This window comes from Streptomyces sp. Inha503, from assembly GCF_047215865.1.
GTDB classification, from domain to species: domain Bacteria; phylum Actinomycetota; class Actinomycetes; order Streptomycetales; family Streptomycetaceae; genus Streptomyces; species Streptomyces lycopersici.
The window spans coordinates 11,012,866-11,070,536 of record NZ_CP178360.1; the positions used below are offsets into that span (position 1 = coordinate 11,012,866).

A 57,671-nucleotide genomic window follows, 5' to 3' on the forward strand; every position below is an offset into this window, starting at 1 on the left:
CCGCTGGCCGAGACCGGGCTGGCCGACGCCGCCGCCGTGGTCTCCGGCAAGGTGGCGGGCGCCGTCAACCTGGATGAGCTGCTCGGCGACCGTGAGCTCGACGCGTTCGTGGTCTTCTCCTCGATCGCGGGTGTGTGGGGCAGCGGTGGCCAGGCCGCGTACGGTGCGGCCAACGCCTATCTGGACGCGCTGGTGGAGGACCGCCGTGCGCGGGGCCTCGCCGGTACGGCTGTCGCCTGGGGGCCCTGGGCCGAGGGCGGCATGGCGGCCGGAGACGACGGCTTGGCCCGCCGCGGTCTGCCCATGATGGCGCCGGGCCTGGCGATCGCCGCGCTTCAGGGGGCGGTCGCGGGTGACGACGGCCTGGTGACGGTCGCCGATGTGGACTGGGAGCGATTCGCCCCCGCGTTCACCATCGGGCGGCCCAGCCCGCTCCTCGGCGATCTGCCCGAGGTGCGGCGGGCGCTGGCGACCGCCGCGAACACCGAAGGCACCGGCACCGGCTCGGCACTGCGGGAGCGCCTGACGGGACTCACCGAGGCCGAGATCGACCGGACCCTGCTCGACCTGGTGCGCGCCCACGCCGCCGCGGTTCTCGGCTTCGCCGGGGCGGAGGCGGTCGAGCCCGCGCGTGCGTTCAAGGAACTGGGCTTCGACTCGCTGACGGCGGTGGAGTTCCGTAACCGGCTGAACGCGGAGACCGGTCTTGTGCTGCCGGCCACGCTGGTCTTCGACTACCCGAGCGCCGCTGTGCTGGCCGACCATCTGCGTGCCGAGGTGCTGGGGACGCGGGGCGCGGTGGCCACGCCGTCGGCGGTGGCGGCTCCGGTCGATGACGACCCGATCGCGATCGTCGGGATGAGCTGCCGCTTCCCCGGCGGTGTGCGCAGCCCGGAGGAGCTGTGGAACCTCGTCGCGGCCGGTACGGACGCCATCACGGACTTCCCCTCCGACCGTGGGTGGGACGTCGACGGGATGTACGACCCCGACCCGGAGAGCTCGGGCACGTTCTACGCCCGTGAGGGTGGGTTCCTCGACGGGGCGAGCGAGTTCGACGCGGCGTTCTTCGGGATCTCGCCGCGTGAGGCGCTCGCCATGGATCCGCAGCAGCGACTGCTGCTGGAGACCTCCTGGGAGGCGTTCGAGCGGGCCGGTATCGACCCGGCGTCCGTGCGCGGCAACCAGATCGGTGTCTACGTCGGCGCCGCGACCTCCGGCTACGGAACGGGGCTGCACGAGATCCCCGAGGGGCTCGAAGGGCAGATGCTGACCGGCAGCGCCACCTCCGTGGTGTCGGGCCGCGTCTCCTACACGTTGGGCCTCGAGGGGCCCGCGCTGACGGTGGACACGGCGTGCTCGTCGTCGCTGGTCGCCCTCCACCAGGCCGCGCAGGCGCTGCGCCAGGGCGAGTGTTCCATGGCGCTCGCCGGTGGCGTCACCGTGATGACCAGCCCGGCCGCCTTCGTGGAGTTCAGCCGGCAGCGTGGGCTCGCCCCCGACGGCCGGTGCAAGCCGTTCGCGGACGCGGCCGATGGCACCGGCTGGTCCGAGGGTGTGGGCATGCTGCTCGTGGAGCGGCTGTCCGACGCCCGGCGCAACGGCCACCAGGTGCTGGCGATCGTGCGGGGCTCCGCCGTGAACCAGGACGGTGCCTCGAACGGTCTGACGGCCCCGAACGGCCCCTCGCAGCAGCGGGTCATCCGCCAGGCCCTGGCCAACGCCCGGCTGTCGCCCGCCGACGTCCAGGTGATCGAGGCGCATGGCACGGGTACGACGCTGGGCGACCCGATCGAGGCACAGGCGCTGCTGGCCACTTACGGCCAGGAGCGCCCGGAGAACCTGCCGCTCTGGCTCGGATCGATCAAGTCGAACATCGGCCACACCCAGGCCGCCGCCGGTGTCGCCGGTGTCATCAAGATGGTGATGGCCATGCGGCACGGAGTGTTGCCGCGGACGCTGCATGTGGATGAGCCGTCGCGCGAGGTGGACTGGTCCGCGGGCGAGGTGCGCCTGCTGACGGAGGCCGCCGCATGGCCCGCGACCGAGCAGCCGCGCCGGGCCGGTGTCTCCGCCTTCGGCGTGAGCGGCACCAACGCGCACACCATCATCGAGCAGGCTCCGGTCCTGGACGAGGCGGAGTCCGCCCCGGCGGCTCCCGCCGACGACCACGGCATGGCCCCCTGGGTGCTCTCCGCCCGGAGCCCGGAAGCCCTGCGCGACCAGGCCGAGCGGCTGCGCGCCCACCTCTCCGAAGGGGCCGGGTCCGGCGTTCTGGACATCGCCGAATCGCTGGTCGCCACGCGATCGGTGTTCGAGCACCGCGCGGTGCTGCTGGGCACCGAACGCGAGACGCTGCTGCGCGGCCTGGAAACCGTAGCCGCCGGCGACGACGCCCCCGGCATCGTCCAGGGGCAGTCGGCCACGGGCGGGAAGACCGCGTTCATGTTCACCGGCCAGGGCGCGCAGCGCCTGGGCATGGGCCGGGAACTGTACGACGTCTTCCCGGTGTTCGCCGGTGCCCTGGACGAGGTGTGCGCGCGGCTCGACCTGCTGCTGGACCGTCCGCTGCGGGACGTGATGTTCGCGGCCGAGGGGAGCGCGGACGCCGAGCTGCTGGATCAGACGGCGTTCACCCAGCCCGCGCTGTTCGCGGTCGAGGTGGCGCTGTTCCGGCTGCTGGAGCACTGGGGCGTCACCCCGGATGTGGTGATCGGCCACTCCATCGGTGAGATCGCCGCGGCCCATGTGGCCGGGGTGTTCTCCCTGGACGACGCCTGCGCGCTGGTGGCCGCCCGTGGCCGGCTGATGCAGGCCCTGCCCGCCGGTGGGGCGATGGTCGCCATCGAGGCGTCGGAGGAGGAGATCGCCCCGTCGCTGGCCGGTCGTGCGGCCGAGGTGAGCCTCGCCGCCGTCAACGGCCCGACGGCCGTGGTCATCGCCGGTGACGAGGAAGCGGCGCTGGAAATCGCCGGACAGTGGGCGGAACAGGGCCGTAAGACCCGCCGCCTCAGCGTCAGCCACGCCTTCCACTCCCCGCACATGGACGCGATGCTGGACGACTTCCGCGCGGTCGCGGGGACGCTCGCGTACCACAGCCCGTCCACCGTGCTCATCTCCAATGTCACGGGTGAGCAGGCCGGGGCCGAGGAGGTGTGCTGGCCGGAGTACTGGGTGCGGCACGTACGGGAGACCGTCCGCTTCCGCAACGGAGTGCGGTCCCTCGAAGCCCAGGGTGTCACCGCCTACATCGAGGTGGGCCCCGACGGCGTACTGTCCGCGATGGCCCAGGACTGCCTGACCGAGCCGGTCGACGACATCGCGGCCGAGGGCACACCGGCCCCGCTGCTGGTTCCGGTGCTGCGCAAGGACCGCCCCGACACACAGGCGCTCGTCGCGGCGCTCGCCGAGATGCACGTCCACGGCGAAACCGTCGACTGGCGGGCCTTCTTCGCCGGACGCGGCGCCCGCCGCGTGGACCTTCCGACCTACGCGTTCCAGCACCAGCGCTACTGGCTGGAGGCCGGTGCCTTGGCGGGAGACGCCGCGGCCTTTGGCCTCGACCCCGCCGATCACCCGCTGCTGGGCGGAGCCGTCCCCCTCGCGGGCGCCGACGGCCTGGTGTTCACCGGAACGCTCTCGCTGCACACCCAGCCCTGGCTGGCCGACCACGTCCTGCGCGGCGAGGCGGTCCTGGCCACCACGGCCCTCGTCGAACTGGCCATTCGCGCCGGTGACGAGGTCGGCCTCGGCCGGGTGGAAGAACTGGTCATCCAGGCGCCGCTGGTCCTTCCCCGAGGGGGCGGCGTCCAGATCCAGCTCTTCCTCGGCGAGGAGGACGAGTACGGCACCCGCTCGCTGGAGATGTACTCGCGGGTGGCCGAGCCGGAGGGCGAGGACGAGTGGATCTGCCACGCCAGCGGTGTGCTCGCCCCGGAGCCGGACGACGCCGCGACCGCCGAAGGGGCGGCGCGCTTCGACTCCACCGCGTGGCCCCCGCCCGGCGCCGAACGCGTCGATGTGGACGGGCTGTACGAGACGCTCACCGACAGCGGCCTCGTCTACGGCCCCTCGTTCCGTGGGCTGCGAGCCGTGTGGCAGCGCGAGGACGAGGTGTTCGCGGAGGTCAGCCTGGCTGAGGAGTCCGTCGTGGACGCCCAGCGGTTCGGGTTGCACCCCGCCCTTCTGGACGCGGCGCTACAGCCGCTCGGCCTCGGGGTGCTGGACGGTGTGGGGCGCGGCCGCATGCTGTTCAGCCTGGCCGGGGTGTCGCTGTACGCGGCCGGTGCTTCCGCGCTGCGTGTCCGGCTCGCCCGGACGGGCCCGGAGACCCTCTCCCTGGCGGCGGTTGACGGAGCCGGGGAAGCCGTGCTCTCCGCCGACGCGCTGACGCTGCGCCAGGTCGCCACGGAGCAGCAGGAGAACACCTCGGCGGTGGATACGGTCGAGACCGGCACCTCTCCCGAGGTAACCACCCCCGTCGAGGAAACCCCCGCCAAGCCTTCCCGTCGGCGTAAGACCACCCGGCGCACCGCCAAGCGGGGCGCCGGATCGGACTCCGGACCGCTCGCCGCGCTGCGGGAGCGGCTGACCGGGCTCTCCGAGCCGGAGCAGGACCGTGTGCTGCTCGATGTGATCCGCACGCATGTCGCGGGCGTGCTCGGACACGCCTCCGCCGACGCGGTCCAGGGTTCGCAGGCGTTCAAGGACCTCGGCTTCAGCTCGCTGACCGCGGTCGAGTTCCGTAACCGGGTGAGCAAGGCCACCGGCCTGCGGCTCCCGGCGACGGCGGTGTTCGACTACCCGACCCCCGCCGAACTGGCGAAGTTCGCCCGTGCCGAGGTGCTCGGCGCGCGGACCGGAGCGCTCCAGCCGGTGCCGGTAGCGGTGGCGGGCAACGACGATCCGATTGTGATCGTGGGGATGAGCTGCCGCTATCCCGGAGGGGTGACCACCCCCGAGGATCTGTGGGATCTCGTCGCCCAGGGCCGGGACGGCATCTCGCCCTTCCCGACGGACCGTGGCTGGGACGTGGAGAACATCTACGACCCGGACCCGGACGAGCCCGGCAAGTGCTACACGCAGGAAGGTGGCTTCCTGCACAACGCCAGCCAGTTCGACCCGGCGTTCTTCGGGATCTCGCCGCGTGAGGCGATAGCGATGGACCCGCAGCACCGACTGCTGCTGGAAACCTCATGGGAGGCACTGGAGCGGGCCGGTATCGACCCGGTCTCGGCGAAGGGCAGCCAGACCGGCGTCTTCGCCGGCGTGACCTATCAGGACTACGGCGGTGTCCTCGCCGGATCCCAGGAGGCCGTCGAGGGCCTTGTCGGCACCGGTGTCTCGCCGAGCGTGCTCTCGGGCCGTATCTCCTACACCATGGGCCTCGAAGGGCCCGCCATGACGGTGGACACCGCGTGCTCGTCGTCGCTGGTCGCCCTGCACCTCGCGTGGCAGGCACTGCGCCAGGGTGAGTGCTCGCTGGCTCTCGCCGGTGGTGTGACGGTGATGTCCACCCCGATGTCGCTGATCGAGTTCAGCCGGCAGCGTGCCCTCGCCTCCGACGGCCGCAGCAAGCCGTTCTCGGCCGCCGCGGACGGTGCGAGCTGGGCCGAAGGCGTCGGCATGCTCGTCCTCGAGCGGCTGTCGGACGCCCGCCGCAACGGACACCCGGTGCTCGCCGTGGTGCGGGGCAGCGCGGTGAACCAGGACGGTGCGTCCAACGGTCTGACGGCGCCCAACGGTCCCTCGCAGCAGCGGGTCATCCGGCAGGCGCTGGCGAACGCCCGTCTGTCGGCCGCCGAGGTGGACGCCGTGGAGGCGCACGGTACGGGTACGTCGCTGGGCGACCCGATCGAGGCGCAGGCGCTGCTGGCCACCTACGGCCAGGAGCGCCCCGAGGGCGAGCCGTTGTGGCTGGGCGCCATCAAGTCGAACATCGGCCACTCGCAGGCGGCCGCGGGCGTGGGCGGCATCATCAAGATGGTGATGGCGATGCGTCACGGTGTGCTGCCGAAGACGCTGCACCTCGACGAGCCCTCGCCGCACGTGGACTGGACGGAGGGCGACGTCGAGCTGCTGGCCGAGGCCAGGCCGTGGCCCGAGACCGGGCATCCGCGGCGTGCGGGTGTGTCGGCGTTCGGCATGAGCGGCACCAACGTGCACACCATCCTGGAGCAGGCTCCGGAGGCCGAGGCGGCCGAGATCGAGGTCGCCGAGGTCGCCGATGGCCCGGTGACATGGGTCGTGGCGGGCAAGAGCAACGACGCGGTCCTGGACCAGGCCGAGCAGCTGCGGGAGTTCGTGGCCGAGCGCCCGGAGCTGCGTCCCGCCGATGTGGCGCACTCCCTCGCGACCACCAGGTCCGCGTTCCAGTACCGGGCCGCAGTGACCGGGACCGGCCGGGAGGAACTCCTCGAGCGTCTGGCGGCGGTGGCCGAGGGCGCCAAGGCACCGGGCGTGGTCCGCGCGAGCGCCATCGAGGCACCGGGCCGTTCGGTGTTCGTCTTCCCCGGCCAGGGGGCGCAGTGGGCCGGTATGGCGGTGGGCTTGCTGGAGTCCTCGCCGGTGTTCGCGGAGGCGATAGCCGAGTGTGAGACGGCTCTGTCGGCGTATGTGGACTGGTCGTTGACCGAGGTGCTGCGTGGCGCCGAGGGCGCTCCGGGCTTCGACCGGGTGGATGTCGTTCAGCCGGTGCTGTTCGCGGTGATGGTGTCGCTGGCGAGGCTGTGGCGTTCGGTGGGTGTGGAACCGGACGCCGTGATGGGGCACAGCCAGGGCGAGATCGCCGCGGCCTGTGTCGCGGGCGCGCTGTCGCTGGAGGACGCGGCGAAGGTGGTGACCCTGCGGTCGCAGGCGATCGCGGCCGGTCTGGCGGGTCGTGGTGGCATGGTGTCGGTCGGGCTGCCGGTCGACCAGGTCAAGGACCGTATCGCCGCCTGGGACGGTGGAATATCCGTTGCGGCGGTCAACGGTCCCGGCTCGGTCGTGGTGTCCGGGGACCCGGGTGCGCTGGATGAGATGGTCGCCCAGATGGAGGGTGAGGAGGTGCGGGTCCGCCGGGTTCCGGTGGACTACGCCTCGCACTCCGCACATGTGGAGGCGATCCACGAGGAGCTGCTGAAGGTCCTGGCGGACCTGGAGCCGCGTTCCTCTGAGGTGCCGTTCTACTCGACGGTGACCGGCGAGCTGGTGGACACCGCCGGGCTGGACGCCGAGTACTGGTACCGCAACCTCCGGCAGACCGTCGAGCTGGAAGCCACCACCCGCACCCTGCTCGGCACCGGCCACGGCGTGTTCATCGAGGTGAGCCCGCACCCCGTCCTCACCCTTCCCGTTCAGCAGACCGTGGAGGCCGCTGAGGCGCGGGCGGTGGTCGTCGGCACGCTGCGGCGTGACGAGGGCGGCCTGGAGCGGTTCCTGACCTCGATCGGCGAGCTCCATGTCAACGGGGCCGACGTCGACTGGCGGAAGGTGTTCGCCGGACACGGCGCCCGCCAGATCGACCTGCCGACCTACGCCTTCCAGCGGCAGCGGTACTGGCCGCAGCCGGCCGAGGGCGGCACGTTCGGCAACGCCCCCGTGTCCGAGGCCGACTCGGTGGACGCCCGGTTCTGGGAGGCCGTCGAGCGCGAGGACCTCGAGACACTGGCGCAGACGCTGGAGCTCGACGGCGAGGCGCCGCTGAGCGCGGTGCTGCCCGCCCTGTCGTCGTACCGGCGAGGCAGGCGTGACCGCTCGACGGTCGACAACTGGCGCTACCGGATCAACTGGAAGCCCCTCATCGACCAGCCGTCGTCCGGCTCCGACCAGGAGCAGGGCGCCCCGATCACCGGTACGTGGGCGATCGTGGTCCCGCCGGTCGACACCGCCCGTGAACTGGCCGAGCGCATCGCCCGGGACGTGGAGCGCCACGGGGCCCGCATGGTGCGGATCGACCTGGACGCGACGGAGCCGGAGCGGTCGTCGCTGGTCGAGCTCATCCGGGCCGCGGCCCCCGGCACACCCGCCACGGACGGCTCCGAGCAGGAGGGGAAGCCCGCGATCGACGGTGTGCTCTCCCTGCTCGCGCTGGACGAGGAGGCGCTCGCCGAACACCCGGGCGTGCCGCGCGGCTTCGCCGCCACCGTGACCCTGGTCCAGGCGCTGAGCGACATCGACATCGATGTGCCGCTGTGGCTCGCCACCACCGGAGCCGTGTCCGTGGGCCGCTCCGACCGGGTCGGCAGCGTCAAGCAGTCCCTGGTATGGGGTCTGGGCCGGGTGGTCGGCCTGGAGTACGCACAGCGCTGGGGCGGTCTCGTCGACCTCCCCGAGTCGCCGGACGCCATCGACGAGCGGGCGCTGAACCGTCTGGTCGGCCTGATCGGGCGCTCCGGTGACGAGGACCAGGTCGCGGTGCGCGCCTCCGGGGTCTTCGGCCGACGGCTCGTCCGGGCACCCCTGGGCGACACCCGGCCGGCCCGTACCTGGGAGCCTCGCGGCAGCGTCCTGATCACCGGTGGTACCGGTGCCATCGGTGGCCGCCTCGCCCGCTGGCTCGTCCAGGCCGGTGCCGAGCACCTGGTGCTGACCAGCCGCCGCGGCCTGGACGCCCCCGGCGCGGCCGAGCTGAGGGACGAACTGACCGCTCTCGGCGCGCGGGTCACCATCGCGGCCTGTGACGCCGCGGACCGTGGCGCGCTGCGTGAGCTCCTCGACGGGCTGCCCGCCGAGTACCCGCTGACCGCGGTGGTACACGCGGCCGGTGTGCTGGACGACGGCCTCATCGACACCCTCACCGTCCCCAGGACGCAGGGCGTCTTCCGGCCCAAGGTCGACGCCGTGGTGAACCTCCACGAGCTGACCCAGGACCTGGACCTGTCCGCGTTCATCCTCTTCTCCTCCTACGCCGGAACCGTCGGTGGTGCCGGTCAGGGCAGCTACGCCGCCGCGAACGCCTTCCTCGACGCCCTGGCGCAGCAGCGCCGGGCCCAGGGGCTGGCGGCCACCTCAGTGGCGTGGGGTGCCTGGGGCGGCGGTGGTCTGGTCGACGACGCCACCGCGGCCCAGCTGAAGCGGCGCGGTATGCCGGCGCTGGCGCCCGAACTCGCCGTCGACGCCCTTCAGCAGGCGCTCGACCACGAAGAGGTCGACATCACCGTCGCCGACGTGGACTGGGAGCGCTACGCCCCCGGGTTCGCCGCGGCCCGGCCGCGTCCCCTCCTGAACGAACTGCCGGAGGTGGGGCTGGCGCTGGAGGCGGCGGAGGCCGAGCTCGGTGCGGTCTCCGCCGGGCTGGCCACGCGCCTCCAAGGGCTGTCGCCCGCCGAACGCGAGGCGGAGGTGCTCGAGCTCGTCAGGTCGCACGCGGCCGAGGTGATCGGGTATCCGAGCGCCGACTCGGTGGAGCCGGACCGGGCCTTCCGGGACATCGGGTTCGACTCGCTGACCGCCGTGGAGCTGCGCAACGGCCTCTGCACGGCGGCCGGTGTGAACCTGCCGGTCACGGTGGCCTTCGACTACCCGACGCCCACGGTGCTCGCCGAGTTCATGCTCGGTGAGGTGCTGGGCACCGCCCCCGCGCCGGCCGATGACCTGCCGGTGGTGACGGGCACGGTCGTGGACGACGATCCGATCGCGATCGTGTCGATGAGCTGCCGCTTCCCCGGTGGAGTACGCACTCCTGAGGACCTGTGGCGGCTGGTCTCCGAGGGCAGCGACGCGATCAGCGCCTACCCGACCAACCGTGGCTGGGACCTCGACGAGCTCTACGGCCCGGACTCGGGGAACTCGGGCACCAGTGACTCGAGCGGCGGCGGCTTCGTCTATGACGCCGACGAGTTCGATCCGCAGTTCTTCGGGATCGCTCCGCGCGAGGCGCTGACCATCGACCCGCAGCAGCGGCTGCTGCTGGAGACCTCCTGGGAGGTGTTCGAGCGGGCGGGCATCGACCCCACGTCGCTCAAGGGAAGCCGGACGGGTGTCTTCGCGGGAAGCAACGGCCAGGACTACATCGGCCTGCTGCTGACCGCCCCGGGCGGACCCGAGGGCTACCTCGGAACGGGCAACGCGGCCAGTGTCGTATCGGGCCGTATCTCCTACACCTTCGGTCTCGAAGGACCGGCCGTCACGGTGGACACGGCGTGCTCGTCGTCGCTGGTGGCGCTGCACATGGCCGTGCAGTCGCTGCGCCAGGGCGAATGCTCCCTCGCGCTGGCCGGCGGTGTCACGATCATGTCCAGCCCGGGGTCGTTCGTGGACTTCAGCCGCCAGAAGGGGCTGTCGTCGGACGGGCGGTGCAAGGCGTTCGCCGCGTCGGCGGACGGCACGGGCTGGTCCGAGGGCGTCGGCGTGCTGCTGCTGGAGCGGCTGTCGGACGCGCGGCGCAACGGTCACCCGGTGATGGCGATCGTGCGCGGCTCCGCGATCAACCAGGACGGTGCGTCCAACGGCATCACGGCGCCCAACGGCCCGTCGCAGCAGCGGGTCATCCGCCAGGCGCTGGCCAGCGCCGACCTCGCCCCCCACCAGGTGCAGGCGGTCGAGGCACACGGCACCGGCACCCGGCTCGGCGACCCGATCGAGGCGCAGGCGCTGCTGGCCACCTACGGCCAGGGGCGGCCGGAGGACCAGCCGCTGTGGCTGGGCTCCATCAAGTCCAACCTCGGGCACACCCAGGCGGCCGCGGGCGTGGCCGGGATCATCAAGATGGTGATGGCCATGCGTGAGGGCGTGCTGCCGCGGACGCTCCATGTCGATGAGCCCACACCGCATGTGGACTGGACGGCGGGCGAGGTCCGGTTGCTGACCGCGCCGACCGCGTGGCCGGAGAACGGCGAACCGCGCCGGGCGGGCATCTCCTCGTTCGGCATCAGCGGCACCAATGCCCACACCATCATCGAGCAGGCCCCGGAGCCGGAGCCGGTGGAGCGGGTCCGTACGGACGACGCCCCCCGGGCCGACGCGGAAGCACTTCCCTGGACGGTCACCGGCAAGGGTGCCGAGGCGCTGCGCGCCCAGGCGAGGAACCTGCACGACTACGTGACGGCCCACCCCGAGCTCGACCTGAACGACGTGGGCCACTCGCTGGCGGCCACCCGGTCCGTCTTCGACCACCGCGCCGTGCTCCTGGGCGGCGACCGGGACGGGCTGCTCAGCGGTCTCGAGGCCATCGCCTCGGGTGCCACGGCCCCCGGAGTCGTCCAGGGATCCGTGGGCACGGCCGGCAAGACGGCGTTCCTGTTCTCGGGTCAGGGCGCGCAGCGTCCGGGCATGGGCCGGGAGCTGTACGACGCCTTCCCGGTGTTCGCCCGCGCCCTGGACGAGGTGTGCGCGTATCTCGATGTGCTGCTCGACCGGCCGCTCCAGGAGGTGATGTTCGCCGCCGAGGGCACCGCGGACGCCGAGCTGCTGAACCAGACGGCGTTCACCCAGCCCGCGCTCTTCGCCATCGAGGTGGCGCTGTTCCGGCTGCTGGAGCGCTGGGGCGTCACCGCGGACGTCCTGATCGGCCACTCGGTGGGCGAGGTCGCCGCGGCCCATGTGGCCGGGGTGCTCTCACTGGAGGACGCGTGTGCGCTCATCGCGGCGCGTGGCCGGCTGATGCAGGCGCTGCCGGAGGGCGGCGCGATGGTGGCCGTCCAGGCATCCGAGGAGGAGATCGCGGTATCGCTGGCCGGTCGTGAGGCCGAGGTGAGCATCGCCGCGGTCAATGGCCCGACGGCCGTGGTGATCGCGGGCGACGAGGCCGCGGCGCTGGAGATCGCCGAGCTGTGGGAGCAGGAGGGCCGCAAGACCCGCAGGCTGAAGGTCAGCCACGCCTTCCACTCGCCGCGCATGGACGCGATGCTGGACGACTTCCGTGACGTCGTCTCCGGCCTGTCCTTCCAGGCACCGTCGATCTCCCTGGTCTCCAACCTCACGGGTGCGTCGGCGGGAGCCGCCGAGGTGTGCTCGCCGGAGTACTGGGTGCGGCACGTGCGGGAGGCGGTGCGCTTCGCGGACGGGGTACGGGCCCTGGAGAAGCTCGGGGTGACCTCGTTCCTGGAGGTGGGACCCGACGGTGTGCTCACCGCGATGGCCCAGGACTGCCTGACGGCCGACGAGGCCGGAGACGCCCTCACCCTCGTCCCCGCGCTGCGCAAGAACCGCCCCGAGACCCAGTCGCTGACGACGGCGCTGGCCGAACTCCACGTCCACGGCACCACCGTGAACTGGTCGACGGCGTTCGCCGGACACGATGTGCGGCGGGTGGAACTGCCCACCTACGCCTTCCAGCGGCAGCGCTACTGGCCGAAGGCGCCCGGCCCGATGACCGGGGACGTCGCCTCCGCCGGGCTCAGCGCTCCCAACCACCCGCTGCTGGGTGCCGGAGTCGAGCTCGCGGGCAGCGATGGATTCCTGTTCACCAGCAGGCTGTCGGTGCAGAGCCAGCCGTGGCTCGCCGACCACGCGATCGGGGGCGCGGCGCTGTTCCCCGGGACCGGATTCCTCGAACTGGCCATCCGCGCCGCCGACCAGGTCGGCTGCGGCCGGGTCGAGGAGGTCACCCTGGCCACCCCGATGGTCCTGCCCGAGAACGCACCGGTCCAGGTGCAGCTCTGGGTGGGTGACACGGACGAGACGGGCTACCGCTCGCTCAGCCTGTACTCCCGCCCGGCCGACGCGTCCTCGGAGGAGCCGTGGACGCAGCACGCGGCCGGTGCGCTGGCCCCGGCCGGCCCCGAGCCGTCGTTCGACCTGAGCGCATGGCCCCCGGCGGACGCGGAAGCCCTGGACATCAGCGACTTCTACGAGCGCTTCGCCGCCACCGGCTTCGCCTACGGCCCGGTGTTCCAGGGCCTGCGGGCCGCCTGGCGCTCCGGCGACGACGTCTACGTCGAGGTCAGCCTCGGTGAGAAGCACGCGTCGGACGCGGTCGACTTCGGCCTCCACCCCGCCCTGCTGGACGCCGCCGTGCAGGCGGTGACCTTCGTGGCCCTGGAGGACGTCGGCCTCTCCCGGCTCCCGTTCTCCTGGAGCGGAGTGTCGCTCCACGCCGGTGGCGCCTCCACCCTTCGGGTGCGGCTCACCCAGCTCGGACCGGATTCCATCTCCCTCGCGGTGGCCGACGGAACCGGCCGCCCGGTGGCGTCGATCGAATCCCTCGTGCTGCGCCCGGTGTCGGTGGAACACATCGACTCGGCCAGGACGTCGGCGTTCCGCGACTCGCTGTTCACGCTGGACTGGACGGCCGTTCCGGCCATCGCTCCGGCCGAGGCGGCAACGGCCAAGTGGGCCGTGGTGGGCACCGACCACTACGGACTGGCCGCCGGCGCGATCGCCGGAGCCGAGGTGACCGCCTACGCCGATCTCGACGCGCTGGGCGCCGCGATCGACGGTGGCGCCGCTGCCCCGGAGGCCGTGCTGGTCTCCTACGCACCGGGCCTCGACGACGAGGCGGCCCGGGGCAAGCCCAAGAGCAAGGCGAAGGGGAAGGGCAAGGGCGGCAAGGCCAAGCGGGGCTCGGAGCCCGCGGGCGCCGTCCACGCGGTGACGCACCACACGCTCGGCATGATCCAGGGCTGGCTCGGCGACCGCCGGTTCGACTCCTCCCGACTGGTCTTCGTGACCTCCGGCGCCATGGCGCCCGAGGACCGCGACGAGACCCCGGACCTGATTCACGCACCCCTGTGGGGCATGGTGCGGTCCGCGCAGTCGGAGAACCCGAACTGCTTCGTCCTGGTGGACCTGGACCCGCAGGAGCCCGCCGAGGCGTCCAAGGCGGCACTGCCCGCCGTGCTCGCCGCCGACGAGCCGCAGGCCGTGGTCCGCGAGGGCACGGTGCTCGGCCAGCGGATGGCCCGGGTTTCCTCGGGTACCGCACTGCTGCCGCCCGCCGGAATCCGGGAATGGCGCCTGGACATGCACGCCAAGGGAACCCTGGAGAACCTGGCGCTGCTGCCCTGCCCCGTTGCCGCCGAAGCCCTGCGCGAGAACGAGATCAGGGTCGAGATGCGCGCCGCGGGTATGAACTTCCGCGATGTGCTCAACGCGCTGGGGATGTACCCCGGTGAGGCCGGGCCGCTCGGCGGCGAGGGCGCCGGTACCGTGACCGAGGTCGGCCCCGGAGTGACCGACGTGGCACCCGGTGACCGGGTGATGGGCATCTTCAGCGGGTCGTTCGGCCCGGTCGCCATCACCGACCGGCGGGTCGTCGCCCGGATCCCGGACGACTGGACGTTCGAGCAGGCGGCCTCCACCCCGATCGTGTTCCTGACGGCCTATTACGCCATGGTGGATCTGGGTGGTCTCCAGGCCGGTCAGTCGGTGCTGGTGCATTCGGCGGCCGGTGGTGTGGGCATGGCCACGCTCCAGTTGGCACGGCACCTCGGCGCCGAGGTCTTCGGTACGGCGAGCGAGGGCAAGTGGGACACCCTGCGGTCGCTGGGTCTGGACGACGAGCACATCGCGTCGTCGCGCACGCTGGACTTCGAGAAGCGCTTCTTGGATGTGACCGGCGGGCGCGGTATGGACGTGGTACTGGACTCGCTGGCGCGGGAGTTCGTGGACGCGGGCCTGCGCCTGCTGCCGAGCGGCGGCCGGTTCCTGGAGATGGGCAAGACCGACATCAGGGTGCCGGAGGAGGTGGCCGCCGAATACGACGGGGTCTCCTACCGGGCGTTCGATCTCATGGAGGCGGGACCCGATCGCATCCACGAGATGTGGGGCGAGCTGATCTCCCTGTTCGAGAGCGGGGTGCTGCGGCCCCTGCCGGTGCGCACCTGGGATGTCCGCAGGGCGCCCGAGGCCTTCCGCTTCATCAGCCAGGCCCGGCATACCGGCAAGGTGGCGCTGACCATCCCGAGGAGGCTGGACGGTTCGGGGACGGTGCTGATCACGGGTGGTACGGGTGGTCTGGGCGCGCTGCTGGCCCGTCATCTGGTGGTGGAGCACGGTGTTGAGCGTCTGGTGCTGACGAGCCGTCGTGGCGTGGAGGCGCCGGGTGCGGCGGAGTTGGTGGCGGAACTGGCCGGGCTCGGTGCCGAGGCACAGGTCATGGCGTGCGATGTCGCCGACCGGGCGTCGGTGGAGAGCCTGCTGGCGGGTATCGGGTCGGAGCATCCGCTCTCGGCCGTGGTGCATGCGGCCGGTGTGCTGGACGACGGCGTGGTGGAGTCGCTGACGCCGGAGCGGGTGGACAAGGTGCTGCGTCCGAAGGTGGACGCCGCGCTGCACCTCCACGAGCTCACGCGCGACCTCGACCTCTCCGCCTTCATCCTGTTCTCCTCCGTCTCCGGCACCTTCGGTGGCGCCGGCCAGGCCAACTACGCGGCGGGCAACGCGTTCATGGACGCCTTGGCCCAGCACCGCAGGGCCGCCGGGCTCCCGGCCGCCTCGCTCGTCTGGGGACCGTGGACGCAGGACGGCGGCATGACCACCGAACTGGCCGACGCCGATGTCACCCGGATGACCAGGACCGGCATGGTCGCCCTCACCCCCGAGGCCGGACTCGCGCTGTTCGACGCGACCCGCGATCTCGACGGTGCCGTCCTGGTGCCCATGACGATGGACATGTCCTCGCTGGGCGAGCCGGTACCCGCGCTCCTGCGTGGACTGGTGCGGGCCCCGGCGCGCAGGACCGCCGAGGCGGGCGCGGCGAGCACCACGGCGGACCCGACCGCCGAGCTCAAGCAGCACCTGGCCGGGAAGTCCGAGACGGAGCGCGAGCGCATCCTGGTGGACCTGGTGTGCGATCAGGTGGCCGTCGTCCTGGGCTATGCGTCGGGGCAGGCGATCGAACCCGGACACGCGTTCAAGGACCTCGGCTTCGACTCCCTGTCGGCCGTCGAACTGCGCAACCGGCTCAACGCGCTCACCGGAACGCGGCTGCCGGCGACCCTGGTGTTCGACTACCCGACCCCGGCGGTGCTCGCACGGTTCCTGCGCGAGGAGGTCACTCCCGCGGACGGGCCCGCGACCGAGCCGGTCTTCGGAGAACTCGACCGGCTGGAATCCACCTTGTCGGCGCTCGGCTCCGACAGCGAGACGCACGCCAAGGTCATGGAACGGCTCCAGGGCCTGGTGGCGAAGTGGTCCGCCGGCGGCACCGGGCCGGTGTCCGGCGCCGCGACGGCGCCGGCCGACGACGCGGACGACGACAGCGAGATCGAATCGGCCACCGCCGACGAGATCTTCAAACTCATCGACGACGAATTCGGAATGTCCTGACGTGGCGAGCTGGAACTCACAGAGTGTTTCAAGGGGCTGGGGATAGTGGCGGAAGACGAAAAACTCCTTGACTACCTCAAGAAGGTGACGGCTGACCTGCGTCAGGCTCGTCGGCAACTTCGACAGGTGGAGGAGCGGGACCGGGAGCCCATCGCCATTGTGGCGATGAGCTGCCGGTACCCGGGAGGTGTGAAGACCCCGGAGGAGCTGTGGCGGCTCGTCGTCGAGGGCGGCGATGCCATCACCGAGTTCCCTCCGGACCGGGGCTGGGACGTCGACGGCTTCTTCGACCCGGACTCGGAGCGATCCGGCACCTTCTCCGTCCGTGAGGGCGGATTCCTGGAAACCCCCGGCGACTTCGACCCCGGCTTCTTCTCCATGAGCCCGCGGGAGGCGCTCGCCACCGACCCCCAGCAGCGGCTGCTGCTGGAAACCGCGTGGGAGGCGTTCGAGCGAGCCGGAATCGACCCGGCGTCGGTGCGGGGCAGCCAGGCCGGTGTGTTCGTCGGCGCCTCGCCCTCCGGCTACGGCGCCGGAGTGAGCGAGATGCCCCCGGACGTGGAGGGGCTGATGCTCGCGGGCAACGCCACCTCCGTGGTGTCCGGGCGGGTGGCCTACACCCTGGGCCTCGAGGGGCCCGCCGTCACGGTGGACACCGCGTGCTCGTCGTCGCTGGTGGCCCTGCACTGGGCCTGCCAGGCGCTCCGTCAGGAGGAGTGCTCACTGGCCCTCGCGGGCGGCGTGGCCGTCATGTTCACCCCCAGCATGTTCGTCGAGTTCAGCCGCCAGGGCGGGCTGGCCCCCGACGGACGGTGCAAGGCGTTCGGCGCGGGCGCCGACGGCACGGGCTGGGCGGAGGGCGTGGGCCTGCTGCTCCTGGAGCGGCTCTCGGACGCCCGGCGCAACGGACACCCGGTCCTGGCCGTCATCCGGGGCTCGGCCATCAACCAGGACGGCGCGAGCAACGGGCTCACGGCGCCCAACGGCCCCTCGCAGCGGCGGGTGATCCGCCAGGCGCTGAGCAACGCGGGCCTGACACCGGCCGATGTGGACGCGGTGGAGGCGCACGGTACGGGTACGTCGCTGGGCGACCCGATCGAGGCGCAGGCGCTGATGGCCACCTACGGCAAGGAGCGGCCGGAGGACAAGCCGCTGTGGCTGGGTTCGCTGAAGTCCAACATCGGCCACTCCCAGGCGGCCGCCGGTGTCGGTGGCGTCATCAAGATGGTGATGGCCATACGGAACGGTGTCCTGCCCAAGACACTCCACGCGGATGAGCCGTCCAGCCAGGTGGACTGGTCGGAGGGCGATATCCGGCTGCTGAACGAGTCCACCCCCTGGCCCGAGTCGGAGCAGCCCCGGCGGGCCGGCGTGTCCTCGTTCGGCATCAGCGGGACGAACGCGCACGCGATCCTGGAGCAGGCCCCGCAGGCCGAGGCCGCTGAGGAGGCCGAGGCCGAGGTCGCCGATGGCCCGGTGGCCTGGGTGGTGTCCGGCCGGAGCGCTGCGGGTCTGCGGGCACAGGCGGGCAGGCTGCGGGAGTTCGTGGCGGCCCGTCCGGAGCTGGGCGCCGCCGATGTGGCGTTCTCTCTGGTGGGGACGCGGTCGGTGTTCGAGCACCGTGGGGTGGTGACGGGGGCCGACCGCGAGGAGCTCCTGGAGCGGCTGGGCGCGTTGGCGGGGGATGAGGTCGCCTCGGGTGTCACGCGTGGTGTGGCGGACGTGCGCGGCCGCTCGGTGTTCGTGTTCCCGGGTCAGGGGGCGCAGTGGGTGGGGATGGCGGTGGGGCTGCTGGAGTCCTCGCCGGTGTTCGCGGAGGCGATCGGTGAGTGTGAGACGGCTCTGTCCGCTTACGTGGACTGGTCGCTGACGGATGTACTGCGCGGGGTTGACGGTGCCCCCGGCTTCGACCGGGTGGATGTCGTTCAGCCGGTGTTGTTCGCGGTGATGGTGTCGTTGGCGAGGCTGTGGCGTTCGGTGGGTGTCGAGCCGGATGCCGTGATGGGTCACAGTCAGGGTGAGATCGCGGCGGCCTGTGTCGCGGGTGCGCTCTCGCTGGAGGACGCCGCGAAGGTGGTCACCCTGCGGTCGCAGGCGATCGCGGTGGGTCTTGCGGGTCGTGGTGGCATGGTGTCGGTCGGCCTGTCGGCGGATGCGGCCAAGGAGCGTATCGCCGCCTGGGACGGCGCGATTTCCGTCGCGGCGGTGAACGGCCCGGGTTCGGTCGTGGTGTCGGGTGACCCGGGTGCGCTGGATGAGATGGTGGCCCAGCTGGAGGGTGAGGAGGTGCGGGTCCGCCGGGTTCCGGTGGACTACGCCTCGCACTCCGCCCACGTGGAGGCGATTCACGAGGAGCTGCTGAAGGTCCTGGCGGACATCACGCCGCGTTCGTCGGAGGTGCCGTTCTACTCGACGGTGTCCGGTGAGCTGGTGGACACCGCAGGGCTGGACGCGGAGTACTGGTACCGCAACCTCCGCCAGACCGTCGAGCTGGAAGCCACCACCCGCGCACTGCTCGGCAAGGGACACACCACCTTCATCGAGGTGAGCCCGCACCCCGTGCTCACCCTTCCCGTTCAGCAGACCGTCGAGGCCGCCGAGGCCCAGGCCGTGGTCGTGGGCACGCTGCGGCGTGACGAGGGTGGCCTGGAGCGGTTCCTGACCTCCGCCGCCGAGGTGTTCGCGCGTGGCAGGAAGGTCGACTGGCTCACCACACTGGAGGGCCGTGGCGCCCGCCGTGTCGAGCTGCCGACCTACGCCTTCCAGCGCGAGCGCTACTGGCTGGACGGCTTCGGCCTGCCGCCCAGTGGGAGCGTGGCCGATGGCACCGGCTCCGTCGACGCGCGGTTCTGGGACGTGGTGGAGCGCCAGGACCTGGAGTCGCTGGCGGGGACGCTGGCCGTCGACAGCGAGGCGCCGCTGAGCGCGGTGCTGCCCGCCCTCTCCGCGTATCACCGCAACAACCGCGACCAGTCCACGATCGACGGCTGGCGCTATCGGGTGGCGTGGAAGCCGTTCCCCGGCGCCGCCGACGGCTCGCTGTCGGGCACGTGGCTGGTGGTGGTTCCGGCATCCCGCGCCGAGGACGAGCTGGTCCCGGAGGTTGTCGCCGGGCTCGAGCGGCACGGTGCGGGCGTGGTCCCGGTCGCGGTGGACGAGCGGGACCTGGACGCGGACGTGCTGGCCGAGCGGCTGCGCGAGGTGGCCGCGGAGACGCCAGAGCTGGGCGGTGTGCTGTCGCTGCTCGCCCTGGACGAGGAGCCCTGCCCGGGCCACCCGGCGCTGTCGGGCGGCTATGCGCTGACCCTGACGCTGGTGCGGGCCATGGTTCAGGCGGAGCTTCCGGCCCGGTTGTGGTGCGGTACGCGCGGCGCCGTGTCCGTGGGCCGTTCGGACCGGCTCACCAGCCCGGCGCAGGCGATGATCTGGGCACTGGGCCGGGTGGCCGGTCTTGAGCTGGCGCCACTGTGGGGCGGTCTGGTCGATCTGCCCGAGTCGCTGGACGGGCGCGGTGCGGCGAGGCTGGCCGGTGTGTTGTCCGCCGAGGGCGGCGAGGACCAGGTCGCGGTGCGCGGCTCCGGTGTCTTCGTACGCCGTCTGGTGCGGTCCGCCCCGGCCGTCGGCGAGGAGACGTCATGGCGGGCGCGTGGCACGGTGCTGGTCACCGGCGGCACGGGCGGGCTCGGCGGCCAGGTGGCCCGCTGGCTGGTCCGTAGCGGTGCCGAGCACCTGGTGCTGACCAGCCGTCGCGGTCTGGAGGCCGAGGGCGCCGCCGAGTTGAAGGCGGAGCTGGAGGGCATGGGTGCCGAGGTGACGGTGGCCGCGTGCGACGCGGCGGACCGCGACGCGCTGGCCGCCGTCCTGGCCGCCGTGCCGGAGCACCAGCCGCTCACCGCAGTGGTGCACGCGGCGGGTGTCACGATCGCGGCCTCCCTGCTGGAGACGGAGCTCGCGGACGCGGCCAGGGTGGTATCCGGCAAGGTCGCGGGCGCCGTCAACCTGGACGAGCTGCTCGGCGACCGTGAGCTCGACGCGTTCGTGGTCTTCTCATCCATCTCCGGTGTGTGGGGCGGCGGCAACCAGGGCGTCTACGGCTCCGGCAACGCCTTCCTGGACGCGTTGGTGGAGCAGCGCCGTGCCCGGGGTCTCGCGGGCACCGCCGTCTCCTGGGGCCCGTGGGCCGAGGGCGGCATGGCGACCCGGGACGACGCGGGGGAGCAGCTGGCGCGGCGTGGACTGCCCGCGATGGCACCCGAGTTGGCGATCGCCGCCCTGGAGCGTGCGGTGGCCGGTGGCGACGGTGTGGTGACGGTCGTGGACGTGGACTGGGGGCGGTTCGCGCCCTCGTTCACCGCGGTCCGCCCCAGCCCGCTCCTGAGCGACCTGGACGAGGTCCGGGCGCTGGAGACGAAGGGCGACGGTGGCGAGAGCGCCGACGCCGCCGGGGCCCAGCTGCGCGAGCGGCTGAAGCCCCTCACCGAGGGCGAGCGGGACCGGGCGCTGCTCGATCTGGTGCGCAAGCACGCCGCCGCCGTGCTCGGATACGCCTCCGCGGAGATGGTCGAGCCGAACCGGGCCTTCCGCGATCTGGGCTTCGACTCGCTGACCGCGGTGGACCTGCGCAACCGGCTGGCCGCCGAGACCGGTCTCAGCCTGCCCGCCACGCTGGTCTTCGACTACCCCAGCGCCACCACGCTCGCGGCGCATCTGCGCACCGAGGTGCTGGGCACCTCGTCCCCGGCGGTGGCCACCGGATCCGGGACTCCCGCCGGGGTCGGCGCGGACGACGAACCCATCGCGATCGTCTCCATGAGCTGCCGTTTCCCCGGCGGGGTGCGGAGCCCGGAGGACCTGTGGCAGCTGGTCGAGAGCGGCGGCGACGCCATCTCGTCCTTCCCGTCGGACCGCGGCTGGGACCTGTCGGGCATGTACGACCCGGATCCGGACCGGCCGGGCACCTTCTACGCCCGTGAAGGCGGATTCCTCTACGACGCGGGCGAGTTCGACCCCGGGTTCTTCGGGATCTCGCCGCGTGAGGCGCTGGCGACCGACCCACAGCAGCGGCTGCTGCTGGAGACCTCGTGGGAGGCGTTCGAGCGGGCGGGCATCAACCCCGCGTCGGTGCGGGGCAGCCAGGTCGGTGTGTTCGTCGGCTTCTCGGGCTCCGGATACGGCACCAACCTGGAGACGGTGCCCGAGGACGTCGAGGGCCATCTGCTGACCGGCAACTCCGGCAGCGTGGTATCCGGCCGTCTCTCCTACACCTACGGCCTGGAGGGCCCCGCCGTCACGGTGGACACGGCCTGCTCGTCGTCGTTGGTGGCCCTGCACCTGGCCTGTCAGTCGCTGCGTCAGGGCGAATGCTCCATGGCGCTGGTGGGTGGTGTGGCGGTGATGGCCACTCCGATGGCGTTCGTCGAGTTCAGCCGGCAGGGCGGGCTCGCCCCGGACGGCCGCTGCAAGCCGTTCTCGGCCGCGGCGGACGGTACGGGCTGGAGCGAGGGCGCCGATGTGCTGCTCGTGGAGCGGCTCTCGGACGCGCGGCGCAACGGCCACCAGGTACTGGGCATCGTGCGGGGCTCGGCGGTGAACCAGGACGGCGCGTCCAACGGTCTGACAGCCCCCAACGGCCCCTCGCAGCAGCGGGTGATCCGCCAGGCGCTGGCCAACGCCGGGGTGTCGGCCGCCGAGGTGGACGCGGTGGAGGCACACGGCACGGGTACGTCGCTGGGCGACCCCATCGAGGCGCAGGCGCTGCTGGCCACCTACGGCAAGGAGCGCCCCGAGGACCGGCCCCTGTGGCTGGGCGCGCTGAAGTCGAACATCGGACACACCCAGGCCGCGTCCGGACTCGCCGGCATCATCAAGATGATCATGGCGATGCGGCACGGTGTGCTGCCGAAGACGCTGCACGTGGACGAGCCGTCGCCGCAGGTGGACTGGTCGGCGGGCGAGGTGCGGCTGCTGACCGAGGCCACCGAGTGGCCCGAGACGGGTCAGCCGCGCCGGGCCGGTGTCTCCGCGTTCGGTGTCAGCGGCACCAATGCGCACGCCATCATCGAGCAGGCCCCGACGGACGCGGAGGACGAGCGACCGGCCGAGGTGACGGCTCCCGACGACCGTGGCGCGGCACCCTGGACGCTCTCCGCCCGGAGCGCGGACGGGCTGCGCGCCCAGGCGCGGCGGCTGCGGGCGCATCTGACCGCACGGCCGGAACTGAGCCTGAAGGACGTGGGCTACTCCCTGGTCGCCAGCCGGTCGGTGTTCGAACACCGTGCCGTGCTGACGGGTGCGGACCGTGCGGAGCTGCTGCGCGGGCTGGAGGCCGTCGCGACCGGTGAGGAGGCCCCCGGGGTCGTGCGCTCGGTCGCCACTCCGAGCGGGATCACCGCGTTCCTGTTCTCGGGTCAGGGTGCGCAGCGCCTGGGCATGGGGCGGGAGTTGTATGAGGCGTTCCCGGTGTTCGCGCGGGCGCTGGATGAGGTGTGTGCGCATCTGGATGTGGTGCTGGACCGTCCGCTGAAGGACGTGATGTTCGCGGTGGAGGGGAGTGTGGATGCCGAGTTGCTGGATCGGACGGCGTTCACCCAGCCCGCGCTGTTCGCGGTCGAGGTGGCGTTGTTCCGGCTGCTGTCCGCGTGGGGCGTGGTGCCGGATGTGGTGATCGGTCACTCCATCGGTGAGATCGCCGCGGCGCATGTGGCGGGGGTGTTCTCGCTGGAGGACGCGTGCACGTTGGTGGCGGCTCGTGGTCGGCTGATGCAGGCGTTGCCGGAGGGTGGCGCGATGGTGGCTGTCGAGGCGTCGGAGGAGGAGGTTGCTCCGTCGTTGGCCGGTCGTGAGGCCGAGGTGAGTGTCGCGGCGGTCAACAGCCACACCTCCGTGGTCATCGCCGGTGACGAGGCGGCGGTTGTGGAGATCGCTGAGCGGTGGGCGGAGCGGGGGCGTAAGACTCGTCGGTTGCGGGTCAGTCACGCGTTCCACTCGCCGCGTATGGACGCGATGCTGGGCGACTTCCGCAAGGTCGTCGAGGGGCTGTCGTACGCGCCGCCCTCGATCGCGCTGGTGTCCAATGTGACGGGCAAGTCGGCGGGCGCGGATGAGGTGTGCTCGCCCGAGTACTGGGTGCGCCATGTCCGCGAGGCGGTGCGCTTCGCGGACGGGATGCGCTCCCTGGAGAACGCGGGCGCGACCAGGTTCTTCGAGGTGGGCCCCGACGGTGTGCTCTCCGCGATGGCACGCGAGTGCCTGACGGCGGAGGAGACCGCGGCTCCCCTCGTGGTGCCCGCGCTGCGCAAGGACCGCCCGGAGGCCCAGGCGCTGACGGCGGCTCTGGCCGAACTCCATGTCCACGGCGTCACCGTGGACTGGGAGGCCCTGTGCGCCGGCCAGGACGTCCGGCGGGTCGAGTTGCCGACGTACGCCTTCCAGCGACAGCGCTACTGGCTGGACGCTCCGGAGAGCGACGACTCCCCCGCACCCGCCGCCGCGGATTCGGTCGACGCCCGGTTCTGGGACGCGGTCGAGCGTGAGGACTTGGAGGCGCTGACCACCGCGCTGGACGTGGACGGAAACGCCTCGCTGACCGAGGTGCTCCCCGCCCTGTCGTCCTACCGCAAGGGTCATCGTGAGCGGTCCACGGTGGACGGCTGGCGCTACCAGATCGCGTGGACTCCGGTGTCCGAGCTCTCGGAGCGGGCGCTGACCGGGACCTGGATGGTCATGGTTCCCCAGTCGTACGCCGACGACGAGCTGGTCACCTCCGCGGTGACCACGCTGGAGCGGCAGGGCGCGGAGGTGGCGCGGATCGAGCTCGACGGCGCGGCCCTCGTCGACCGCGCGGCGGTCGCCGAGCGGCTCCGCACGGCGGCCGAGGGCGCGTCCGACGCGGCCGTCAGCGGGGTTCTCTCCCTGCTGGCCCTGGACGAGAGTCCCAGCCCCGGGCACGCGGTCGTGCCGCGAGGGCTTGCGCTGAACCTCGTCGCGTTGCAGGCACTCGTGGACGCCGGTGTCGAGGCCCCGCTGTGGGTGGCGACACAAGGCGCCGTGTCGGTGACCGGGTCCGACACCCTGCGCAGCGCCGCCCAGGCGCAGATGTGGGGCCTCGGCCGGGTCGCCGGTCTGGAGCACCCCCGGCTCTGGGGCGGTCTGGTCGACCTCCCGGAGACGCTGGACGAGCGGGCCGCGAACCAGCTGTCCGGTGTGCTGGGCGGAGGCGCGGGCGAGTTCGAGGACCAGGTGGCGGTGCGCACGTCCGGCGTGTTCACCCGGCGCCTGGTGCGGGCCACCGCGCCGCGGACCACGGCCCGGCCGTGGAGCGCGCGCGGCTCGGTGCTGGTGACCGGCGGCACCGGGGGAGTGGGCAGCCAGGTGGCCCGGTGGCTGGCCGGCGCCGGCGCCGAGCACCTGGTGCTGACCAGCCGCCGAGGCCTGGAGGCCGACGGCGCGGCCGAACTGCGCGACGAGCTCACCGCGTTGGGTGCCGAGGTGACCATCGCGGCCTGTGACGCGGCCGACCGCGATGCCCTGGCCGGCGTACTGGCCGCCATCCCGGAGCGGTATCCGCTGAACGCCGTCGTGCACGCGGCGGGCGTCCTGGACGACGGTGTCCTGGACTCGATGTCGGTGGAGCGGGTCGCGGGCGTGCTGCGTCCCAAGGTGGACGGGGCGCGCAATCTGCACGAGCTGACCGAGGGCCTCGACCTGTCCGCGTTCGTGCTGTTCTCCTCGCTCGCCGGAGCCATCGGCGGGGCCGGGCAGGGCAGTTACGCGGCGGCCAACGCCTACCTCGACGCCCTGGCGCAGCAGCGCCGGGCCCAGGGCCTGGTGGCCACCTCGGTGGCCTGGGGCCCGTGGGCCGAGGGCGGCATGGCGGTCGACGGGGCGCTGGAGGACCGGCTGCGGCGCGGCGGCATGGCCGCGATGACCCCGGAGCTGGCGGTCAAGGCCCTCCAGCGGGCCCTCGACCTCCAGGAGACCCACCTGGCCATCGCCGACCTCGACTGGGAGCGATTCGTACCCTCCTACGTCGCTGTCCGGGCCAGCCGACTGCTCGACGAGGTGCCCGAGGCGCGGCGGATCCTGGAGGCCGCGATCGGCGGTGGTACCGCCGCGCAGTTCGAGACCGATGGCTCGGAGCTGCGCGAGCGGCTTGCCGGAATGTCGGAGGCGGAGCAGGAACGAGCGCTGCTCGACCTGGTCACCACACAGGTGGCGATGGTGCTGGGCTTCCCGTCGGTGGAGTCGGTCGAGTCCCAGCGGGCCTTCCGGGAACTCGGGTTCGACTCGCTGACCGCCGTCGAACTGCGCAACCGGCTGGACGCCGCGACGGGCCTGCGCCTGCCCGCGACGATCGTCTTCGACCACCCGACGCCCGTGGCGCTCGCCCGCCGGCTGCGTACCGACGTAGTCGAGGACGGCATCTCGGCGGCCGCACCGATCCTTGGCGAACTGGACCGGATCGAAGCGGCGATGGCCACGATCTCCGCCGACGACGTGGACCGGCCGAGGATCACGACGCGCTTGCAGACGCTCCTTCTGAAGTGGGGAGAGGCGGAGCAGGATTCCAGCAACTCGGGCAAGAAGGCGGTTTCGGACAAGATTCAGTCGGCGACGTCGGACGAGATGTTCGACTTCATCGACAAGGAGCTCGGGATCTCCTGAGCTGGCGCGGTCGGTTCCCGAGGGTCGTTCCTTACTACTTCCATGGGTGACATAACAATGAACGAAGAGAAGCTTCTCGACTATCTCAAGCGGGTGACCGCGGATCTCCAGCAGACTCGCCAGCGCCTGCTCGAGGCCGAGTCAGCGGACCAGGAACCGATCGCGATCGTCGCCATGAGCTGCCGGTTCCCCGGAGGGGTGAACTCTCCCGAGGATCTGTGGCGCCTGGTGGCGGACGGCACCGACGCGATCTCGGAATTCCCCATGGACCGTGGCTGGGACATCGACGCCCTCTATGACGAGGACCCGGACCGTCCCGGCACCAGCTATACGACCGAGGGCGGTTTCCTGGAGAACGCCGGCCAATTCGATCCGGCGTTCTTCGGGATCTCGCCGCGCGAGGCGCTGTCCATGGACCCGCAGCAGCGGCTGCTGCTGGAGACATCCTGGGAAGCGGTCGAGCGGGCGGGCATCGACCCGACATCCCTGCGGGGCAGCAGGACCGGTGTGTTCGTCGGGACCAACGGCCAGGACTACTCCATGCTCATGCTCGGCGCGGCCGAGAGCCTGGAAGACGTCGAGGGCCACTCGGGCACCGGCAACGCGGCGAGCATCGTCTCCGGCCGGATCTCCTACACCATGGGTCTCGAGGGCCCCGCGCTCTCCGTGGACACGGCGTGCTCGTCGTCCCTCGTGACCTTGCACCTCGCCGTTCAGGCGCTGCGCCAGCGCGAGTGCACGCTCGCGCTCGCCGGTGGCGTCACGGTGATGTCCACCCCGTCGGCGTTCGTCCAGTTCAGCAGGCAGCGCGGACTGGCGGCGGACGGCCGGTGCAAGCCGTTCGGCGCCGCGGCCGACGGCACCGGCTGGGGTGAGGGCGTCGGCATGCTGCTCGTCGAGCGGCTGTCCGACGCCGAGCGCAACGGCCACAAGGTGCTGGCCATCGTCCGGGGTTCGGCCATCAACCAGGACGGCGCCTCCAACGGTCTGACGGCGCCCAACGGCATCTCACAGCAGCGGGTCATCCGCCAGGCGCTGACCAGCGCCCGGCTGTCGGCCGCCGAGGTGGACGCGGTCGAGGCGCACGGCACGGGTACGACCCTCGGTGACCCGATCGAGGCCCAGGCGCTGATGGCCACGTACGGGCAGGACCGGCCCGCGGACCAGCCGCTGTGGCTGGGTGGCATCAAGTCGAACATCGGTCATACGCAGGCCGCCGCCGGTGTCGCCGGGGTCATCAAGATGGTGATGGCCATACGGGAGGGCGTGCTGCCGAAGACGCTCCATGCGGCCGAGCCCTCGCCGCATATCGACTGGACCGGCGGCGCCGTCTCCCTTCTGCACGACTCGACCCCGTGGCCGGACCGGGACCACCCGCGCCGCGCCGCCGTGTCGTCGTTCGGCATGAGTGGCACCAACGCGCACACCATCCTGGAGCAGGCTCCGGAGTCCGAGGTGGCCGAGGCCACCGAGGCCGAGGCCGCCGACGGTCCGGTGGCGTGGGTCGTGTCGGGCCGTGGCGCCGAGGCGCTGCGGGCGCAGGCCGGTCAGCTCCGCGAATTCCTCACGGAGCGCCCGGAGTTGAACGCGGCGGACGTGGCGCTGTCGCTGGCCACGACCAGGTCCGCCTTCGAGCACCGGGCCGTGGTCACCGGGGCCGACCGTGAGGAACTCCTCCAGCGTCTGGAGGCGGTCGCCGAGGACGCCACCGCGGCGGACGGAGTGGTGCGGGGGAGGACCGGCGACGCCGGCCGCTCGGTTTTCGTGTTCCCGGGGCAGGGGGCGCAGTGGGTGGGCATGGCGGTGGGGCTGCTGGAGTCCTCGCCGGTGTTCGCGGAGGCGATCGGCGAGTGTGAGACGGCCCTGTCGGCGTATGTGGACTGGTCGTTGACCGAGGTGCTGCGTGGCGCCGAGGGCGCTCCGGGCTTCGACCGGGTGGACGTCGTGCAGCCGGTGCTGTTCGCGGTGATGGTGTCGCTGGCGAAGCTGTGGCGTTCGGTGGGTGTCGAGCCGGATGCCGTGATGGGGCACAGCCAGGGTGAGATCGCCGCGGCGTGTGTGGCGGGCGCGCTCTCGCTTCAGGACGCGGCCAAGGTGGTGGCCCTGCGGTCGCAGGCCATCGCGGCGGGCCTCGCGGGTCGTGGTGGCATGGTGTCGGTCGGGCTGCCGGTCGACCAGGTCAGGGACCGTATCGCCCAGTGGGACGGTGGCATCTCGGTTGCCGCGGTCAACGGCCCCGGTTCCGTGGTGGTCTCCGGAGACCCGGGCGCGCTGGACGAGATGGTCGCCCAGCTGGAGGGCGAGGAGATCCGGGTCCGTAGGGTCCCGGTGGACTACGCCTCGCACTCCGCGCACGTCGAGGCCATCCACGAGGAGCTGCTGAAGGTCCTCGCCGGTATCGAGCCCCGCGCGTCCGAGGTGCCGTTCTACTCCACGGTGTCCGGCGAGCTGGTGGACACCACCGGTCTGGACGCGGAGTACTGGTACCGCAACCTGCGGCAGACCGTCGAACTGGAGGCCACCACTCGAAAGCTGTTGGACGACGGCCACTCCGTGTTCATCGAGGCGAGCCCGCACCCGGTGCTGACTCTGCCGGTGCAGCAGACCGTGGAGGCCGCTGAGGCCCAGGCCGTGGTCGTGGGCACGCTGCGGCGGGACGAGGGCGGCCCGGAGCGGTTCCTGACCTCCGCCGCCGAGGTGTTCGTCCGTGGCGTCACGGTGGACTGGACCGCCCTGCTTGAGGGCCGCGGTGCCCACCGGGTGGAGCTGCCGACCTATGCCTTCCAGCGTCAGCGGTACTGGCTGGACGTCTCGGCCGAGGAGCTGTCCGCCACCGTCGACGGTCTGGCCGTGGACGCGGTGGACGCCCGCTTCTGGGAGGCGGTGGAGCGCGAGGACCTGGAGGCGCTGGTCCGCACGCTGGAGGTGGACGACGAGGAGCAGCAGTCGTCGCTGACGGCGTTGCTTCCGGCGCTGTCGTCCTGGCGCCGTCAGCGGCGTGAGCAGAACACGGTGGACGGCTGGCGCTACAAAGTGGTCTGGAAGCCACAGGCGTCCGCCACCGGGGCGGCCCTCTCGGGCACCTGGCTCGTGGTCCTTCCCGCGTCGCACGCCGACGACGCCCTGGTGACCGCCACGGTGAACGGGCTGGGGACGAGCGGGGCCGACGTCGTCCGAGTGGTGCTGGACGGATCCGGCAACGACCGCTGGACAGTGGCGGAGCGGCTGGGCGGGGCGCTCGGCGAGGCCGGGGTGGAGCCCTCGGGCGTCGCGGGCGTGTTCTCGCTCCTCGGACTGGACGAGTCGGGGCACACGACGTTCGACGTGGTGCCTGCCGGACTGGCGGCCATGGTGGGCCTGGTCCAGGGACTGGGTGACGCGGGTGTGGTGGCTCCGCTGTGGTGCGCCACTCGGGGTGCGGTGTCGGTGGGGCGTTCCGACCGGCTGGTGAGCCCGGTGCAGTCGATGGTGTGGGGCCTGGGGCGGATCGTGGGGGCGGAGTATCCCCAGCGCTGGGGCGGTGCGGTCGATCTGCCCGAGACCATGGACGGCCGTGCGGTGGCCCGTCTGGCCGGAGTGCTGGCGGGCACGGAGGGCGAGGACCAGGTCGCGGTGCGCGGCTCCGGTGTGTTCGCCAAGCGCATGGTGCGGGTCTCGGCGGCTGAGGACGCCGGGGGCCGGGAGCCGTGGCAGAGCCGGGGCTCGGTGCTGGTGACCGGTGGTACGGGTGCGCTCGGCGGCCATGTGGCCCGGTGGCTGGCGCGTACCGGTGCCGAGCATCTGGTGCTGACGAGCCGTAGTGGTATGGAGGCCGAGGGCGCCGCCGAGTTGAAGGCGGAGCTGGAGGGGCTTGGCACCCGGGTGACGGTGGCGGCGTGTGACGCCGCGGACCGTGCGGCGCTGGCCGAGGTGCTGGAGGCGATCCCGCGGGAGTTCCCGCTGACCGCCGTGGTGCATACGGCTGGTGTGCTGGACGACGGTGTGGTGGACGCGCTGACGGTGCGTCGGGCGGCCGGGGTGCTGCGTCCGAAGGTGGACGCGACCCGGAATCTGCATGAGCTGACCGCGGGGATGGATCTGTCGGCGTTCGTGCTGTTCTCCTCCGGGGCGGGCACGTTGGGCGGTCCGGGGCAGGGCAGCTATGCGGCGGGTAACGCCTACCTCGACGCGCTGGCGTTGCAGCGGCGCGCGGATGGCCTTCCGGCGACCTCCATCGCCTGGGGCGCCTGGGCCGGTGGCGGCCTCGGCTCCGGTGACGTCGGCGAGCGGATGGACCGTTCCGGCATGGTCGGCATGGTGCCCGAGCTGGCGATCTCCGGTATGCAGCAGGCGCTTGAACTGGACGAGACCTTCGTGGTCATCGCCGAGATCGACTGGGATCGCTTTCGGCCGGAGTTCGTCGGTTCACGTCCGAGCGCGCTGTTCCGTGAGCTGCCCGAGCTGAACCGCCCCGCTGCCGCCACTGGTGCGGACACCGGCGACGGCGACGACGCCATTTCCGCGCTGCGCCGGGAGATGGCGGAGCTGCCCCCTGCCGAGCAGCCCAAGCTGCTGCTGGAGCTGGTGCGCAGCCAGGCCGCCGACGTCCTCGGCTACGACAGCGCGGACGCGGTGGAGGCCGACCGGGCCTTCCGGGACCTCGGCTTCGACTCGCTGACCGCCGTCGAGCTGCGCAACCGCCTCGGTGTGGTCACCGGCCTCCGGCTGCCGGTCACCTGTGTCTTCGACTACCCGACCGCCACGGTGCTGGCCCGGTACCTGTTCACCGAGATGTTCGGCGACCAGCCGGTCACCGCGGGTGCCACCACCGCCGCACCCCAGCGGCCGGAGGGGCTCGACAAGCCCATCGCCACCGATGAGCCCATCGCCATCATCGGCATGAGCTGCCGGTTCCCCGGCGGGGTGCGCAGCCCCGAGGAGCTGTGGAACCTGCTGATGGCCGAGGGGGACGTGATCTCCGCGTTCCCCGAGGACCGCGGCTGGGACATCGACGGTCTCTACGACCCGGACCCCGAGAAGTCCGGCACCAGCTACGTCCAGGCGGGCGGCTTCCTCGACGAGGTGGGCCACTTCGACCCGGGCTTCTTCGGGATCTCGCCCCGTGAGGCGATGGCGATCGACCCGCAGCAGCGGCTGCTGCTGGAGACCTCGTGGGAGGCGTTCGAGCGCGCCGGGATCGACCCCGTGGCGCTGCGCGGAAGCCAGACCGGAGTCTTCGTCGGCTCCAACTACCACGACTACGGTTCGCGCATCCTGAGCGACGCCGAGGGAGTGGAGGGGTATCTCGGACTCGGCAGCGCCCCCAGCGTCTCCTCCGGCCGTATCTCCTACACGTTCGGCTTCGAGGGCCCGGCCGTCACGGTGGACACCGCGTGCTCGTCGTCGCTGGTCGCCCTCCACCTGGCCTGCCAGTCGCTGCGGCAGGGCGAGGCCTCCGTGGCGCTGGCCGGCGGTGTGACGATCATGGCCACGCCAGGCACGTTCGTGGAGTTCAGCGCCCAGCGCGTGCTGTCCTTCGACGGGCGGTGCAAGGCGTTCTCGGCGGATGCCGACGGCACCGGCTGGTCCGAGGGCGTGGGCATGCTGCTCGTGGAGCGGCTGTCGGACGCGCAGCGCAACGGCCACAAGGTGCTGGCCGTCATCCGGGGTTCGTCGATCAACCAGGACGGCGCGTCCAACGGTCTGACGGCGCCCAACGGCCCGTCGCAGCAGCGGCTGATCGAGCAGACGCTGGCCGGAGCCCGGCTGGTCTCCGCCGACGTGGACGTGGTCGAGGCCCATGGCACCGGCACTCCGCTCGGCGACCCGATCGAGGCGCAGGCGCTGCTGGCCACCTACGGCCAGGGCCGCCCCGAAGGCCAGCCGCTGCTGCTGGGCGCCATCAAGTCGAACATCGGTCATACGCAGGCCGCCGCGGGTGTCGCCGGGGTCATCAAGATGGTGATGGCCATGCGCGAGGGCACCCTTCCCAAGACGCTGCACGTGGACGAGGCGTCGCCGCATGTGGACTGGTCGGCGGGCGATGTGGAGCTGCTGACCGAGGCGGTGCCCTGGCCGGAGCGGGACCACCCGCGCAGGGCGGCGGTGTCGGCGTTCGGTGTGAGCGGCACCAACGCGCACACCATCATCGAGCAGGCGCCGGTCTCCGACGAGCCGGAGGCGCCACGGGCCGAGGAGTCCCCGGACTCCACCGCGGCCCCGGTGCCGTGGATCCTGTCCGGCCGGACTGATGCCGCCCTCCGCGGCCAGGCCGAGCGGCTGCGGGCCCAACTGGCCTCTGTCGCCGAAGAGTTCATGCCCACTGTGGACGTCGGTTATTCCCTCGCGATGACCCGATCGCTCTTCGACCACCGGGCCGCGCTCGTCGGTGAGGACCGCGCGGACCTGCTGCGTGGCCTCGAGGCCATCGCGAACGGCGAGTCCGCGCCCGGCGTCGTACGCGGCGTGGCGGGAGCGGCGGGCAAGACGGCGTTCCTGTTCTCGGGCCAGGGCGCCCAGCGCCTGGGCATGGGCCGCGAGCTGTACGACGCCTTCCCGGTGTTCGCCGACGCGTGGGACGAGGTGTGCGCACATCTCGACGCCCTGCTCGACCGTTCGCTGCGCGACGTGGTGTTCGCGGCCGAGGGCGGTGCGGACGCCGAGCTGCTGAACCAGACGGCGTTCACCCAGCCCGCGCTGTTCGCGGTCGAGGTGGCGCTGTTCCGGCTGCTGGAGCACTTCGGCGTCACCCCGGATGTGGTGATCGGCCACTCCATCGGTGAGATCGCCGCCGCACACGTGGCCGGGGTGTTCTCGCTGGAGGACGCCTGCGCGCTGGTGGCCGCTCGTGGCCGGCTGATGCAGGCGCTGCCCGAGGGCGGCGCGATGGTGGCGGTGCAGGCGTCCGAGGAGGAGATCGCTCCGGCACTGGCCGGTCGTGCGGCCGAGGTGAGCCTCGCCGCCGTCAACGGCCCGACCGCCGTGGTCATCGCGGGCGACGAGGCACCGGCGCTGGAGATCGCCGCCGAGTGGGAGCGGCAGGGCCGTAAGGTCCGCCGGCTGCGGGTCAGCCACGCGTTCCACTCGCCCCGGATGGACGCGATGCTGGGCGACTTCCGCAAGGTCGTCGAGGAGCTGTCGTTCCAGGCACCGTCCATCGCCCTGGTCTCGAATGTGACGGGCGAGGCGGCCAACGCCGACGAGGTGTGCTCCGCGGAGTACTGGGTCCGGCATGTCCGGGAGGCGGTGCGGTTCGCGGACGGCGTACGGGCGCTCGAAGCGCAGGGCGTCTCCAGGTTCGTGGAGGTCGGCCCCGATGGCGTGCTCACCGCGATGGCGCGGGACTGCCTGGCGGACCAGCCCGAGACCACCTCCGCGCCGGTCCTGGTGCCGGTGGTGCGCAAGGACCGCCCCGAGACACTGGCGCTGACCACCGCGCTGGCCGAACTCCACGTGCACGGCGTCGGAGTGGACTGGGCGCGGAGCTTCGCCGGACGTGACGCCCGGCGGGTCGAGCTGCCCACCTACGCCTTCCAGCGGGAGCGCTACTGGCTGGAGGCGCTGACGACCTTCGCCAGCGATGTGACCGCCGTGGGGCTCGTCCCGCCGGCGCATCCGCTGCTGGGCGCCGCCGTCGAACTGCCCGACGCGGACGGCTTCCTGTTCACCGGCCGCCTGTCGCCGCAGACGCACCCGTGGCTGGTCGACCACACGATCCAGGACACGATCCTGCTGCCCGGCACCGCATTCCTCGAGCTGGCCCTGTACGCCGCCGACCAGGTGGGCTGCGACCGGGTCGAGGAGCTGACCCTCACGGCACCGCTGGCGCTGCCCGAACGCGGCGCGGTCCACCTCCAGTTGGCGGTGAGCGGGCCGGACGAGAACGGCGCGCGCTCGCTGAACGTGTACTCCCGGCTGGAAGAGCCCGGCATGGAGCAGCCGTGGATCCAGCACGCCTCCGGCCTGCTCGCCCAGGGCGGCGCACCGGACGGGACCGGCCAGACCGACCTCGCCGTATGGCCTCCGGAGGGCGCGGAGCGGATCGACACCGAGGATGCCTACGACCGGATGGCCGCGGGTGGCTTCGCCTACGGCCCGGTGTTCCAGGGGTTGCGGTCGGTGTGGATCCGTGGCGACGAGGTCTTCGCCGAGGTGCGGCTGCCCGAGGAGAACGCCTCGGACGCCGAGCGGTTCGGACTGCACCCGGCCCTGCTGGACGCGGCGGTCCAGGCCGTCATGTTCGTGCCCCAGGAGGAGGCGGGCCTCGCCAGGCTTCCGTTCTCCTGGACCGGGGTGTCGCTGCGGGCCACGGGCGCCTCGGAGCTGCGGGTGCGCCTCAGCTCGCTCGGGCCCGACTCCATCGGCCTCACGGTGGCCGACACCAGCGGCCGCTCCGTGGCCACCGTCGACTCCCTGGTGCTGCGGCTCGTCGCCGAGGGGCAGATCCAGTCGGCCGGCTCCCCGGCGGCCGGACATGACTCGCTCTTCCGGCTGGACTGGACCCCCGTCCCCGTCGGCCCGCCGGCCCCCGCCTCCGAAGGCACCTGGGCCGTGCTGGGCACCGACGACCTGGGGGTGCGCTCCGGCTTCGAGGCCGCGGGCGCGGACGTGGTGGCGTACCCGGATCTGGCCGCGCTGCGCGAGGCGATCGACTCCGGGGCCACGGCGCCGGACATCGTCATGGTGGCGGGCGCCGCGGCGGCGGCCGGCCTCGACGACGGCGCGGACCTGGCGGGACGGGTGCGTGACACCACGTACCGCGCGCTGGAGCTGGTGCGGACGTGGGTCACCGACGAGCGGTTCGGCGACTCCTACCTGGTGTACGTGACCCGCGGCGCGATGGGCGCCCGCTCCTCCGACGAGGTGCGCACCCCGGCCGAGGCCGCCGTATGGGGCCTGCTGCGCTCCGCGCAGACCGAGCACCCGGGGAAGTTCCTCCTGGTGGACCTGGACCCGGAGGAGCAGGGCGAGGTGTCCTCGGCGCTCCGCACGGCCCTGACCGCCGAGGAGCCGCAGGTCGCCGTGCGCGACGGACGCGTGCTCGCGGCGCGGCTCGCCCGGGTGGCCCCGGCCGAGGACCGGCCCGAGCCGGAGACCACGCCGTTCGACGGCGGTGGCACGGTGCTGATCACGGGTGGCACCGGTGGTCTGGGCGCGCTGCTGGCCCGTCATCTGGTGGTGGAGCACGGTGTTGAGCGTCTGGTGCTGACGAGTCGTCGTGGCGTGGAGGCGCCGGGTGCGGCGGAGTTGGTGGCGGAGCTGGCCGGGCTGGGTGCCGAGGCGGAGGCGGTGGCGTGTGATGTCGCCGATCGTGCCGCGGTGGAGAGCCTGTTGAAGGGGATTGGTCCGGAGCGTCCGCTGTCGGCCGTGGTGCACGCCGCGGGTGTGCTGGACGACGGTGTGGTGGAGTCGCTGACGCCGGAGCGGGTGGACAAGGTGCTGCGTCCGAAGGTGGACGCCGCGCTGCATCTGCACGAGCTCACCCGCGGCCTCGACCTCTCCGCCTTCGTGGTGTTCTCCTCGGCCTCCTCCAACTTCGGTGGCGGCGGCCAGGCCAACTACGCGGCGGCCAACGCCTTCCTGGACGCCCTGGCGCACCAGCGCCGCGCGCTCGGCCTCCCCGCGGTCTCCCTGGCCTGGGGCATGTGGGAGCAGCGCAGCGAGATGACCGGGGACCTCGGCGAGGCGGACCTCCAGCGCATCGCCCGGGCCGGGCTGAACGCGCTCACCTCGGAAGAGGGCCTCGCGCTGTTCGACGACGCGCTCGGGACCGATGAGACCGTGCTCGTGCCGACCCATGTGGACCTCGCCGCCCTGCGCGTCCAGGCCCGCACCGGTGATGTGCCCGCTCTGCTGCGCGGCCTGGTGCGTGTCCCCCGGCGCCGGGTCACGGCGCCGGAGGCCGCGCGGACCGGCACCGGATCGCTGCGGGACCGCCTGGCCGGTCTCTCCGCGGCCGATCAGTACCGGGCCCTGCTGGACCTGGTGCGGGTGCAGGTGGCGACGGTCCTCGGCCATGGCTCGCCGGAGACGGTGGAGCCGGACATGGCCTTCAAGGACATGGGCTTCGACTCCCTGACCACGGTGGAACTGCGCAACCGGCTCAACGCGGAGACGGGTCTTCGACTGTCGGCCGTGCTGGTCTTCGACTACCCGACGCCCACGGCGCTGGTGGACCACCTGCGGGAGGAGCTCCTGCCCGACGGCGGCACGGGGGAGCCCGTGGTCTTCGCCGAGCTCGACAGGTTGGAGCCGCTGCTCTCCAACGTGATGGACGACAGCGAGACCCGCACGAAGGTGGCCGGGCGGCTGAAGGAGCTCCTGGAGAAGCTGGGCGAGGTGTCCGACGACGCCGACTCCGCTGTCGAGATGGCCGAACGGATCGGGTCGTCCTCCAACGACGAGCTGTTCGACTTCATCGACAACGAGCTCGGGCTGTCCTGAACCGTTGTCCAGCGCCCTCTGACCCTGACTGTAGAGAAAGTGACGGCAAAACAGTGAGCGAGACGAAGCTCCGCGACTATCTCAACAAGGTGACGACTGATCTGCACCGCACTCGTCTGCGCCTTCGGGAGGTGGAGGAGAAGAACCGGGAGCCGATCGCGATCGTCGCGATGAGCTGCCGCTTCCCCGGCGGGGTCAGCTCTCCGGAGGAGCTCTGGCGCATGGTCGCCGAGGGCGCCGACGGGCTCTCACCGTTCCCGAAGGACCGCGGCTGGCTCGAGGAGGTGTACGACCCGGACCCCGACAGCCAGGGCACGAGCTATGTGAACGAGGGCGGATTCCTGCACGACGCCGCCCTGTTCGACCCCGTGTTCTTCGGGATCTCCCCGCGTGAGGCGCTGGCGATGGACCCCCAGCAGCGGCTGCTGCTGGAGGCGTCCTGGGAGGTCCTGGAGCGGGCGGGCATCGACCCGCTGTCCGTCAAGGGCACCACCGGCGGCGTGTTCATGGGCGCCGCCTTCCAGGGGTACGGTGCGGCCGGCCCGATCGAGGCCGAAGAGGTCGAGGGCCATCTGATGACGGGGCAGACACCCGCCGTCACCTCCGGCCGGATCTCCTATGTCCTCGGCATCGAGGGCCCCGCGGTGACCGTGGACACGGCGTGCTCGTCGTCCCTGGTGACGCTGCACCTGGCCGCGCAGGCGCTGCGCCAGGGCGAGTGCGACTTCGCCCTGGCCGGTGGCATCACCGTGATGGCCGGCCCCGGAACCTTCACCGAGTTCAGCCGTCAGCGGGGTCTCGCCTCCGACGGCCGCTGCAAGCCCTTCGCGGCGGCCGCGGACGGCACCAACTGGTCCGAGGGCGTCGGCGTACTGCTCGTGGAGCGACTGTCCGACGCCCGCCGCCACGGCCACCCCGTGCTCGCGGTGGTGCGCGGCTCCGCGGTGAACCAGGACGGTGCCAGCAACGGCCTCACGGCCCCCAACGGCCCGTCACAGCGCAGGGTGATCCGTCAGGCGCTCGACAACGCCGGACTCACCCCGGACGACGTCGACGTGGTGGAGGCGCACGGCACGGGCACCTCCCTGGGCGACCCGATCGAGGCGCAGGCGCTGATCGCCTCCTACGGCCAGGACCGGCCGGCGGACCGGCCGCTGTGGCTCGGATCCATCAAGTCCAACATCGGCCACGCTCAGGCGGCGGCGGGTGTCGCGGGGATCATCAAGATGGTGATGGCCATGCGGCACGGCGTTCTGCCGAAGACGCTGCACGTGGACGAGCCGACCCCGCATGTCGACTGGTCGGCGGGGGCCGTGGAGCTGCTGACCGAGGCCCAGCCCTGGCCGGAGACGGGCCGGCCCCGCCGGGCGGCGATCTCCTCCTTCGCCATCAGCGGCACCAACGCGCACACCATCATCGAGCAGGCCCCCGAAGCGGAGGAGTCCGAGTCGGCCGGTGCCGAGGCCGGGGCTCCCCGCCCGGTCGCCTCCTCCGTCGTGCCATGGCTGGTCTCGGGCAAGGGCGAGACCGCGATGCGGGCGCAGGCCGAGCGGCTGTACGCCCGTCTGACGGCCGAGGGCGACGATCTCACGGCGGCGTCCGCAGCGGACATCGGCTACTCCCTGGCGGCGTCCCGATCGGCGTTCGAGCACCGCGCGGCGGTGATCGGCGAGGACCGCGAGAGCCTGCTGCGCGGCCTGCGGGCCGTGGCCGAGGGCGAGATGGCCCAGGGCGTGGTCAGGGGGCAGGCGGCGAAGGGGCGCAGGACCGCCTTCGTGTTCCCCGGTCAGGGTGCGCAGTGGGCCGGTATGGGGGTGGAGCTGCTGGAGTCCTCTCCGGTCTTCGCGGAGGCGATCGGCGAGTGCGAGACGGCTCTGTCGGCGTATGTGGACTGGTCGCTGACGGATGTGCTGCGTGGCGCCGAGGGCGCTCTGGGCTTCGACCGGGTGGACGTCGTCCAGCCGGTGCTGTTCGCGGTGATGGTGTCGCTGGCGAGGCTGTGGCGTTCGGTGGGTGTGGAACCGGACGCCGTGATGGGGCACAGCCAGGGCGAGATCGCCGCGGCCTGTGTCGCGGGTGCTCTGTCGCTGGAGGACGCGGCGAAGGTGGTGACCCTGCGGTCGCAGGCGATCGCGGCCGGTCTGGCGGGTCGTGGTGGCATGGTGTCGGTCGGGCTGCCGGCCGACCAGGTCAAGGAGCGTATCGCCGCCTGGGACGGCGCGATCTCGGTCGCGGCGGTCAACGGTCCCGGTTCCATCGTGGTCTCCGGTGATGCCAAGGCGCTGGACGAGATGGTCGCGAAGCTGGAGGGCGAGGAGGTGCGGGTCCGTCGGGTTCCGGTGGACTACGCCTCGCACTCCGCGCATGTGGAGGAGATCCGCGAGGAACTGCTGAAGGTCCTGGCGGACATCGCGCCCCGTTCGTCGGAGGTGCCGTTCTATTCGACGGTCTCCGGCGAGCTGGTGGACACGGCTGCTCTCGACGCGGAGTACTGGTACCGGAACCTGCGGCAGACCGTTGAGCTGGAGAGCACGACGCGCACGTTGCTGGACGGCGGTTTCACGGTCTTCGCCGAGGTGAGCCCGCATCCGGTGCTGGCCCTGCCGGTGCAGCAGACGGTGGAGGCCGCTGAGGCGCGGGCGGTGGTCGTGGGCACCCTGCGGCGGGACGAGGGCGGACCCGAGCGGTTCCTGACCTCGGCCGCCGAGCTGCACACCAGTGGCGTCGGTGTCGACTGGCGGAAGGTGTTCGAGGGCCGTGGTGCCCGCCGGGTCGATCTGCCGACCTACGCCTTTCAGCGTCAGCGCTATTGGCTGGACTCGATGGCGGCCGTCGGCGACGTGGGATCGGTGGGCCTCAGGGCGGTGGCGCACCCCCTGCTGAGCGCCGCGGTCTCGCTGGCGGGCGGCGGCGGAGTGTTGCTCAGCGGGCGGCTGTCGACGGCCACGAACCCCTGGCTCGCCGAACACACGGTGCAGGGCACGGCGCTGGTCCCCGGGACGGCCTTCGCGGAGATGGCCGCACAGGCGGGCGACCAGGTCGGCTGCGGCCGGGTCGATGAGCTGGTGCTGGTGGCGCCCTTGGCGATGCCCGAGCGCGGAGGGGTACAGGTCCAGGTCGAGGTGGGGGAGGCCGACGCCTCGGGCCATCGCGACGTCAGCGTGTACTCCCGGATGGAGCCGGCCGACGAGGAGGCCGATCTCGAGCAGCCGTGGGTGCGGCACGCTCACGGTGTGCTCACCCCGCCCGTAGCGGCGGCATCCTTCGACTTCGCGAAGTGGCCGCCCTCCGGCGCCAAGCCCGTCGATGTCTCCGGCGGCTACGAGCACGCCGCCGAGCACGGGCTGTACTACGGCCCCGCGTACCGGGGGCTGCGGCGCGCCTGGAAGCGCGGCGACGCGGTGTTCGCCGACGTCGAGCTGCCCGAGGATCAGCACGGCATCGCGAAGTACTTCGGTCTGCACCCGGCCCTGTTCGACGCGGCCCTCCAGGCGATCGGCGCGAACAACGCGTTGCGCGGAGGCGACGACGCACCGAGCGCGGGCAATCTGATGCCGTTCTCGTGGCGGGGCTTCTCCCTGGAAGCCGTCGGTGCCCAAGCGCTGCGCGTCCGAATCGTCCCGGACGGTCGGCAGGCCGTGTCGCTGGCCATGGCCGACACCTCCGGCCGCCCGGTGGCTTCCGTCGACTCCCTCCTCTTCCGTCCCATGCAGGCCGCCGCATTGCAGAACCTGAGCCGGACTGCCGGTGAGGCGCTGTTCCGCGTGGAGTGGACGGCGGGCCCGGCGAAGCCCGCCGAGGGCGTGGCACCCGGCTGGTGGGCGGTGCTGGTCGACGACTGCCTCGGTGTGGGCGACGCTCTGGAGACGGCGGGCTTCTTCCCCGCCGACGTGTACCCGGACCCCGAGGCGCTGAGTGACACCCTGGCGACGGGCACGAGCATGCCCGGAATGGTGGTCCTGCCGGTGGCTTCGGCCGGCCCCGCCGTGGTGGACGAGGTGCACACACGGGTCGCCGAGGTGCTGGAGACCGTTCAGTCGTGGCTGGCGGACGACCGGTTCGCGGGCACCCCGCTGGTGGTGCTGACACGAGGTGCCGTTGACACCGGCGACGGTGTGACGGACCTGGCGAGCGCCGCCGCATGGGGTCTGGTGCGGTCGGCGCAGGCGGAGCACCCGGGACGGCTGGTGCTTGTCGACACGGATGATGTCGAGCGTGCGGTGGCACTTCTCGCGGGGGTGGTGGCCACGCGTGAGGAGCAGGTGGTGGTGCGTTCGGGCGAGGTCCGCCTGCCGCGTCTGGCCCGCTCACTGCCCGCCGGTGACGCTCCCGAGTCGGAGGTGTTCGGCTCCGGTGCCGTGCTGGTGACGGGGGGCACGGGCGCTCTGGGCGGTCTGGTGGCCCGGCATCTGGTGGCCCGGCACGGCGTCGGGAAGCTCGTGCTGCTGTCCCGCCGTGGTGCGGAGACGGACGGTGCGGCCGAGTTGCGGGCCGAACTGGAGGCCGCTGGCGCCGAGGTGGTGGTCACGGCTTGTGACGCCGCGGACCGCGAAGCGCTTGCCGCGGTGTTGGCGGGACTGCCCGAAGAGCTCGCGTTGAGCGCCGTGGTGCATGCGGACGAGGTGCTCGATGACGGGCTGTTCGCATCGCTGACACGCGAGCGGGCGGCCGCGGTACTGCGGGCGAAGGTGGACGCGGCCTGGAATCTGCATGAGCTGACCGCGGGCATGGACCTGTCGGCGTTCGTGCTGTTCTCGTCGACCGCGGGTCTGCTCGGCGCGGCCGGGCAGAGCAACTACGCCGCGGCCAATGTGTTCCTGGACGGCCTCGCCTCGTGGCGTCGCACCCAAGGATTGCCGGGTGTCTCGCTGGCCTGGGGCCGGTGGGCCGAGGACAGCGGCGTGACACCGCCCGGGCGGGACGAGATCGACAACTGGCGCTATCAGGTGTCGTGGAAGCCGGTCCCGGACCCGGCCAAGGGGTCGTTGTCGGGGACCTGGCCGGTGGTGGTTCCGGCATCCCGTGCCGGGGACGAGCTGGTCTCGGGGGTTGTCGCCGGGCTCGAGCGGCATGGTGCGAATGTGGTCCCGGTCGTCGTGGACGAGCGGGACCTGGACCCGAGCGTGCTGGGGGAGCGGCTGCGCGAGGTGGCCGAGCAGGGGCCCGAGCTGGGCGGTGTCCTGTCGCTGCTGGCCCTGGACGAGGAACCCTGCCCGGGGCATCCGGCTCTGCCGAGCGGCTACGCGCTGAGCCTGGTGCTGGTGCGGGCCATGGTCGAGGCGAAGATTCCGGCTCGGCTGTGGAGTGGTACGCGAGGGGCCGTCTCGGTGGACGGCTCGGACCGGCTCACCAGCCCGCTTCAGGCGATGGTGTCGGCGTTGGGCCGGGTGGCCGCGCTGGAGCTGCCGCCGCTGTGGGGCGGTGCGGTCGATCTGCCCGAGTCGCTGGATGAGCGCGGTGCGGCCCGGCTGGCCGGTGTGCTGTCCGCCGGGGGCGGCGAGGACCAGGTCGCGGTGCGCGGCTCCGGTGTCTTCGTGCGCCGTCTGGTGCGGTCGGCTCCGTCCGTTGCCGAGGGGACGACGTGGCGGGCGCGTGGCACCGTGCTGGTGACCGGTGGCACGGGCGGGCTGGGTGGTCAGGCGGCCCGGTGGCTGGCGCGCAGTGGCGCCGAGCACCTGGTGCTGACCAGCCGTCGGGGTCCCGAGGCGCCGGGCGCCGCCGAGCTGCGCGAGGAGCTGGAGGGGCTGGGCGCCCGGGTGACGGTGGCGGCCTGTGATGTGGCCGACGTCAAGCAGCTGGCCGCGGTGCTGGACGCCGTCCCGGAGGAGTATCCGCTGACGGCGGTCGTGCACGTGGCGGGCGCCACCGGCGGAACGCCTCTGCTGGAGACCGGGTTGGCCGATGCCGCCACCATCGTCTCGGGCAAGGTGGCCGGCGCCGTCAACCTGGATGAGCTGCTGGGCGACCGCGAGCTCGACGCGTTCGTGCTCTTCTCGTCGATCTCCGGTCTGTGGGGCAGTGGCGGCCTGGCCGCCTACAGCTCGGCCAATGCCTACCTGGACGCGCTGGTGGAGGAGCGCCGTGCGCGGGGTCTCGTCGGCACCTCCGTGGTCTGGGGCCCCTGGGCCGAGATCGGCATGGCGGCCGCGGACGACCAGGGTGATCATTTGGCGCGGCGCGGTCTGCCCCGGTTGACGCCGGAGCCGGCGATCGCCGGTCTGGAACGCGTGGTGGCGGGCGACGACGGTGTGGTGACGGTCGTGGACGTGGACTGGGAACGGTTCGTCCCCGCGTTCACCGCGACCCGGCCCAGCCCGTTGCTGAGCGATCTCTACGAGGTCCAGCGGCTGGACACGGAGTGGAACGATGTGGCGCGCACCAGTCTGGCGCCCCTCTCCTCCGAAGAGGGTCTGGAGCTCTTCGACGCGGGAGTCACCTCCGACACGGCCGTGGTGATTCCCACCCGGCTGGACGTGGGTGCGCTGCGCGCCCAGGGCGCCGCGCTGCCCGCCTTCTTCCGTTCCGTCGTGCCGGATTCCCCCGTCCGGCGTACGGCTCGGGCGGCGGAGTCCGAGGTGGACCAGCCCACCCAGTTGCGGCAGCGGCTGGCCGGGTTGTCGGAGGCCGAGCGGGACGAGGCGCTTCTCGACATGGTGCGTACCGTCGCCGCCGCGGTGCTCGGTTTCGGATCACCCGATGACATCGACACCGGACACGAGTTCATGGAGATGGGCTTCAACTCTCTTACGGCGGTCGAGTTCCGTAACCAGCTGGCCGCCCTCACCGGCCTCAAGCTGAACACCACGGTCGTCTTCGACCACCCGAGCCCGGCCGAGATGGTGGTCCATCTGCGCCCCCGGCTCGCGGCCGAGATCGCGTCCGCTCCCGCCGGCCGCCAGGTCCAGGAGCGGACCGTCGCGACCGCTCCGGGCGCCGAGCCAGTGGCCGAGCCCGTTTCCCCGGCACCGCAGGTGAACACCGATGACACCCTCGGCTCTCTCTACCGGCAGGCGGCACGGCAGGGCAAGGTCGGGGTCGGCATGGATCTGCTGGTGAACGCGGCAAGGCTCCGTCCGACCTTCGAGGACCCGGCCGACTACGAGGGAAACATCAGGCCCGCGCGGCTCTCCCGGGGCCCTCAGCGCCCCCGGCTGATGTGCTTCTCCTCCCACGTCGCCCTGGGCGGTGTCCACCAGTACGCGCGGTTCGCCGCGCCGTTCCGTGGCAACCGGGACGTGGCGGGCCTCGGCACCGTGGGGTCCGTCCAGGGTGAGAGCCTTCCGGCCACTCTGGACGCGCTGTTCCACTTGCAGGCGAGGATCGTTGCCGAGTACGCCGAAGGCGACCCGATCGTCCTGTGCGGCTCCTCGGCCGGAGGAATGTTCGCCCACTCGGTGGCCGCCGCTCTGGAGAGCCAGGGCACACCGCCCGCGGGCGTCATCCTGATGGACACCTACCTTCCGGACACCACCAAGCTCGGCCAGTTCGAGAACGCCTGGCTGGACGAGATGTACGAGCGGGACGAGCTCGTCTCCATGGAGGGTGTCCGGATGTCCGCCATGGGCTGGTACTCGCATCTGCTGGCGGGGTGGAAGCCGCCGCAGATCTCGGTTCCCACGCTCCACCTCCGTGCGACCGAGACGGTGCTGCGGACGGACCCGGACGCGAAGGTGCAGAGCTGGCAGGCCGACTGGCCCGCCGACTCCCTCGTCGACGTGCCCGGAGATCACTTCAGCATGATGGAGAAGCACGCGGAGACCACCGCCCAGGCCGTCGAGAACTGGATGGCCGACCTTTAACGGCACCGCGCCCGCCCGGCATTGATGAATGACGGGCGGGCGCCCACGCCGAAGCCGCGGTCGGCGCGGCACACAGCTTTGACGCAGGGTCTTCCACAAGGCAGGAGTTAGGTGAGCACCATGTTGAACGGGTCCAGCGACTCGGGAGAGTCGATCGGGCAGGCTGGGCCGGATCGTGACGAGGGTTCCGAACTGCCGTCACTCGGTCCGGACTTCCGAGAACTGCCGGACCTCGAACAGCGCAGGGTCCTGTTCGACCTGGTGCGCGCACACGCCGCCGCCGTGCTCCGGTCCGAGTCACCGCGCAAGCTCGACGCCGGGAGCTCCTTCCTCGACCTGGGGCTGGACTCGCTCGCGGCGGTCAACCTGCACCGCGGACTGGTGGCGGCCACCGGGCTCGCTCTCGAGGTGTCGCTCGTCTACGACTACCCGACGCCCAGCGAGCTGGTGGACCACCTCCACCGGCAGATCTTCCCCGTGGCCACGGACGACACCGCCCCCGCGCGCGCTGTCGTGGGCACGGACGACCCCATCGCGATCGTCGGGATGAGCTGCCGCTTCCCCGGCGGCGTCAACAGCCCCGAGGACCTGTGGAAGGTCGTCTCCGAGGGCGTGGACGCCATCACCCCGTTCCCCACCGACCGGGGCTGGGACCTGGAGGCGCTCTACAGCCCGGACCCGGACGAGCCAGGCACCAGCTACGCGACCGAGGGCGGGTTCATCCACGACGTGCCCGAGTTCGACGCGGAGTTCTTCGGCATATCGCCGCGTGAGGCCCTGGCCATGGACCCGCAGCAGCGGCTGCTGCTGGAGACCAGCTGGGAGGTCTTCGAGCGGGCCGGTATCGACGTGACCAAGCTGCGGGGGAGCAGGACCGCCGTCTTCACCGGCGCGGAGCACCACGACTACGGGCCCCAGCTCCAGAGCACCAAGAGCGGCCTCGAAGGCTATGCGCTGACCGGAATCGCGGGCAGCCTCGCCGCCGGGCGCATCTCCTACACCTTCGGCTTCGAGGGCCCGGCGTGGACCGTGGACACCTCGTGCTCCTCGTCGCTGGTCTCCCTGCACCAGGCGGCGCACTCGCTGCGCCAGGGTGAATGCGATCTGGCGCTCGCCACCGGTGTCGCCACCATGCCGACCCCTGGTGACTTCATCCTCTTCAGCCGCCAGCGCGGGCTCTCCTCCGACGGGCGCTGCAAGGCGTTCGGCGCCGAGGCCGACGGCACCTCGTGGGCCGAGGGCGTCGGCGCCCTCCTGGTGGAGCGGCTCTCCGACGCCCGCCGCAACGGCCACGAGGTGCTGGCGATCGTGCGCGGCTCCGCCGTCAACCAGGACGGCGCCAGCCACGGTCTGACGGCCCCCAACGGGAGCTCCCAGCGGCGTGTCATCCGGCAGGCGCTGGCCAACGCCGAGCTGACCGCCGACCAGGTCGACGTGATCGAGGCGCACGGCACCGGAACCTCGCTCGGCGACCCCATCGAGGCGCAGGCGCTGATCGCCACCTACGGAGAGAGCCGGCCGGAGGGACAGCCGGTGTGGCTGGGGTCCCTCAAGTCGAACATCGGCCACACCCAGGCGGCGGCCGGTGTGGGTGGCGTCATCAAGATGGTGATGGCCATGCGCCACGGCATCCTGCCCAAGACGCTGCACGTGGACGTGCCGACCCCGCACGTGGACTGGTCGTCGGGCGGCGTGGCGCTGCTCGCCGAGCAGCGCGCCTGGCCGGAGACCGGGCGGCCACGCCGTGCCGGTATCTCCTCGTTCGGCATGAGCGGCACCAACGCACACGCCATCATCGAGCAGGCACCGCCGCAGGAGCCCACCCTGACGGCGGACGACGCCGAGGACCCGGAGACCGCGTACCAGCCCATCTCGTGGCTGGTGTCCGCCAGGAGCGAGGAGGCGCTGCGGGCGCAGGCCGCAAGGCTGCGCGAACACGTGGTGCGCGACTCCGCGCTGCGGCCGGTCGACGTCGGCTGGTCGTCCGCCATGACACGTGCCGCCCTCGAACACCGGGCCGTGGTGGTGGCCGCCGACCGCGACGGGCTGCTCCGTGGACTCGCGGGCATCGCCGAGGACACCGACGCGCCGGGCGTGGTGGCGGGCAGGTCCACCGCGCAGCGGATGGCGTTCCTGTTCACCGGACAGGGCGCCCAGCGGCTGGGCATGGGCCGCGAACTCTACGAGACCTACCCGCTGTTCGCCGACGTCTTCGACGAGGCGTGTGACTATCTGGACGTGCGCCTCGGCACCTCCGTGCTCGACGTGGTCTTCGGCCCCGAGGACGGCGACGCGGCCGCGGCCGGTGACGAACTCGACCAGACGATGTTCACCCAGGCCGGGCTGTTCGCCTTCGAAGTGGCCCTGTACCGCCTGCTGGAGTCCTGGGGTGTGCGCCCCGACTTCCTGATGGGGCACTCGGTGGGCGAGATCGCGGCCGCGCACGTCGCCGGGGTGCTGTCCCTGGAGGACGCGTCCGCCCTGGTGGCGGCCCGCGGGCGGCTGATGCAGGAGCTGCCCGAGGGCGGCGCGATGGTGGCCGTCCAGGCGTCGGAGGAGGAGGTGGCCGAGAGCCTGACGGGCCGCGAGGACCAGGTCTCGCTCGCGGCGCTCAACGGCCCCACCTCGGTGGTGCTCTCCGGCGACGAGGACGCGGTCCTCGAACTCGCCGGCCACTGGGAGGCCCAGGGCCGCAAGACCAAGCGGCTGCGGGTGAGCCACGCGTTCCACTCCCCCCGGATGGACGCCATGCTGGAGGAGTTCGGCCAGATCGCCGCCTGCCTGGCGTACTCGGCCCCGGCGATCCCGGTCATCTCCAACGTCACCGGCGATGTCGCGGGCGCCGGACTGGCCACCCCCGAGTACTGGGTCCGCCATGTGCGCGAGGCGGTCCGCTTCGACGACGGCATGCGGCAGCTCGCCGACCAGGGCGTGACGACCTGCGTGGAGCTCGGCCCCGACGCCGTGCTGACCGCGATGGGCCAGGACTGCCTGGACGCCGTCGGCGCCGACGCGGCCTTCGTCCCCCTGGCCCGATCCGGGCGCGCCGAGGTCCAGATGCTGGCGGAGGCGGTCGCCACCCTGTACGCGAACGGCGTCGGTGTGGACTGGGACGCGGTGTACTCCGGGCGCGGCGCCCGCCGGGTCGCCCTGCCGACCTACGCCTTCCAGCACAAGCGGTACTGGCTGGAGTCGGGCGGCGCCGTGACCGGCGACGCCCGGAGCGTCGGCCTCGGCAGGGTGGACCACCCGCTGCTCGGCGGTGTCACCGAACTGGCCGAGGGCGACCGCACGGTGCTGACCGGGCGCCTGTCGCTTCAGACCCACCCGTGGCTCGCCGACCACGCCGTGGCCGGCGGAGTGCTCTTCCCCGGCACCGGATTCGTGGAGCTGGGCCTGCTCGCCGGCACCGAGACCGGTGCCGGACGGCTCGGTGAACTCACCCTCGAAACCCCGCTCCTGCTGCCGGAGCAGGGTGGCGTCCGCGTCCAGCTCGTGGTCGGCCCCGCCGACGAGTCCGGGGTGCGGCCCCTCGGCGTGTACTCACGCTCCGACAGCGACGAGCCGGGCGAGGAGTGGGTGCGCCACGCCCAGGGCGTCCTCGAGGCCGACAGCGGCGCCGCGGTCACCGACAGCCTGCTGAAGTGGCCCGTCCCGGGCGCCGAGCCGGTGCCGATGGAGGGCTTCTACGAGGGCCTGGCCCAGGTCGGCTACGGATACGGTCCGGTCTTCCAGGGGCTGGAGTCGGTCTGGCGGCTGGACGGCGACGTCTACGCAGAGGTGGCGCTGCCGGACTCGGCCGCCCAGGAGGCCGGACGGTTCGGTCTGCACCCCGCCCTGCTCGACGCCGCTCTGCACGCCATGGAGATGGGCGACTTCGGCGGCGAGAGCGGGCGCGTGACGCTGCCGTTCTCCTTCACCGGGGTGACCCTGCACGCGGTGGGCGCCGGACGGGTGCGGGTGCGGCTGCGTCCGCAGGGCAAGGACACGGTCGCGCTGCTGGTGACCGACGCCACGGGCGCTCCCGTCGCCTCGGTGGAGTCGCTGGTGGTGCGCGAGGTGGCGGCCGAGCGATTCGCGTCCGGGCCGCGCGCCACCGGCAGCGACGGAACGCTGTTCCGGGCCAACTGGGACGAGTTCGCCGCCGCGCGGGACGGCGAGCGGGACGGCGAGCCGACCGTGGACGGCGCGTCCACGGCGGTGATCGGCGCCGACCGGGCGCGGGTGGCCGAGCTGCTCACCGCCTCCGCCGTCGAGTACGCCGAGTACACCGGGGTGGACGCGCTCGTCGCCGCCGTCGACGAGGGTGCCGCGGTGCCGGATGTGGTCTGGGCCTGGTGCGGCGGCGAGCCCGCCGGGCCGGACGCCGGGAACCTCGCCGACGCCGCTCGGAAGGCGGCCCACCGGGCGCTGGCCCTGGTGCAGTCCTGGCTGGCGGAGGACCGGTTCGACGGGTCCCGGCTGGTCGTGGTGACCAGCGACGCGGTCGCGACGGGCCCGGGTGAGGGCGTCGCCGGACTGTCCAACGCCGCGGTCTGGGGACTGCTGCGTTCGGCGGCCACGGAGAACCCGGGCCGGATCCAGCTGGTGGACATCGACCGCCACGCCGAGTCGGCCGTCGCAGCCGTCGGCGTGGTGACGGCCGCGTTCGCGGCGGGCGAGCGCGAGGTGGCGCTCCGCGTGGGCCGGGGGCTGATTCCCCGGCTCGCCAGGAACGCCGCCGGGCGGGTGCTCGAGGCCCCCGCCGGCACCTCGGCGTGGAAGCTCGGCACCACGGGCGGCGGCACCCTGGACAGCCTCTCGCTGCTGCCCGATCCGGCGGCGGAGGAGCCGCTGGCACCCGGATGCGTGCGGATCGCGGTGCGCGCCGCCGGTCTGAACTTCCGTGACGCGCTGATCGCCATCGGCATGTACCCCGACGACCACGCCACGATGGGTGGCGAGGGCGCCGGTGTGGTCCTGGAGGTCGGCCCTGGAGTCACCGACCTGGCACCCGGCGACCGGGTCATGGGCATGATCGACGCATCGTTCGGGCCCGTCGCGGTCACCGACCGGCGGCAGATCGTCCCCATGCCGAGCGGCTGGACGTTCGCGCAGGCGGCGACGGTGCCGCTGGTCTTCCTGACGGCTTACATGGGCCTGGTGGAACTCGGCGAGCTCCAGGAGGGCGAGACCATCCTGGTGCACGCCGCCACCGGTGGTGTGGGCATGGCGGCCGTGCAACTCGCACGCCACCTCGGCGCCGAGGTGTACGCCACGGCCAGCCCCGGCAAGTGGGACACCCTGCGGGCGATGGGATTCGACGAGAAGCACATCGCCTCGACGCGTGACCTGGAGTTCGAGCGGCGCTTCACGGAGGCCACCGACGGCCGGGGCATGGACATGGTGCTGGACTCGCTCGCCCGTGAGTTCGTCGACGCCTCCCTGCGGCTGCTGCCCAGGGGCGGGCGGTTCCTGGAGATGGGCAAGATCGACGTGCGGGACCCCGAGGTCGTCGCGCGGGACCACCCCGGGGTGAAGTACCGCGCGTACGACCTGGACGTGGCCGACTACGACTGGGTCCAGCGGATGCTGGTCGACCTGGTCGACCTCTTCGACCGTGGCGCACTGCACCCCCTCCCGGTGACGGCATGGGACGTGCGCCGGGCACCGGACGCGGTGCGGTACATCAGCCAGGCCCGGCACATCGGCAAGAACGTGTTCACCATGCCCAGCGCCCTGGACCCCGAGGGTTCGGTGCTGGTGACCGGTGGCACCGGCGGCCTGGGCAGCGAGGTGGCGCGCCACCTGGTGGCCGAGCGCGGAGTGCGCAACCTGGTCCTGGTCTCCCGGCGCGGGCCGGACGCGGAGGGTGCCGCCGACCTCAAGGCCGAACTGACCGGGGCGGGCGCGTCGGTGACGCTGGCGGCCTGCGATGTGGCCGACCGTGCCTCGCTGGAGCGGGTGCTGTCCGACGTGTCGGCCGACCACCCCCTGACCGCGGTCGTGCACGCCGCGGGCGTACTCGACGACGGTGTCATCGACACTCTGTCGCCGAAGCGGATCGACACGGTTTTCGAGCCGAAGGTCGACGCGGCGTGGAACCTGCACGAGCTGACCCGCCATCTGGACCTGGCGGAGTTCGTGATGTTCTCGTCCGTCGCCGGTGTGTTCGGCAGCCCGGGACAGGGCAACTACGCCGCGGCCAACTCGTTCCTTGACGCGCTCGCCGCACATCGGCGCACGCTCGGCCTCCCCGCCGTATCGCTGGCCTGGGGACCGTGGGAGCAGGCCGGCGGCATGACCGGCACGCTCAGCCAGGCGGACATGGTGCGCATGGCGCGCGAGGGCATGGCGGCCCTGTCCATGGCGGACGGTCTGCGTCTGCTGGACGCCGGCCGGACCAGTGAGGACGCCCTGCTCGTGCCGATGCGGCTGGAGACCTCGGCGCTCAGCGGCCAGAGCGACATCCCCACCCTGCTGCGGGGTGCGGTCCGGGTGCGGAGCAGGGCGGCGGCCGACGGGAAGGCGACCGCTGCCGAGTCGGCCAAGGAGCAGCTGGCCGGTCTCTCCGGAGCCGAACTCGACCATGCGCTGCTCGCCCTGGTGTGCGGCAGCGCGGCGATGGTGCTGGGCCACAGCGGCGCCCAGTCCATCAAGCCCGACCGCTCCTTCCAGAGCCTCGGCTTCGACTCACTGGCGGGCGTGGAGTTCCGTAACCGGCTGAACTCGGCCACCGGGCTCCGCCTTCCCTCCACGCTCATCTTCGACAACCCCACGCCCGCCGCGCTCGCCGAGTATCTGCGCGGCCGGGTGGCGAAGGACAGCCCGGCCGAGTCGGACATGGATCCGGAAGAGGTCAGGATCCGTGCCCTTCTGACGTCGATTCCGCTGGCGCGCCTGCGCCGCTCCGGTCTGCTGGACGCGCTCACCGAGCTGGCGAGCGGCAAGGACCGGGCCGAGACGGACACCGAGGAGAAGGAGACGGACTCCATCGACGCGATGGACGACGACGACCTGATCGACATGATGCTCGAGGATCTCGACAACTGAAGGCCGAGTCCCCCCGGAGACCTCCGGGGGGACTCGCACTCCCGGGCCACGTCTCGAAGGGCCCCGGCGGCGCGGGTGTTTCTCACCCCAAGAGACTTCAAGAAGAAGAAAGGCTCAGTGAAACCCGATGACCGCAAAGGTCTTTGCGACGGAAGCGGTGCATTCGCTTCCCGAGTTCGAACAGAGGGCCCTGGCCATCGCCGAAGCGCTCCGCGAGCGCGGCGTCAGCGACGGCACCCGGGTCATGCTGAAGGCGGGCAACTCCGCCGGCTATGTCGGGGCCCTCCTCGCCCTGATGCACACCGGCGCGTCGATCGTCATGGTCGACCACCAGGAGCGGGCGGAGGCCACCCAGCGCATCTGCGACCGGGCCGGGGTCAAGATCTGCGTGGTCGACGACGACACCCCGATGCCCGAGAGCGGCCCGGCCCGGGTCACCATCTACGAGCTGCTCGTGGCGTCCATGGAGCAGACCCCCGCCGAGCGGCGGCTGTCCCTCGACACCTGGCGCGAGCTGCCCGACGGCCTGATCATGTGGTCCTCCGGATCCACCGGGGAGCCCAAGGGCGTCGTCAAGACCGGGGCGAAGTTCCTGAAGAACCTGGAGCGCAACGCCCAGCAGGTGGGCCACCGCCCCGATGACGTCCTGCTGCCGCTGCTGCCCTTCTCCCACCAGTACGGGCTGTCCATGGTGCTCATCGCCTGGCTGGTCAAGTGCTCGCTGGTCATCGCGCCCTACCGGCGGCTGGACCGGGCGATGACCATGGCGGGCACCTGCGGGGCCACGGTGGTCGACGCCACCCCGGCCAGCTACCGCAGCATGCTCAACATGATCGGCCGCAAGCCCGCCCTGGCGGACGAGCTGTCCGGCGTCCGGATGTTTTGCAGCGGGGCGGCCCCGCTGGACCCCGGCCTGGTCGCGGACTACGTCAAGCGGTTCGGACTGCCCCTGCTGGACAGCTACGGCAGCACCGAGGCCGGGAACGTGGCCTTCGCGACCGAGGACAACGTGGTCGCCTGCGGGCGGGCCGTCGAGGGCCTGAAGCTGCGGATCGTCGATGACGAGGGCGCCGTGCTCAGCTCCGGCGAGGTCGGGGAGATCCAGGTCCACTCGCCCGACCTGATGGAGGGCTATCTGGCGGAGGACGGCACGGTCGCCCCCGTCGACCCCACCAAGACCGACTGGTACCCCACCGGCGACTTCGGCTATCTGGACGGCGGGGACAACCTCTTCGTCCTCGGCCGGAAGGCCGCGGTGCACCGCAACGGCCACACGCTCTACCCCGAGATCATCGAGCACAAGCTGGCCGCGGGCGGCTGCCTGGTCAAGGTCGTCCCCGTCCCCGACGAGCAGCGCGGCTGCCAGCTCCTCTTCTTCGTCGAGGACGAGCAGCAGCGCGAGCCGCGGTACTGGCGGGAGCCGATCACCTCCCTGCTGCCCGACTTCGAGTACCCCAACCGCATTCACGTCCTGGAGCGATTCCCCCTGAACCGCAACGGCAAGCCCGACAAAAAACAGCTCGAGCAGCTGGCCCTCGACCTGGTGCCGGGAGCGAAGGCATGACGGAGCAGCAGACCACCGAGCCGCAGTCGACGGAGTCGCAGCCCGGCCGTACGGCGATGGTCTTCCCCGGGATGGGGCCCTTCCGCTTCACCGACGTGGGCGAGTTCCTGCTGACCAACCCCCATGCCCGGCGCCGGCTCGCGATCGCCGACGAGGTGGTGGGGTACTCCGTGTTCGACCGGTACCGCCAGTCGGACGCCGCTGAGGAGGCGCAGTACGCCGCGCACACCCAGATCGCCTTCCTGACGGTGTGTCTCTCCCTCGCAGACTGGGCGGAGGAGACGCTGGGAGAGCGGCCCGAGCTGTGCGCGGGACCGAGCTTCGGCCAGCGGGCCGCGGTGACCTACGCGGGGTCCCTGCCGTTCGAGGAGACCGTGCGGCTCACCGCCGAGCTGGCGCGCTGCGAGGAGGAGTACTTCCGGCAGGAGCACCGGGAGGCGGTCACCCACTGCGTGATCCACACCCCCGAGGAGCGGCTGAAGGAGGCGCTGGCCGAACTGGACGCCGAGGGGGAGTGGCACGACGTCTCCGGCTACATCGACCAGGGCTTCTACCTGGTGTCCCTGCGCGAGCCGGTGCTCGACCGGTTCAAGAAGCGGATCGGCGAGCTCGGCGGATACAACATGTACACCATGTGGCCGCCCGTGCACGCCCCGGCGTTCGGCGCCCTGCGCCGCAAGGCGGAGGAGGAGGTCCTCGGCACCTTCGAGGTGGCCGACCCCAAGCTGCCGGTCGTCGCCGACCAGAACGGCGAGCTGCTGACCGGCGCGGACGGTGTGCGCACCATGCTGCTCGACACCTTCAACCGCCCGATCCGCTGGCCGGACATGGTGGACACGATGCGGGAGCACGGGATCACCAAGGTCTGCATCGCGGGTCCGGACAATCTCTTCGGCCGGGTGAACCGCACCGTGGACAACTTCGAAGTCGTGGCCATCGACGCCCGCAAGGCGATGCGCCCGCGGGTCCGGCAGAGGAGTGCCCGCCGGGCGAGGCGGTGATGGAGGCGCTGCCCCCGGGCAGCGCCCTCCGCGTAATTGACTGATCGATCTCAAAAGGGTTAGCGTGCCGTTATGGCACGGAGGAAGGAATTCGATCCGGAGGTCGCGCTGGACGCCGCGATGCGGCTGTTCTGGCGCAAGGGCTACGAGGGGACGTCCACCAGCGACCTGGTGGACGAGCTGGGCATCGCCCGGGCGAGTCTGTACGGGACCTTCGGTTCCAAGCGCGGACTGTATCTGGCCGCGCTCGACCGCTTCCTCTCCGGCGGCGCGGGGCCCAGCCCGGCCGACATCCTGGCGTCGCGAACATCGGCCCTGGACGCCGTCCGGGATCTCCTGGAGACCAGCGCGGCGGCCCCGAAACCGGACACGCCCCAGGGCTGCTTCGCGGTCAACGCCACGGTGGAGCACGGCGATTCGGACCCCGAGATCGCACGGCGCCTCGAGGGCAACCGAAGCCGCCTCGAGACCGCGCTCTACGGCGCGCTGCTGAGGGCGCGGGCGGAGGGCGAGCTGGCCCCCGGCGTGGATCCCAGGTCCGCGGCCACCATGCTGGCCTCGCTCAACAGCGGTCTGAAGGTGCTGTCGTGCGCGGGCGCGGACCAGCGTGACCGCATCACCGCCTCCGTTGACGCCGTCATGGCGATGCTGACCCCACCGGCGGCCGCCGTCACCGACTGACGGCGGCGAGCCACGGCCGCGTGAGCCCGGAAGACACCTGTGGTCGCCGGTGGCTCATGCCTGCGTTTATTCGAGACTACTCAGTCTCGAAACTCATAGAGAACCCCGAACCCCTGAGATCGATCATGGAGAAGCAATGATTTCCGACCATCGTGGAGCACCGCTCCGCACCGGCCGCGCCGCCGTCAACGGGACGAAGCTGCATTACCGAACGGCCGGCTCCGGCCCGGTGGTGGTACTGCTGCACGGCGTGCCCAAGACCGGCTATCACTGGCGCCACCTGGTCCCGAAGCTGACGGCACGGCACACCGTCGTCGTACCGGACCTCCGTGGCCTGGGCGACTCCGCCCGCCCCGCGGACGGCTTCGACTGCGCCACGATGAGCGATGACATCGCCGCGCTGATGGCCCACCTCGGGCACGACGCCTACACCGTCATGGGCGAGGACTGGGGGGCGGTGGTCGGCTATCAGCTCGCCGCCCGGCACCGCGAGCACGTCGAGGCGTTGGTGTTCGCCGAGGCGCTGCTGCCCGGATTCGGCTTCGAGGACCACACCGCCCTGACCCACGAGAATGTCTCAGGCGGGATGTTCCTGTGGCATCTGGGCTTCTACTTCCAGCCGGACGTACCCGAGATGCTGATCGCCGGGCATGAGCGCGAGCTCATCACGTACATGCTGAAGGAGGAGCGCAGCTACCCCGACACCGCCACCGCGGACGCGATCGAGGAATATGTGCGCTGCTACTCCATGCCCGGCGGTATCCGCTCGATGCTGGCGATCTATCGGGCGATGCTCGTCGACGCCGGGCAGAACCGGGAGGCGGCGCGGACGAAGCTGGACATCCCGGTGCTGGCGCTCGGTGGCGACGCGTTCATCGGCGACCGGAACGAGGCCCAGATGCGGCTGCTCGCCCACGATGTCACCGGCCATGTCTTCGAGGCCGGACACGACCTCGCCGAGGAGGTGCCGGACGAGGTGGCCGATGTACTGCTGACGTTCCTGAACGACCGGCTCACCTGACCCGAGTCGGCTCCCCGCATCCGTGCTCTCTTGTGGTGACTCGGGAACTGTAGGGGAGTGACCGTGCCGCCACGGGTCGAGTACACCCTCACCGAAGCGGGTCGGGCCCTGCGGGCGACGGTCGATGGAATGTGCGGCTGGACGCATACGTACCTCGGTCATATCGAGGAATCCCGCCGCCGCTTCGACGCCTGACCGGGCGGAGCGCTCACCCGAGCCGCGCGGTGGCCTCACAGGAGGTGGGGCCACCGCGCGGCCACGCTCAGTCCAGGACCGCGGTGGCCTCGATCTCGACCAGATGCTCGGGTACGTCCAGCGCCGCGACGCCCAGCAGCGTCCCCGGCGGGACCGGGGTGGTCCCCAGCTTCGCGGCCGCCCGAGCGGCCCCCTCCAGGAACTGGGGCATCTTGTCGGGGGTCCAGTCGACGACGTAGACGGTCAGCTTCGCCACATCGTCGAAGGAGCCCCCGACCCCGGCCAGGGCGGTGGCGATGTTGAGGTAGCACCGCTCGACCTGAGCGGCGAGATCGCCTTCGCCGACCGTGACCCCATCGGCGTCCCAGGCCACCTGCCCGGCGATGTGGATCAGCCTTGACCCGGTCGCGATCGACACCTGCCGGTACGCGTCGACCTCCGGCAATCCGCTGGGGTTTACCAGGGTGATGGCCATACTGCCTGCCCTCTCGTCATGGGAGCCCACGGGCTCGCTCGCTGCCACGGAATCCAAGAGCCCGCGCTCTCTTGTGGTTACTCGGAAACCGTAAGAGAGCGGCAGTTGACATGGAAGAACGCACTTTTCGGTGACCGAGGAACCTTTGGGTGACCGACGGGGTGAAGCGGCCCGTGCGCCGGTCGCGCGGACGTCCGCTCTTCCGGGCTTGTCATGTACGGGCTACAGTGCGAGGGATGCGTGGGAGCGCTCCCAAACTCACAGGCGCTCCCGATCCTCCCGACCAGCCGAAGGATCTCCCATGACCCCCACACCACAGCGCGTCCTGGCCGTCGCCGCGGTGGCCGTGGCGGTGGCGCTGACCGCCCCGGCCGCGCCACGGGCCTCGGCGCGACCGGCGGCCTGCGCCGCCAACGGCTTCTGCGAGGACTTCGAGTCCCAGACCGGAACCACCCCCGCGGGCCGCTGGACCACGGCCGTGGCCAACTGCTCGGGCACCGGTACCGCCACCGTGGACACCACGATGGCGCACGGCGGCACCAAGTCGGTGCGGATCACCGGCAAGGCGGGGTACTGCAACCACGCCTTCGCCGGCACCTCGCTGTCCGGCCTGCCGTCCGGCGGCGACCTCTACGCCCGCTTCTGGGTCCGCCACACCACCGCACTGCCCGCCCAGCACGTCACCTTCGCCGCCCTGCGCGACGCCAACGACAACGGCAAGGACCTGCGCATGGGCGGCCAGAACAAGGCGCTCCAGTGGAACCGCGAGTCGGATGACGCCACGCTCCCCGCCCAGAGCCCGGCGGGCATCGCGCTCAGCACCCCCCTGCCCGTCAACACCTGGACCTGCCTGGAGTTCCGCCTCGACCGCACCGCGGGCCGCCTGGACACCTGGGTGAACGGAGGACTCGTCACCGGCCTGGTGGTCGACGGCACCCCGACCCAGGACGTCGACCAGCAGTGGCTGAACCGGGGCGGGTGGCGGCCCGCCCCGGCCGATCTGCGGCTGGGCTGGGAGAGCTACGGCGAGGGCGACGACACCCTCTGGTACGACGACGTGGCCGTCGGCACCTCCCGTATCGGCTGCTGACCAGCCGTCAGGAGAACCCTGTTCGGGGATTCAGGGGTTCGGGGATTCAGGGGTTCAGGGGTTCAGGGGGAAGGTGACCGACCGGGACTTCCGCCACTCCTCGTGCTCCAGGTCCTTGGCCTCGGTGCCGTCCCCGTACAGGTCGGCCGAGCCCCCGTCGGTGATGACCTGGGCGCGGGCGCCGGGCGCCGCGAGGTCGGGCACGTCCACCACGATCTCCCAGCCGCCCGGGTCGGCCGTCGGCAGGTCCAGCCGCTTGACCGGCTGGTGTCCGGCGACGCCGTCCCAGGAGTAGAGCGCGTACGGGGCGCTGTTGTCCTCGGCCGCCCAGGAACCGGCCACGATCAGGTACTGGCCCTTGTCATTGCGGCGGATGTCGCGGACGCTCAGGCCCCCGAGGTCGAGGGTGATCGGGTCGCCGAAGGTGGCGTGGGTGTCCTTGTCGCCCACGGACCGGGCCAGTTCGTCGGCGTTGGTGACCGGGACCAGCAGCGCCTTGCCGCCGTCGGCGGGCGGCACCAGCGGCGCCCGGAAGCCGAT

At 72.0% G+C, this 57,671-nt stretch carries 10 protein-coding genes and 5 pseudogenes (2 of these 15 only partly in view); 13 read left to right on the forward strand and 2 right to left on the reverse strand.

Going from position 1 to position 57,671, the window contains the following annotated elements; genetic code table 11:
• The 12 genes and pseudogenes from ACJX2R_RS45665 to ACJX2R_RS45720 form a co-directional block, all read left to right on the forward strand.
• Positions 1–9,486: pseudogene (locus ACJX2R_RS45665) on the forward strand (type I polyketide synthase) (its annotated part extends 3,792 nt beyond the left edge of the window); the annotation flags it as partial.
• A gap of 180 nt (positions 9,487–9,666) precedes the next feature.
• Positions 9,667–14,802, forward strand: a pseudogene (locus ACJX2R_RS45670) (beta-ketoacyl synthase N-terminal-like domain-containing protein); the annotation flags it as partial.
• Positions 14,803–14,853: 51 nt separating this feature from the next.
• Positions 14,854–16,188: pseudogene (locus ACJX2R_RS45675) on the forward strand (SDR family NAD(P)-dependent oxidoreductase); the annotation flags it as partial.
• A gap of 45 nt (positions 16,189–16,233) precedes the next feature.
• The gene (locus tag ACJX2R_RS45680; RefSeq protein WP_413104903.1) at positions 16,234–25,851 is read left to right on the forward strand and encodes a type I polyketide synthase; all 9,618 of its coding nucleotides are present in this window, start codon (positions 16,234–16,236) and stop codon (positions 25,849–25,851) included.
• A gap of 57 nt (positions 25,852–25,908) precedes the next feature.
• On the forward strand, positions 25,909–36,273 hold the full coding sequence (locus ACJX2R_RS45685; RefSeq protein ID WP_413104904.1) for a type I polyketide synthase: 10,365 nt from the start codon (positions 25,909–25,911) through the stop codon (positions 36,271–36,273).
• A 53-nt stretch (positions 36,274–36,326) separates the two neighbouring features.
• Positions 36,327–44,045: pseudogene (locus ACJX2R_RS45690) on the forward strand (type I polyketide synthase); the annotation flags it as partial.
• A 138-nt stretch (positions 44,046–44,183) separates the two neighbouring features.
• Positions 44,184–51,104: an SDR family NAD(P)-dependent oxidoreductase gene (locus ACJX2R_RS45695; protein WP_413104905.1), complete on the forward strand. Its 6,921-nt coding sequence runs from the start codon at positions 44,184–44,186 to the stop codon at positions 51,102–51,104.
• A gap of 127 nt (positions 51,105–51,231) precedes the next feature.
• Positions 51,232–52,668 carry a class I adenylate-forming enzyme family protein gene (locus ACJX2R_RS45700; protein WP_413104906.1) on the forward strand — a complete coding sequence of 479 codons (1,437 nt, stop codon included), beginning with the start codon at positions 51,232–51,234 and terminating at the stop codon, positions 52,666–52,668.
• Positions 52,665–53,669 carry an ACP S-malonyltransferase gene (locus ACJX2R_RS45705; RefSeq protein ID WP_413104907.1) on the forward strand — a complete coding sequence of 335 codons (1,005 nt, stop codon included), beginning with the start codon at positions 52,665–52,667 and terminating at the stop codon, positions 53,667–53,669. The genes ACJX2R_RS45700 and ACJX2R_RS45705 overlap by 4 nt, the downstream gene beginning before the upstream one ends.
• A 72-nt stretch (positions 53,670–53,741) precedes the next feature.
• Positions 53,742–54,350: a TetR/AcrR family transcriptional regulator gene (locus tag ACJX2R_RS45710; protein ID WP_413104908.1), complete on the forward strand. Its 609-nt coding sequence runs from the start codon at positions 53,742–53,744 to the stop codon at positions 54,348–54,350.
• A gap of 136 nt (positions 54,351–54,486) precedes the next feature.
• Positions 54,487–55,371, forward strand: a complete 885-nt coding sequence (locus ACJX2R_RS45715; RefSeq protein ID WP_413104909.1) for an alpha/beta fold hydrolase — start codon at positions 54,487–54,489, stop codon at positions 55,369–55,371.
• A gap of 60 nt (positions 55,372–55,431) precedes the next feature.
• A pseudogene (locus tag ACJX2R_RS45720) lies at positions 55,432–55,566 on the forward strand (winged helix-turn-helix transcriptional regulator); the annotation flags it as partial.
• A 67-nt stretch (positions 55,567–55,633) separates the two neighbouring features.
• Here ACJX2R_RS45720 and ACJX2R_RS45725 read toward each other — a convergent pair.
• Positions 55,634–56,041: a RidA family protein gene (locus ACJX2R_RS45725; protein WP_413104910.1), complete on the reverse strand. Its 408-nt coding sequence runs from the start codon at positions 56,039–56,041 to the stop codon at positions 55,634–55,636.
• Positions 56,042–56,342: 301 nt separating this feature from the next.
• Here ACJX2R_RS45725 and ACJX2R_RS45730 point away from each other — a divergent pair, with 301 nt between their 5' ends.
• Positions 56,343–57,131 (forward strand): hydrolase, encoded by a 789-nt coding sequence (locus ACJX2R_RS45730; protein WP_413104911.1) that lies wholly within the window; start codon positions 56,343–56,345, stop codon positions 57,129–57,131.
• Between the two features lie 54 nt (positions 57,132–57,185).
• On the opposite strand, the gene ACJX2R_RS45735 is transcribed toward ACJX2R_RS45730, so the two are convergent.
• Positions 57,186–57,671, reverse strand: partial view of a DUF3616 domain-containing protein gene (locus ACJX2R_RS45735; RefSeq protein ID WP_413104912.1) — the final stretch only. Its footprint extends 945 nt past the window's final position; 486 of the gene's 1,431 nt are visible here — the last part of the coding sequence; its start codon lies beyond the right edge, outside the window; its stop codon occupies positions 57,186–57,188.

Excerpts from the sequence above, each read along its gene's own strand:
- ACJX2R_RS45685 (WP_413104904.1), top strand. The coding sequence starts at position 25,909 with ATGAACGAAGAGAAGCTTCTCGACTATCTCAAGCGGGTGACCGCGGAT.
- ACJX2R_RS45700 (WP_413104906.1), top strand. The coding sequence starts at position 51,232 with ATGACCGCAAAGGTCTTTGCGACGGAAGCGGTGCATTCGCTTCCCGAG.
- ACJX2R_RS45705 (WP_413104907.1), top strand. The coding sequence starts at position 52,665 with ATGACGGAGCAGCAGACCACCGAGCCGCAGTCGACGGAGTCGCAGCCC.
- ACJX2R_RS45710 (WP_413104908.1), top strand. The coding sequence starts at position 53,742 with ATGGCACGGAGGAAGGAATTCGATCCGGAGGTCGCGCTGGACGCCGCG.
- ACJX2R_RS45715 (WP_413104909.1), top strand. The coding sequence starts at position 54,487 with ATGATTTCCGACCATCGTGGAGCACCGCTCCGCACCGGCCGCGCCGCC.
- ACJX2R_RS45725 (WP_413104910.1), bottom strand. The coding sequence starts at position 56,041 with ATGGCCATCACCCTGGTAAACCCCAGCGGATTGCCGGAGGTCGACGCG.
- ACJX2R_RS45730 (WP_413104911.1), top strand. The coding sequence starts at position 56,343 with ATGACCCCCACACCACAGCGCGTCCTGGCCGTCGCCGCGGTGGCCGTG.